The sequence below is a fragment of the Loktanella sp. 3ANDIMAR09 genome, assembly GCF_001420005.1.
Taxonomy (GTDB): Bacteria; Pseudomonadota; Alphaproteobacteria; order Rhodobacterales; family Rhodobacteraceae; genus Loktanella.
Map to the genome: position 1 here is coordinate 228,647 of NZ_LJAK01000005.1, position 40,471 is coordinate 269,117.

Consider the following 40,471-nt stretch of genomic DNA (forward strand, 5'->3'; position numbering starts at 1 on the left):
CATGGACCAGACCAAGGTTCTGGACGGCAACATGGTGCGCATTCTGACCTGGTATGACAACGAATGGGGCTTTTCCAACCGGATGAGCGATACCGCGGTCGCCATGGGCAAGTTCCTGTAACACCCGCACGCCCCCCGCACATCAGGCCGCCCCCACACCGGGGCGGCCTTTTTGTATGGAACCAGAATTGCGGCATCTGCGTTATGAGATCACCCTGAAAAAGTGGGCACGGACGAATGCGTTGACTGTTCTTGTCGCAAGTCTGACCATTCAGGACAAAATACACGTGTTTCACGCGTGAATTCATGTCTTTTGCGCCCTTGCGGACCTCATTAGACATGATTTTCGCTCATATCGGCCCCGCGCGGATGCCGCCTGAAATCCCGGCACACCGCCACCAAAATCATCAAAACACGCCGTTCAGCCCTGCATTTCATGCAAGGCGGTTATCACGCTGCGGCAGTTGTGCTGCAGCGCAGCATCCCTATCTTTGGGTCATCGAAACAAATTCGCCCGAAAGGAGCCTACCATGACCCTCGTTGAGACCATCCGGAGCACGCTCCAAAAGCGCGCCGTCTATGAAAAAACCCGCAAGGAACTGCGTCGCCTGCCGCTGGATGTGGCGCTGGATCTGGATATTGATCGCGCCGATGCGGACAAGATCGCATATAACGCCGTCTATCGTTAAATGCGGCGTATCGTGACACAAGGCGGCCCCGGATGACCCGGCTGGCCGCCTTTTTATTTCAGCGGCCTGCCTTCAGCTTGTCATGCAGGGCATCCACTACCGCCGGGGTCACGAACTTTGACACATCGCCGTCCAGTCTGGCGATTTCCTTGACCAGCTTGCTGGCGATGGCCTGATTTTTCGCATCCGCCATCAGGAACACGGTTTCGATACCGTTATCCAGACTGCGGTTCATGCCGACCATCTGAAATTCGTATTCGAAATCAGCGACCGCGCGCAGACCGCGAATGATGACCCCTGCACCCACGTCACGGGCGCAGTGGATCAGCAGATTCTCAAACGGATGCACCACGATTTCGGTGCCCAGCGGTTTGCCCAGTGGCACGACCTCTGACCGGATCATCTCGACCCGCTCGTGCAGATCGAACAATGGCCCCTTGTCCCGGTTGATGGCGACACCGATCACAAGCCTGTCCACCAGCGAACAGGCGCGGCGCACGATATCAATGTGACCATGGGTCACCGGGTCAAAGGTGCCGGGGTATAATCCTGTGCGCATCGGCACCTCGCAATTCGGTCGGGCGATCAGTAGCCCTTGATCATGCCTTCGAGCGCGTCTTTTTCCATCGACAGCTCTGACAGCCGAGCTTTGACAACGTCACCGATGGAAATCAACCCGATCATCGCGTCACCGTCCATGACCGGCAAGTGGCGGAACCGTCCTTCGGTCATCATCGACAGCACGCTGTGGGCATTGTCGCGGGTGGTGCAGGTGGTGATTTTCGACGTCATCATGGTCTCGACGGTGTCGGCCAGACATTCCGGCCCACGCTTGCCGATTTCGCGGACGATGTCGCGTTCGGACAGGATGCCTGCCAGTGCGGCACCATCGTTGGACACCACCACCGTGCCGATCCGGTTGTCAGACATCACTTTGGCTGCGTCAGCGACGCTGCTGCTGGGTTTGACCCAGAACATCTCTTGCGAGGTTTTCGACCCAAGTATTTGTTGCACAAGCATGATGACCCTCCCGTCTGCCTGAACCAAGGGTTCCAGACACGCCGCCACAGGTCAAGGATCATTGCCGTCGTGACGGTCGCAACATAGATTTTCCATCGGGAATCAATGGGGGGTCCGATGTCACCGGAACTGACGATTTTGGCCATCAACGCAGTCTTTGTGGGATTTGCCTATGGGTTCGCCTACCCCATGTTGCGGGTGCGGACGATGAACAGACTTGCGCTGTTCGACCTGATTATCGGCAGTGCCGCACTGATCCTCGCGGGATTGCTGTATTACGGATCAGGGGTCCGGTTTTCGATGGTCCTGTTCGACACGAACTGGTTGTTCTTTTCGCTTGTGACCATGGCGCTGATCGAGATCATTCCCGCAACACTCTACATGCGGCGACACGGCATCAGCATGATGGACGATCCGGAATAGCCTCCAGTCGCGCGACCTCGGACTTGATCCCGGCCTGCAAAAGATCCGCAAACCGGGTCAGACGTTCTGACCGGCGGTCCGCGTCGTGCCTCACCAGATAGAACGACCGCGTCAATGACACCTGATCCATCAGGACCCGGTGCAGGTCAGGTGCCGACGGCAGCGCGAAATCATGCACGATGCCGATGCCCGCGCCTGCGCGCAGCATCTGCAACTGCACCGAAACGGAATTGCTGGCCAGCTGCACCCCGGCACGCGCAAGCGGCCCCAGATAATCCAGTGCTGCGTCAAAGATCATGTCGGGGATATACCCCACCAGCGCCCTGCCCTGTAGCGCCTCCAGTGTTTGCGGGACTGCCAGACTGCGATTCTGTGCCAGATGCAGGCGGTAGTCGGTAATCTTTTGCACGGTCAGCCGCCCGGCCTGCGGCGGACTGACGGTGATCGCCATATCCGCCTCGCGCCGCGACAGGTTCACCACACGCGGCAGCGACAGGATCTGAACCTCAAGTTCCGGATTGTCGGCCTGGATCGCGGCACAGACCTGCGGCAGCAGGTAGTTGGCGCAGCCGTCCGGTGCGCCGATGCGGATCTGCCCAGACAAGCCCGCGCTGGGTGTCTGACCGATATCCCAGGCCCGGCCGAGTGCGATCTCTGCCTGTTCGGCGGCCTCTTGCATCCGCGCCCCCATATCCGTGACCGCATAGCCCTGGGGTGATTTCACGAACAGCGCCGCACCCATGGCCTGTTCCAGCCGGTTGATCCGTCGCCCCAGCGTGGCCGGGTCCATCCGCAGCCCCGGTGCCGCCGCAGACAGGCTCTCGGCGCGGGCAACCGCAAGGAACACGCGCATATCATCCCAATTCATCGCACACCCGCATTTTTGCAAAACCAATTTGTCAAATTGACGCTTTCGCACCCAAAAACGCAAGACTAAGGTCTGGCCAAACCAGAGGAGGCGATGATGCAAGAACTGACCCATTACATCGACGGCGCACATGTCAAAGGCACGTCCGGCCGTTTCGCGGATGTTTTCAATCCCGCCACCGGCGAGGTGCAGGCCAAGGTGCCGCTGGCGAATGCCCAGGAAATGGACCATGCCGTCCAGATCGCGCTCAAGGCACAGCCCGCATGGGCCGCGACCAACCCACAGCGCCGGGCGCGCGTGATGATGAAATTCGTCGATCTGCTGCACCGCGACATGGACAAACTGGCCGAAGCCCTGAGCCGCGAACACGGCAAGACGCTGCCGGACGCCGCCGGTGACGTACAGCGTGGCCTCGAGGTGGTCGAATATTGCATCGGTGCGCCGCAACTGCTGAAAGGTGAATTCACCGATGGTGCTGGCCCAGGCATCGACATGTATTCCATGCGCCAGCCGCTGGGGGTGTCCGCAGGCATCACGCCGTTCAACTTTCCCGCCATGATCCCGATGTGGATGTTCGCCCCTGCCATCGTCTGCGGCAACGCATTCATTCTGAAACCGTCGGAACGTGATCCATCCGTCCCGCTGATGCTGGCCGAGCTGATCGAAGAAGCGGGCCTGCCCAAAGGCATCCTGCAAGTGATCAACGGCGACAAGGAAGCGGTGGATGCGATCCTCGATCACGACGTGATCCAGTCCGTCGGTTTCGTGGGATCGACCCCGATCGCGGAATATATCTACGGTCGTGGCTGTTCCAACGGCAAGCGCGTCCAGTGCTTTGGCGGTGCGAAAAACCACATGATCATCATGCCCGACGCGGACATGGATCAGGCCGCTGACGCGCTGATCGGCGCAGGCTATGGCGCTGCCGGCGAACGCTGCATGGCGATTTCCGTCGCGGTCCCGGTCGGTGAAAAAACCGCCGATGCGCTTATCGAAAAACTGATCCCGCGCATCGACGCGCTCAAGGTTGGCCCCTACACGGGTGGCAAGGACGTGGACTACGGCCCCGTTGTCACCGCAGCCGCCAAGGCGAACATCCTGCGGCTGGTCGAAACCGGTGTGGAACAGGGTGCCGAACTGGTCGTCGACGGTCGCGATTTCAGCCTGCAGGGCTACGAGGACGGCTTTTTCGTCGGGCCGCACCTGTTCGACCGCGTGACCAAGGACATGGACATCTACAAGCACGAAATCTTTGGCCCCGTGCTGTCGGTCGTGCGTGCGAACGACTACGAAGAGGCACTTGGCCTCGCCATGGACCACGAGATGGGCAATGGCACCGCGATCTTTACCCGTGACGGCGACGCGGCGCGCGATTTCGCCAACCGCGTCAACGTCGGCATGATCGGTGTGAACGTCCCGATCCCGGTGCCGCTGGCCTATCACACGTTCGGTGGCTGGAAAAAATCCGTCTTTGGCGACCTGAACCAGCACGGCCCGGATGCGTTCAAGTTCTACACACGCACCAAAACCGTGACCGCGCGCTGGCCCTCGGGTATCAAGCAGGGTGGCGAATTCAACTTCAAGCCGATGGACTGATCACGCATCAGATCACCATGCACAGTGTGGCGCGCAGCAATGCGCGTCACCTTTTTTTTGTGACTGTCGCCCGAAACAGCCGGGCAGACCAAAACGACAGGGCAAACCAAAAGTTTTTCACCGGCTGAAACCATTTTTGCGCAATGATCGTGGATCCAATCAGCTGAGGAGGAAAAACCACATGTCCAATCCGATCACCCGCCGCCGCGCCCTGCGCATCATGGCATCATCTGCCGCCGTTCCTCTGTTGGCGACGACCGCCTATGCCGCGGCCCATGCGCAGCCGACGACACATACGGTGACAATCCAGAACATGGCGTTCAACCCGGCGAACCTCACCATCAAGGCCGGCGATACCGTCGTTTTCAGAAACGAAGACCGCGCGCCCCATGATGCCACCGCCGACAATGGCGCTTTCAAGACAGCACGACTGGCCACGGGTCAATCTGCACAGCTCACCTTTCCGGGGGCCGCGACCTATTCCTACATCTGCTCGATCCATCCGCGCATGACCGGTTCGATCACCGTCACCTGACCCCCAAAGCAGGTGATCTGATCGTCAGGGTCCGCATTCCACAGGTTCGGAGTGCGGACCCACTTATTCTGCGGCGACCCGCTTGGCATCCAGCATCGGCTTGAGGTAACGCCCCGTATGGCTCTCGGCCACGACGGACACCTCCTCCGGTGTCCCCTCGGCAACGATCCGGCCGCCGCCGTCCCCACCTTCGGGGCCGATATCAATCAGGTGGTCCGCCGTTTTGATCACATCCAGATTGTGTTCGATGACCACGACCGAATTGCCCTGATCGACCAATTCATGCAGCACTTCCAACAGCTTGCGCACGTCCTCGAAATGCAGACCCGTTGTTGGCTCGTCCAGGATGTACAGCGTCCGGCCCGTTGATGCGCGCGCCAGCTCTTTTGACAGTTTGACGCGCTGCGCCTCACCGCCGGACAGCGTTGTCGCCTGCTGGCCGACCTTGATATAGCCCAGACCCACGCGCATCAGCGCATCCATCTTGGTCCGGATCGAAGGCACCGCCTTGAAAAATTCCTGCGCGTCCTCGACGGTCATGTCCAGTACGTCCGCAATGCTCTTGCCCTTGAACCGGATTTCAAGCGTTTCGCGGTTATAGCGCGCGCCCTTGCAGGTTTCGCAGGTGACATAGACGTCAGGCAGAAAGTGCATCTCGATCTTGATGACGCCGTCACCCTGGCACGCCTCGCAGCGCCCACCCTTTACGTTGAAACTGAACCGTCCGGGCTTGTAGCCCCGCGCCTTGGCCTCTGGCAGGCCAGAGAACCAGTCGCGGATCGGCGTGAACGCCCCCGTATAGGTCGCAGGGTTCGAACGCGGCGTCCGTCCGATGGGCCGCTGGTCGATGTCGATCACCTTGTCCAGATGCTCGAACCCCTTGATCGTCTCACAAGGCGCCGGGGCCTGCCGAGCACCATTCAGCTTCATCGCGGCGTTCTTGAACAGGGTTTCGATCGTCAACGTCGATTTCCCGCCGCCCGACACGCCCGTCACGCAGACGAATTTGCCCAACGGGAAATCCGCAGTGACGTTTTGCAGGTTGTTGCCCGTCGCCTTGACCACCGTCAGCTTCTTGCCATTGCCCTTGCGCCGTTCCGTGGGCACCGCGATTTCACGCGTGCCGGTCAGATACTGCCCGGTCACGGAATCGGCATTCGCCATGATCTCGGCCGGGGTGCCCTTGGCCACGACCTGTCCACCGTGCACCCCTGCCCCCGGCCCGATGTCAAAGACATAATCCGCCTCGCGGATCGCTTCTTCGTCGTGTTCGACCACGATGACGGTATTGCCCTGATCGCGCAGGTTTTTCAGCGTGGTCAGCAATCGGTCGTTGTCACGCTGGTGCAGACCGATGCTTGGTTCGTCCAACACATACAGAACCCCCGTCAACCCGGACCCGATCTGGCTGGCCAGCCTGATCCGCTGGCTTTCGCCGCCCGACAATGTGCCCGCATTGCGCGCCATGTTGAGATAGTTCAGACCGACGTTGTTCAGGAACCCCAGCCGTTCGCGGATTTCCTTGAGGATGGCGCGCGCGATCTCGTTTTTCTGCTTGGACAGCTGATCGGGCACCGCCAGACACCAGTCGTAGGCGTCCGCGATGGACATCTGCACGATCTCACCGATATGCAATTTGCCGATCTTTATCGCCAGCGCCTCTTCGCGCAGCCGGTATCCGCCACAGGCACCGCAAGGCCGGTTGTTCTGGAACTGCTCGAACTCTTCGCGGATCCAATTGCTGTCTGTCTCGCGGTAGCGGCGTTCCATATTCGGAATGACGCCCTCAAAGGGACGGCTGACGGTATAAACGCGCCCACCCTCGTCATAGCGGAACTTGATCTCTTCCTTGCCCGATCCCCGCAGGAACACCTGTTGGATCGCGGGATCCAGATCCTTCCAGCGCGCGGTTTTCTTGAACCCGTAGTGCTTGGCGATCGCCTCGATGGTTTGCAGGAAATAGGGCGATTTCCCCTTGCGCCACGGTGCCAGCGCGCCGTCCTCGATTTTCAGCGTGACGTCAGGGACCACCAGTTGTTCGTCGAAAAACAGCTCGACGCCCAGACCGTCACACTTGGGACAGGCCCCCACGGGCGCGTTGAATGAAAACAGCCGCGGCTCGATCTCGGGAATGGTGAACCCGCTGACAGGACAGGCAAAATTCTCGGAAAAGGTGATGCGTTCCGGCTCACCCTCACTGGGTGCGGTCTCGAGGATCGTGATGCCGTCCGCCAGATCAAGCGCCGTGCGGAACGAATCCGCCAGCCGCGTCTCAAGCCCCTCGCGTACCACGATCCGATCGACAACCACGTCGATGTCATGGCGGAACTTTTTGTCCAGCGTGGGCGGTTCGTCCAATTCGTAGAACTGCCCGTCAACCTTGACCCGCTGGAACCCCTGCTTGCGCAGTTCCAGGAACTCCTTGCGGTATTCCCCCTTGCGGTCGCGGATGATGGGGGCCAGCAGATAGCCGCGCGTGCCCTCTTCCATCGCCATGACACGGTCAACCATGTCCTGCACCTGCTGCGCCTCGATGGGCATTCCGGTCGCGGGTGAATAGGGCGTGCCTGCACGCGCGAACAGCAGGCGCATGTAGTCATAGATCTCGGTGATCGTGCCTACCGTCGATCGGGGGTTTTTCGACGTGGTTTTCTGTTCGATCGAAATGGCGGGCGACAGGCCAGAGATGTGATCCACATCCGGCTTTTCCATCATGTCCAGAAACTGGCGCGCATAGGCACTCAGGCTCTCGACGTAGCGGCGCTGGCCTTCGGCATAAATCGTGTCGAACGCGAGCGAGGATTTGCCGGACCCGGACAGGCCCGTAATCACCACCAGCTGATCGCGCGGGATATCCACGTCGATATTCTTGAGGTTGTGTTCGCGCGCGCCGCGCACTTCGATGTTCTTCAGCTCGGCCATATCGCCCCCAAGGCAGTGTCCCTTCTCAGATAGCAAGACAAATGCCGTTTGCCAGCCCCGAAAATGAACAAAGGATGAACACCGCAAGATTCAGCGGCGCTCATCCTTCTTCTGGTCAAAAATATCCCGGGGGTTTGGGGGCAGCGCCCCCAATCCTCACATGTGAATGACGCGACCGTAGGCGTCCAGCACACTTTCGTGCATCATTTCCGACAGGGTGGGATGCGGGAACACGGTGTTCATCAGGTCTTCTTCGGTGGTTTCCAGCTGGCGGCCCACGACATAGCCCTGGATCAGTTCGGTGACTTCTGCGCCGACCATGTGGGCACCCAGCAGTTCGCCGGTTTTCGCGTCAAAGATCGTCTTGACCATGCCTTCGGGTTCACCCAGCGCGATGGCCTTGCCGTTGCCGATGAAGGGGAACCGGCCAACCTTGATATCATAACCCAATTCCTTGGCCTTGGCCTCGGTATAGCCCACGGATGCAACCTGGGGATGGCAATAGGTGCAGCCCGCGATGCTCTCGGGTTTGACGGGGTGCGGATGTTTGCCTGCGATCAGTTCCGCGACCATGACGCCCTCATGGGACGCCTTGTGCGCGAGCCATGGCGCGCCGGCAATATCCCCGATGGCGAACAGACCGTCGACGCCCGTGCGGCAATATTCGTCCGTCACCACATGGGTGCGGTCGATCTTGACGCCCAAATCCTCCAGCCCGAGGTTTTCGACGTTGCCCACGATCCCCACGGCGGAAATCACCGTGTCGAATTCCATCTTTTCGACCTTGCCCTTGCTTTCGATATGGGCGGTCACCTTGTCCTTGGCGCGGTCCAATTGCTTGACCACGGATTTCTCCATGATCTTCATTCCCTGCTTTTCGAACTGCTTCTTGGCGAACTTGCTGATCTCTGCGTCCTCGACGGGCAGCACGCGGTCCATCACCTCGACCACCGTGGTATCGGCGCCCATGGTGTTGAAGAAGCTGGCGAATTCGATCCCGATGGCACCCGACCCGATGACCAGCAGTTTTTCGGGCATGCGTGGTGCCTGCAAGGCGTGCTTGTAGTTCCAGACGCGGTCACCGTCGGCCTCGAGGCCGGGCAGATTGCGTGCACGCGCACCGGTGGCCAGAACGATGTTCTTTGCTTCCAGTTGCTCTTCGCCCTTGTCGGTCTTGACGCTGACCTTGCCCTTGGCGGTGATCCGGGCCTCGCCCATGATCGTGGTGATCTTGTTCTTTTTCATCAGGTGGCCGATGCCGGACGACAATTGCCCCGCGACATTGCGCGACCGCTTGACCACGGCTGCCAGGTCAAAGCTTGGTTTTTCGACCGACAGGCCGAATTCCTTGGCCCGGTGCATCAGGTGGAAGACCTCGGATGAACGCAACAGCGCCTTGGTCGGGATGCAGCCCCAGTTCAGACAGATGCCGCCCATGTGTTCACGTTCCACGATCACGACCTTCTGCCCCAGCTGGGCCGCACGGATCGCGGCCACATAGCCACCGGGACCTGCCCCGATCACGATCACGTCGAAATTTTGTGCGGCCATGTCGCGGCTCCCTGCGCAAGAATAGTTTAACGTTGAACTAAATGTCCTGACCCAACTATATGACCCTCGTGGCCAAGGGCAACCCGAAGTTTCAGGCCTGGTCCGCCTGAAGCTTACGCAAGGTCAGACCATAGCCGCCGTTGGCCAGGTAATCGACCTCTGCCTTGGTGCTGGCGCGATCAAGTGCTGCATTGCGATACGGGAACCGACCGAATTCACGGATTACCTCGCGGTGCGCCTGCGCGTGCACACCATTGTCGCCCTCCGGCATCCGCGCATGCAGTAGCCGAACGGCCCGATCCTGGTCCGTCAGGTTTTCCGAATGCATCAGCGGCAGATAAAAGAATTGGCGGGCCGGCGGGTCGATCCGCAGATCCCAATCGCGGTCGATTGCCATTTTTGCCGCCGACCGCGCCAAATGGTCAGTCGCAAAGGACCGTCCGTCACCGCGAAACATGTTGCGCGGGAACTGATCGGTCAAAATGATATAGGCAAGCGCCTCTGACGGGCATGTCAGCCACAGGCCCAACCCGCCGTCCTCGGCCTCTTGCCAGCGATCCATGAACGTCTCGCGGATCTTGGCATCCAGCGCATCGTCCTGTCGGTACCAATCCGCCGGGTCGCATTCCTCGAGCCAGAACCGCAACACATCCTGTGGTGTAATCATCTTAAACGCCCTCCGCGCAGGCACAATTTGGGGCCAAAGTGTTCCAGACCCAAGCAAATCCGCGCGCGCCGCGCAAGCCTCAGTTGACCGAGGGTGTCGCGGTTGTGTCGTCTTCGCTGTTTTCGGCGATGGCGTCCTCGGCGGCGGTTTCCTCGTTTTCGATGTAAACCTCTTGCGCCATCTCGGTGACGATCGGTGTCGTCGACGGGCTCAGCGCGGAATAGCTTACCTGATCGAATTCCTCGGCGCTTCGTTCACGCTGAACCATCCGCACCAGACCGTAGGCACCCATCACGATCATCAGGAACGCGAGGAAAAGCCAGTATCCTGCGGGTCCGATCATATCCAGCATATAGCCTAGGATGACAGGTCCCAGGATCGCGCCCACGCCGTTCACGAACAGCAAACCACCCGATGCAGCGGCCATATCCTCGCGTTCGAGGTAGTCGTTGCAATAGGCAATCAACAGCGCATACAGCGGGTTGGATGTCCCGCCCACCAGCGCCCCCGACAACAAAGCGAGTGTGTAGGAGGCCGGGAAAAAACCGGCGATCAGCGACCCAAAGCCACCGACAAAGGCGACACCGATAATCAGGATACGCCGGTCCAGACGGTCCGACAGCCAGCCAATGGGATACTGGGCAATCAGCGCCGCCGTGTAGATGCCGGACACGAACAGCGAAATCTGCGCGACGCTGAACCCCGCCCGCGCGCCGTAAACCGCCGACATGCCGAACTGTGCCGAAAACACGCCACCCAGCAGGAACATGCCGACGCAGGCCAGCGGCGACGTGCGGATCAACTGCGTGACCTTCATCGGCTTGGTGCGGCCAAAGGCCGGCATCGGTTTGATCGACAACAGGATCGGCGCAAAGGCCATGGACACAAGCGCACTGGACACGATGAACAGCGTATAGCCTGACACATCGCCGCGCGTGATGATGAACTGCGCGCTGACGATGCCCGCCATCTGCACGATCATGTACAGCGACAGCGCCTGCCCGCGCGTCTCGTTCGAGGAGGCATCGTTCAGCCAGCTTTCGGCGGTGACATAGACGCCGCAGAAACAGAACCCGATCACCACACGGCCAACTGTCCAGGAAATCGGATCGGCCAGCACGGGATACAGGATCAGCACAGCCGAGATGGTCGATCCAAGTGCCGCAAAGACCCGCACGTGACCAACTCTGCGGATCAGTTCGGGCACCGTTTTCGAGGCGAACAGAAACCCCATGAAATAGCCCGACATCACGATCGAGATCTGCAGCGTGCTGAAACCTTCGATTTCGCCGCGCAGACCCAGCAGCGTGCCTTGCAAACCGTTACCGATCATCAGCATAAACATGCCCAGGAACAGCGCCCAGGACGAGGTGAATACGTTGATCATGGCGCGGCCCTTTCAAGCAGTGACGCAGTCAGTCAAGTGCCCCCGTCGCCGTCATGGCGAAGGTTGTCAACACTTTGCAACAGATTGTGGCAAAGGCTGCGTGACAGTTTGCGTGTTTTTGCCGGCCCGTGTCGCAAGTCGCATTTGAGGGGTCGTATTGTGCCAGAGGTTGCAGGCGGTTGATCGCTGATCCGCGCGCGGTGCCTGTTCCGCCAACCTACAATCCGTTAGGGCACAGCCGAACGCATCACACAGAACGACGGAGCCACCAGATGTTACTGCGCAGCCTGACCCTGATCACCGCCCTTGCCCCGCTGACCGCCATGGCGGCCGACAGCGAAAACAGGTTTGCCGTTGACGGGATCGGCGTCGGGCGGTGTTCGGTTCTGGTCGCCGCGAACGATGCGGGCGACACCGCACTGGTCGCAGGCTTTGGCAGCTGGGCATCGGGATATCTGACTGCGACCAACGCGCTGACACCGGGCACATTCGACATGACCCCCTGGCAATCAGAGAGCCTGATCCTCGCCCAGGTCGGCACGTATTGCCGCCAGAACCCCGATGTACCCTTTTTCGAGGCGCTACGCCGCCTGATCCAGCAGTTGGACCCAGTCAAACTGACCGAGGCCAGTGAGCCCCTCACCCTGACCGCAGGCGAAAACACCGCCCAGATCTATGCCGCCGTGGCGCAGGGCGTGCGCGATGCGTTGACGGCGCTGGATTACGACGTGGCCGACGGCGATGCGGGACTGACCGAGGCGATCAGCGCCTTTCAGACCGACAACGCGCTTGACCCGACGGGTCTGCCGGATCAGCGCACGCTGCTGCGCCTGTTCAACCGCTAGGATCGCCACCCGGCAACAACAGCGACGAATCCCCATAAGAGAAAAAGCGGTAACGCTCTGCGATCGCGTGCGCGTAGATGTCGCGCACGCGGTCGACCCCCATGACCGCCGAAACCAGCATCATCAGCGTGGATTTCGGCAGGTGGAAATTTGTCATCAGCGCATCGGCTGCACGCAATTTGAACCCCGGCGTGATGAAAATGTCGGTGTCGCCCGTCCACGGCTGAACCCCGTCATCGGTGGCTGCCGTCTCGATCAGACGCAGCGCGGTCGTGCCCACAGGAATGATCCGGCCACCGCCCGCTCGGGTCGCATTGATCTGATCTGCCGCCTCGGCCGTGACCTCGCCCCATTCGGCGTGCATCTTGTGCTGCGCAATATCGTCGACCTTGACCGGCAGGAACGTGCCTGCACCGACGTGCAGGGTGACATAGGTGAACTGCACCCCCTTGTCGCGAAGCGCCTGCAACAAGGCATCGTCGAAATGCAGTGACGCGGTCGGTGCAGCCACAGCACCCGAGGTCCGGGCCCAGGCCGTCTGGTAATCCGTGCGGTCCGCCTCGTCGGCGGGGCGCAGGGCGGCAATGTAGGGAGGCAGCGGCATCTGTCCTGCCTGATCGAGAGCCTTGTCGAAATCGCTGCCCGTCAGGTCGAATTCCAGATGCGCCTGCCCGTCGGCACGTCCCAGCACACGGGCCCGCAGCGTGTCGGAAAACACGATCACCTCGCCGTCGCGCACCTTTTTCAGTGGTTTGACCAGTGCTGTCCAGCCGATGGCCTGCGGGGCCAGCAGCGTGACCTCGATCCGCGCCGACGTCTCGCCCGCCTCGCCGGTACGGCTGCGCGTGCCGGTCAGCCGCGCCGGGATCACCTTTGTATCGTTCAGCACAAGGCGGTCGCCGGATTGCAGCAGATCGACGAGATCACTGACCCGGCGGTCGTCCAGTCGTTCAGGTGTCGCCACCAGCAGCCGTGCCGACGTCCGCGGACGCGCAGGACGGGTGGCGATCAGATCCTCGGGCAGGTCGAAATCGAAATCAGACAGTTTCATCGGCTTACCTGTGGTGGCGGGCGGCGAAAAATCTCGCGGAACATGCCCGGCGTGAACAATGACAGCGGATTGACCGTGACCTGTGGGGCCGCCGCCGTTCCCGCAAGGTTGAAATTGAAACCGATCAGACCTTCGCCCCTGCGGGTCAGGAAACTGCCGATCCCGTTAAGGATGTAAAACGGCGAGACGACGCCTTGGAACGCCACCTGCTTTGACGCCAGCGTGTAAATTCCATCCAGCGAAATGCCAAGTCCCGGTCCAACCGCGCTGGATTGTGTCACGGTGATCGCATCGGGGGTCAACCGAAACGCTGCATCCACCGTATCGAACGACAACCCCTGACCGTCCAGCTGCTGCAACAGGCCGACAACGCTGATGGCATCCAGCAATGCGGCGACACCCGGCGCGTCCCGCACCCGCAAATCGCGGATCGCGAGTGTGCCGTCATAGGCGCGCCGTTCCGGGGCCGGGACCAATGTCAGGTCCAGATTGCCACCCAGCGCCCCTTGCATGAACCCGCCCGCGCGCAGCACCGCGCCGGCATCCGTTGCCGCGATACGCACGGCTGTGCGACCGCCCGTCGGCGTCACCTCTCCGGTCACGGGGGCCTGCCCGTTGAATTGTCCGTCGAAACGGCCTGTCAGCCCGCCGGTCGTGTCAAAGCGGCCACGGAACCCGGTCAGCGCCAGCCCCCCCGCAATATCGAGCCGGTTCAGCGTCACGTCGATCGGACCGCCCTGCCCGCCACCGGACCCGCCGCCCAGCTGGGCGCGCGACAGATCCAGCACCCCGCCCGAGATGGTCACACCAACGGCCCGCCCGGCCCCGCGTCCGGTCAGGGTGACAGGCCCGTCGAACCAATTGCCGACCCGCACCCGGTCAAATCGCGCCGCCTGCAACTGGCCTTGCGCCAATGATACGGTGCCCGTGGCCCGCAAGCCCGGCGCCTCGAGGCTGATGTCCTCGACCTGCGGTGAGGCACCCAGTGTCGCGGTCAGTGCCAGGCTGCCTGATGTCGCCTCGGGTTTGATCCAGTTGATCGCGGGCACGGACAGGCCGACACCGGCCAGGTCCGATGTCAGGCGCAGGCGTGGCGGGCTGTCCCGAGGCAGGGTCAGGTCGATACGTGCCAGGCCGCGACCGCGGACGGCACCGGGCGGCAAACCGATACCAAAGGTCTGCAACGCGCCGGGCGTGATCGTGACATCCGCCGTGATCTGCGGTCGCGCGCCAGAGGGGCCGAACCCCTGCCGGTAGACCCCGCGCAGCGCCACACCGTCCAGACTGGCCGGGCCGGTCAGGATCAGACCATCGGGCCCGATTTCGGCCTCCAGCCGGCTGCTTGTCAGCCTGCGGTTTGGCACCAGCACATCGCTGCCAATGCGCGTCAGCACCGCCGTTGCCTCATAAGACACGTCCGGCCCACGCACGCCGTCCCGGATGGGCAGGCCAATTGCGGCGCGCACCGCCGCGCGGCCGTCTGCCAATGTCACAGGCAGGTTCGCCCGGTCCATCAACCGCAGCGGTGGCTGCGACAACAGCGACAGCGCCGCCGTCACCGTGCTGTCGGTGCGCAGGTCGATGTCGAGGCGTGCCGGTTTCTCTGCCAGATCGGGAATGACCAGCGTGGACCCTGCCACGCTGACGGCCCCTCCTTGCGGGGCAACCACCCGACCGGCGGAAACCGACAGCGCAAACCGGTCCTGTCCCAGACTGGCAAAACCCGCCGCATCCTCGATCCAGGGATTATCGCGCAGATAGCGCACCCGCGCGCCCTCGAACCCGAAACTGGCCGCAAGAACGGGTGCCGCTTCGGGCAGCAACCGCAACCCAAGGTTCACATCCTGCAGGGTGCCACCGTCGATATTGTTGGCAATCCAGCGACGTGTGCCCGGTCGGACCTGTTCCGGCCAGACCCGCATCAGCGCCTCGGGTGTCAGGCGATCCGCCGCGATATCCAGACGCGAGGTCCAGCCTTGCGCCGTAGCCGCCACCGTCATCGCAGCCTGCGCAGTGATGGCCGGATCGGTCACCGTGACCTGCCCGATATCCAGACGAAAGGGGGCAAGCCGCAGACGCATGTCGATATCCGCCCGCGCAAGCGGCAGGGGTTCGTCATAGACCCCGCGCGGGTTCAGCGCGATTTCGGTCGCAACCAATTGCATCACGAAACTGCGCGGCAGCCCCGCGCGGAAATCCTGTAACAGAACGTGTCCTTGGGCGGTAAACCTTGTGGACGCAGATGCAAGCGACAGCGCATCGACCGCGACCCTTTGGGCCTCGGGATCATAGCGGCCCACGATCGTGGCGGAATCCACCGGCAGCGGAACCGGCCCGCCTGTAATTTCACCAGCGCCAACGGACAAGGTCACGGCAAGCGGGGCCAAAACCCCATCTGCATCAAGCGCAGTCGTCAGTTGCGCGGATACGGGTGCATCCAGCGCGTCCAGAACGGCCAGCGCCGCTGACTGGCTGGCCAGATCACGCGCCGGCAGGTCGCGCACGGATACGCTGATATCGGCAGCCAGACTGTCACGCGGACTGTCCAGCGCCAAGTCGACCTGCGCTGTTCCCGCATCCCCCGCTAGCGCGACCGCAAGCGCGGCCGTCGTGCGCGCCGCCGTCAAACGCAGATCGAACCGCCCGTCGTCCACGGTCCAGACCCGATCGGCCCGCGCGTCGCGATAGGTCATCGCCACACCGTCCAGCGTCACCCCTTCGAGCGCGGCAAAGGCCGGACGTTCGCGCAACCCATCAAGCTGCGCCACCAATCCGCCCAGACCGTCGGCCAACAACGCGCCGTTGCCACCGGGGCGGTCAAATCCGAATTGAAACGCACCATCCGCGTCACGCCGGACCGATACCTGCGTCCCCGTCAGCGCGATCCGCTGCACCAGTGCCGCCCGTTCGAACAGCACGCCTCTTGGGGACAAGCCAGCTGCGATCCGGTCGACCTCGGCCAGCACCTGCCCCCTGCCATCGCGCAGCACCGTATCCATCAGCCATATCTGCGGATGCAGATCACGTCCCACGCGCAAATAGATATCGCCAAAATGCAGCGTCCCGCCGCCCAGCACCTCGGCGGCACGCGATTCGACCCGGTCGCGTACCCATGCAGGGGCTGTGATGTCGCGGTCCAGCACCGCAATTCCGGCCACAAACAGCAACAGAAACGGCAGCACGAACAGCCACAACAGCGCCCTGATGCCGCGGGACGGCATCCGCCTGCGCGGGATTGTCGCTGTTTCGGGGTCTGTCATGGTTTGCCTGTCCGCCTCACCGCGTTAGTTTCGCCGCAGATGGCGCAAAGCGAAACCCCGCGCCCGGGCCCACTGCTGAAGGATCACACATATGTCACAACCTGCCCCCGGTGATAACGCACCTGAAATCAGCCTGCCACGCGACGGTGGTGAGACGGTAACACTTGCGCAATATGCAGGACAAAAGGTCGTCGTCTATTTCTACCCGCGCGACGACACGCCCGGCTGCACCAAGGAGGCTGTGGGATTTACCGAACGGGCATCCGATTTCGCGGCCGCCAACACGGTTGTTCTGGGCATTTCCAAGGACACCGTCGCAAAACACGACAAGTTCCGCGACAAGCACAATCTGAGCGTGGTGCTGCTGTCCGATGCCGAAGGCGATGTCTGTGAACGCTATGGCGTCTGGGGCGAAAAACAGATGTACGGCAAGACCTTCATGGGGATCGAACGGGCAACTTTCCTGATCGATACCGAAGGCCGGATTGCGCAGGTCTGGCCCAAGGTCAAGGTGCCCGGCCACGTCGATGCCGTCCTCAACGCGGCGCAGGCCCTGTGACCCTCACACTCGCACAGATGGCGGTCGAGGTCCTGACAACCGCCGACGGTCGCGCCAAGACGGCAGTCAGTCATGCACATGCAGCGACATGGCGGGCGGCGCGGGCTGCAGGCACGCCCATTGCCATTGGCCGGGCAGCGCCGCCCGACCAGCCGGCCCGCCCCGCCCGGCCAGACCTGCTTGATCCGCGCGATGTGCCCCAGCGCAAACCCGGCTCTCCGGAAGGGCGGCTGGCCTTGCTGCATGCGGTTGCGCATATCGAACTGAACGCGGTGGATCTGCACTGGGACATCATCGCGCGGTTTTCCGACACGGCCATGCCCATCGGTTTCTACGACGACTGGGTCAAGGCCGCTGACGAAGAATCCAAGCATTTCAATCTGATGTGCGACAGACTTGAGGCGCAGGGTTCGCATTACGGGGCCTTGCCCGCCCATGCGGGCATGTGGCGCGCGGCCGAAGACACAGCCGATGACCTGCTGGGCCGTCTTGCCGTGGTTCCGATGGTGCTCGAGGCGCGCGGTCTGGATGTGACGCCGAACATGATCGAGGTTTTCAAACGCGCAGGCGACAAGGACACGGTCGCAGCCCTGAACGTGATCTACGCCGAAGAGGTCCACCATGTGTCCTACGGGTCAAAATGGTTCAACTTTCTTTGCGGGCGCGACAACCGCGATCCGACGCCCGTATTCCACGGCTTGGTCAGGCGCTATTTCCACGGCGCGCTGAAACCACCATTCAACGAAGAAAAGCGTGCGGAATCAGGGATGCCGCCGGATTTCTATTGGCCATTGGCGGCTGGATCATGATGCAGATTCGCGCGACTTCGGCGTATTCTTGCCCAAGAAATCTAATCGTCACTTAATTTTACCAAAAGCGTTGCTCCGATGCGTCAGTCTTTGTAAACGATCTTGACGCGGCAAAAAACAATACAGGCAGCTGCGCCGTGGGACAGGTAGGGAGAGACGCGTGAGATCACGTTTGGCGATGGCCGTGCACACACGGCTTGAAAAGAGATTTCCGGAAAAGCGGCTTTTTATTCGCTCGGACACCGAAACCCGTTTCATTCGTCTGCGTCCTTCTCACCAGCTCGTCGGGTGGAGCGTTGCATCGCTCCTTGTCGGCTGGTCCATCATATCGACCGCCGTGATCCTGATGGACAGTATCGGGGCCGGCAATTTCCGCGCGCAGGCCCAGCGTGATCAGATCATCTATGAACAGCGCCTGAACGCCCTTTCGACCGAACGCGATGCCCGCGCCGCCGAGGCTGTCGCGGCACAGCAGCGGTTCAGCTCCGCGCTTGAACAGATCTCGATCATGCAAAGCGCGCTTTTGGAAACCGAAGACAAGCGCCGCGAGCTGGAAACCGGTCTGGACGTGGTGCAGGCGACGCTGCGCGACACCATGCAGGACGTCAAGGCAACCCGCCTCGAGTTGGAACAGCTGGCCGCCGAGCCAGGATCCGCCGCCGCCGGTGCGGTGATGTCCGCACAGGCCGACAGCACCGTTGATCTGCTGGCATCCGCGCTGGCCGAAACCGCCGCAGAGCGCGACAAGATCGCCGCCGACGCGCAGTTCGCACTGGACAGCGCTGCGGAAACGCAGCTGGAACTGCGGCTCTTGCAGGACCGCAACGACGACATCTTCCGCCAACTCGAAGACGCGATGACGGTATCTGTCGAGCCGCTGGACAAGATGTTCCGCGCGGCTGGCATGAACCCCGACAACATGATCAGCCAAGTGCGCCGCGGCTATTCCGGGTCCGGCGGTCCTCTGACACCGCTGTCGTTCTCGACCCGCGGCGGTGCGCCCGATCCGAACGCCGAACGCGCCAACGGCATCCTGAACCGCCTGGACGAAATCAACCTGTATCGCATCGCCGCCGAAAAGGCGCCGTTCGATACCCCGGTCAAGGCGGCCTACCGCTTTACCTCAGGCTTTGGTCAGCGTTGGGGACGCCTGCATGCGGGCACCGATTTCGCGGCCCCCGTGGGCACACCGATCTATGCGACGGCCGATGGCGTGGTCACGAACGCTGGCTGGTCGTCCGGCTACGGTCGCCTGATCAAGATCCAGCACGAGTTCGGGATCGAGACGCGCTATGCTCACCTCTCCGCGATGCGTGTGAAGGTCGGTCAAAGGGTCTCGCGCGGTGAGCGGATCGGTGATATGGGCAATTCAGGACGGTCTACTGGTTCCCATCTGCATTACGAAGTGCGCGTGGGTGGCACACCCGTCAATCCGATGACCTACATAAGAGCGGGACAAGATGTTTTCTAAATCCAAGATCAACGAACCTGGCCCCAAGGCCGACACCGCCGCGCCTGCACCTGCAAGCCCCGCACCAGCGTCGTCCAGCAGCGATTACAAATCGCCCACCCCCGCCAAGGCCAAGCCGCCGGCATCCATCCTGTCGTCCGACCTGCTGGTCACCGGCAACATGAAAACCAGCGGTGATGTGCAGATCGAAGGTCAGGTCGAGGGTGACGTGCATGCCCACCTGCTGACCGTCGGCGAAGGCGCCACCGTCAAAGGCGAAGTGATCGGCGACGATATCGTTATTCATGGCCGCATCATCGGTCGCGTGCGCGGTCTGAAGGTGCGCCTGACATCGACAGCCCGTGTCGAGGGTGACATCATCCACAAGACAATCGCCATCGAATCCGGTGCCCACTTCGAAGGCTCGGTTCAGCGTCAGGACGACCCCCTGGCTGCCGGTGGCAAGGCTGCGAAAATGCCGACCGCTGCGCCCAAGGGTGCATCCGGGGACGCCGACAAAAGCTGATCCTTGACGCAGGATCATGATCCCTCACGGGCCACGTCTTATCGGACGCGGCCCGTTTTCGTGCCGGACTTTGCGCGAGATGGCAGACGTGGCTGGATTTTGGCTGCGGGTGTCCTGGCTTCGTCGATGGGGTTCATCGACGGCACGGTCGTCAGTATTGCCATTCCCGCGATTCGCGCATCGCTTGGTGCGACGCTTGATCAGGCCACCTGGATCAACAACGCCTATATGCTGACATTGTCGGCCCTCATCCTGACCGGTGGGGCCTATGGAGACAGGTTCGGTCTGGCGCGGGTCTTCTCGCTTGGTGTCGGGTTGTTCCTGATGACCTCGCTTCTCTGCGCTGTGGCACCGACCCCGGACCTGCTGATCGTCGCACGATTGGCCCAGGGCGTGGGTGCAGCCCTGATGGTGCCGGGCTCATTGGCCATGATTTCGCGGGCCTACCCCCGCGAACAGCGCGGACGCGCAATCGGCATCTGGGCCGCAGCATCGGGCCTGACAACTGCTGCGGGGCCGATCGTAGGCGGGCTTTTGCTTTCGTCCGGTGCCCCAGAGGCCTGGCGCGGTATCTTTGCGATCAACCTGCCGCTTGGCCTTGCGACGCTGTTTCTGGTCTGGCGGGCGGTCAATGCCGACCCGCGCCGCCAGGGCGAACCGGTCGATATCGCGGGCGCGGTGCTGGCGATCACCGGACTGGGCCTGCTGGCCTGGACACTGACCCATCTGGAGGGGAGCAATGACACCCGCCTGACGGTCCTGACCGGCGTGGCAGGCTGTCTGGTCCTCGCGGTGTTTCTGGCCCAGCAACGTCGCGCAGCGGCCCCGATGATGCCGCTGTGGATGTTCCGCAACCGGACGTTTTCGGCGGCGAATGCGTCGACCTTTCTATTGTATTTCGGCATGTCGGCGATCCTGTTCTTCTTGCCGATGCTCACCGTGGCGGGTTGGGGTCTGACGGCCTTTCAGACGATCTTTGCCTTTGGGCCGATCACCTTGTTCATCGCGGCGTTTTCCACCCGGTTCGGCAAGATGGCGGACCAGCACGGTGCCGGTCCCCTGATCACCGGCGGATCAGCGCTGGTCGCGGTCGGCTATGCGGGCCTTGCACTGGTGATCCCGTCCCAGAATTTCTGGCTGGGGGTTTTGCCGACCATGGGGGTCGTCGGACTGGGCATGAGCATGGTCGTAGCTCCCCTGTCTGCCAGCATCATGGGCGCGGCAGGTCCGGGACGCGACGGGATTGCATCGGGGATCAACAACGCTGTCAGCCGGATCGCAGGGTTGATCGCCGTGGCGGCGATGTCGTCGGTCGTGGCCATCGGCTATGCGATCAACGGCGGGCCCGCCAGCTTTGGCGAGGTATCCACCCTGCCCGGCCATCTGGACGCGATGAACAGCGGGTTCGCCTTGATTGCTTGGGGGGCATCCGGGCTGGCGGCGCTGTCGGCCATCATAGCGGCACTGCTGGTCAGGCGTTGATCCGGTGCCAGCCCTGTGCCAGTTCCAGCAACCGGCGATCATCACGGGCGCGCCCGATGAATTGCAGGCCCATCGGTTCCCCCGCCGCGGTCTGTGGCAGCGGCACCGCGACGGCTGGCAGGCCGATCAGCGACGCAGGGACCACGACCTCCATCCAGCGGTGGTAGGTGTCCATCGTGACCCCCGCGATATCCCGGGGCCAGGTCCAGTCCAGCGGAAACGGCCAGCATTGCGCCGTGGGCAGCACCACCGCATCCACCCGATCAAACAGACGTGCCGCCGCACGAAACCAATCAGACCGGATGTTACTGGCACGCTGGATGTCGCGCGCCGACAGGGCGCGGCCCCGTTCGATTTCCCAGATCGCCTCGGGTTTGAGGGCGTCACGGGTGGCGGCATTGTCGTAAAGTGACCCGAGGCTGCCCGCGATAGCAAAGCTGCGCAGTGTGATCCAACTGTCCCAGAGTGCTGCTGCATCAAACGGTGGGGTAATCTGCATCACCGAACAGCCCAGATCCGACATGCGATGGATTTGCGTTGCACAATGATCCAGCACACCGTCCTCCATCGGGTAGGCCCCGCCCCAGTCACCCAGCCAGCCGATGCGGCGCCCCGTCAGATCGGCGTCCAGGCTGCCATGCACATAGGCTGGCAAACCATGCGGCTGGCGTGGATCATGGCCCGACTGCGTGGCCAGCAAGGCAGAGAGATCGGCAGGGCTGCGCGCCATGGGGCCATTGGTGGACAACTGATGCAGGAAACTGTCGCCAGCGGGTTCCGACGGGACCAGCCCCCATGTCGGGCGCATGCCGTAAACACCGTTCCAGCCCGCGGGGTTGCGCAGACTGCCCATCATGTCGGACCCGTCCGCCACTGCGATCATGCGGGACGACAGCGCAACGGCGGCACCGCCGGATGATCCCCCGGCACTGCGTCCGCGCCGCAATCCGTTCTGCGTCGCACCAAACACCGGATTAAAGGTGTGACTGCCCAGACCGAATTCCGGGGTATTCGTCTTGCCGATCACGATGGCACCGGCGTCCTGCATCCGCTGCACCATGATGTCGGATGTTTTCGCAACGCGCCCGGCCAAGGCGGGCGACCCCATGGACGTGGGCAGACCTGCGGCATTGGACAGATCCTTGACCGCGATGGGAATGCCATGCAGCCAGCCCTTGCGCGGGACGTTGTCCGCCGCGCGCGCCTCGGCCAGCAAATCGTCGGCATCGCGCAGGGCGACGATGGCATTCAGATCCGGGTTGCGCCGTGCAATCCGGTCAAGCGTTGCCTGCATCACCTGTTCGGCCGTCAGCTGGCCATCGGCCAAGGCTGCGGACAGCGACAGTGCATCCTGGTCAAGTATATGGTCCATGCCGCCACCTGACCCTGCCGGGTCAGGATTGGCAAGGTTCAGTCCTCTGCCGTCGCTTCGGCGCGGGATTTACCGCTGACATCCATCGCCAGTGTCGCCGCCATCAGACCATCCAGATCGCCGTCCAGCACGCCCGAGGTATCCGACGTCTCGTAGCGGGTGCGCAGGTCCTTGACCATCTGGTAAGGCTGCAAAACGTAGGACCGGATCTGGTTGCCCCAGCCCGCGTCGCCCTTGTTTTCATGCGCCTCGTTGATCGCTGCGTTCCGGCGGTCCAGTTCGATCTGATACAGGCGGGATTTCAGCGCCTTCATCGCGATATCACGGTTCTGGTGCTGGGATTTTTCCGAGCTGGTCACGACGATGCCGGTCGGTTCATGGGTGATCCGCACCGCCGAATCCGTGGTGTTCACGTGCTGACCGCCCGCCCCCGACGACCGGTAGGTGTCGATGCGGATATCGGATGGGTTCACCTCGATTTCGATGTTGTCATCGACGACCGGATAGACCCAGACCGACGAAAACGACGTATGCCGCTTGGCTGCGGAATCGTAGGGGCTGATCCGCACCAGACGGTGCACACCGGATTCGGATTTCAGCCAGCCATAGGCGTTCGGGCCGCTGATTTTCAGCGCGGTCGATTTGATGCCGACCTCTTCGCCCTGGCTTTCGGACTGCAATTCGACCTTGTAGCCCTTTTTCTCGGCCCAGCGAATGTACATGCGCTTGAGCATGTTGGCCCAGTCACAGGATTCGGTGCCGCCCGCGCCCGCGTTGATTTCAAGGAAGGTATCGTTGCCGTCCGCCTCGCCGTTCAAGAGCGCCTCCAGCTCTTTTTCGGCGGCCTTGGCGCGCAGTGCAGTCAGGGCCTCCTCGGCCTCGGCAACCACACCGGCGTCGCCTTCCATTTCGCCCAGCTCGATCAGTTCGACGTTGTCCGACAATTCCTGTTTAATGCTGTGGTAGCTGTCCATCGCATCAACCAGCACCTGCCGTTCGCGCATCAGTTTCTGCGCGTTTGCCGGATCGTCCCACAGGGTCGGGTCCTCGACGCGGGCGTTGAATTCCTCCAGCCGGTGGGCAGCCGTGTCATAGTCCAGACGCTGCGCCAACAGTGCCAGCGATTTCTGAATGGCGGCGATGGTGGTTTCAGTCTCGGCGCGCATGGCAGCCCCTCATCAAAATAGGATCGGGCCGGGAATACCCCGGCCCGCTGACGTCGGCAAGCGACGCAGGTTAATATAGGCCGCCCGACGACAATGCGCCGGCGGTAGCACGCGGCCCGACCGTCGCCGTGGCCCCGGTCGAGGTCGTGACCTGACGTGCCGCTTGCGGCACCTCGTCGAACAACGGCAGGTCAGCCGCCATGGCAAAGCCACCGTCAAAGGTGATGCCAAAGATCGGCTCTTCGCCAGCGCGGAAACATTCCGCGATGATGTTGTCACCCGATGCACCGTCGGGCATCCGTGCGCCGGTAAAACGGTCGATGTTGATGAATTGACAGCTTTGGGGGGCGCGAAACGCCGTGCCGCCATAGGTCTTGATCGCCTCGCGCATGAAGGCGTTGAACACGGGCGCGCAAATTCCGCCGCCCGAGGCGCTTTTGCCCATGGGACGCGGGTTGTCGAAACCGATGTAGCAACCCGCAGCGATATTGGACGAAAATCCGACGAACCAGGCGTCCTTTTCATCATTGGTCGTGCCGGTCTTGCCTGCGATGGCCACAGGCAGATTGATCGCATTCTTGGCTGTGCCGCGATCAACCACGCCCTGCATCATCGAGGTCAGCTGGTAGGCCGTCACCTCGTTCATCACGCGCTGGCGGTTTGACGTGATGGTGGGGGCCTCGCCGGACGGCAGGCTGGTCAGGGCGCAATCCTCGCAGATCCGCTGATCGTGACGATAGACGGTGTTGCCGAAACGGTCCTGCACCCGGTCGACAAGCGTGGGTTCAACCCGTTCACCGCCATTGGCAAACATCGCATAGGCGGCAACCATCTTGAACAATGTCGTTTCATCGGACCCCAGCGAGGCTGCCAGCACGCGATTCATCCGGTCATAGACGCCGAATTTTTCGGCGTAATTGCCGACGGTATCGATCCCGACCTCCTGGGCCAGACGGATGGTCATCAGGTTGCGCGACTGCTCAATACCCGTGCGCAGCGGCGTGGGGCCATAGAACCGGTTGGAATAGTTCTGCGGCCGCCACACGCCCTGCGGGGTGTTGATCTCGATCGGTGCGTCAACGACCACCGTTGCGGGCGAATAGCCTGAATCAAGCGCTGCCGCATAGACGAACGGCTTGAAACTGGATCCGGGCTGGCGGTTTGCCTGCGTTGCACGGTTGAACACCGACGACTGATAGGAAAATCCGCCCTGCATCGCCAACACGCGGCCCGTATTCACGTCCATCGCCATGAATGCGCCCTGCACCTCTGGGGTTTGCCGCAGGGTCCAGCGGATCAGCGATCCATCGGCGTCATTGGTCATCTGCCGTACGTGGACGACGTCACCCACCTCAAAGTTGGCAAAGAAATCGCCCGACATCCACGCGATATCCTCGCGCGGGATGGACTTGACCTCTGGCTGGCCCTCGACGCCGACGGTCAGTTCCTGATCGGCGATGTCCAGCACCACGGCGGGATACCAGCGGCTTTCCAACGTGATGTCGCGGGCCACCTGGAGGTCGGCCAAGGCATCGCGCCAGTTGTCCAGCTGATCGGCGGGAATGGTTTCACCGGTGCCGCGCCAGCGCCCCTGCCCACGGTCATAGTTTTCAAGTGCCCGTTGCAGCGCATGGGCCGCCTCGACCTGCAAGGACGGGTCGACCGTGGCGCGGATCGCCAGACCACCGGAGAAAAATTCGTCCTCGCCAAAGTTCTGGCTGAGCTGGCGGCGGATCTCGTCGGTGAAATAATCACGCGGCGGGAGTTCGGACCGAAAGCTCTCGAAATCACCGTTCTGCACGGTGCGCAGCGGGGCCACGCGCGCGGTCTGATAGGTTTCTTCGTCGATATAGCCGTTTTCCCACATCTCGCGCAGCACGAATGCGCGCCGGGCCACGGACCGGTCGTATTGGCGCACGGGGTCATAATCCGACGGGGCCTTGGGCAGGACGGCCAGATAGGCCGCTTCTTCGACGGTCAGTTCGGTCAGTGGCTTGTTGAAATAGGTCAGTGCCGCTGCGGTCACGCCGTAGCTGTTCTTGCCCAGAAAAATCTCGTTCAGATACAGTTCGAGGATCTTTTCCTTGGGCATCGCGCCCTCGATCCGGCTGGCAAGGATGATTTCCTTGATTTTGCGTTCTGCCGACCGCGATCCGTCCAGCAGGAAGTTTTTCATCACCTGCTGGGTGATTGTGGATGCGCCGCGCACGTCCTCGCCACGGGATTTCACCGCATCCACAAAGGCCGAGGCCATGCCGACAGGATCGTAACCTTCGTGGATGTAGAAATTCTTGTCCTCGGCGGAAATGAACGCCTGCTTGACGATATCGGGGATTTCCTCGGCCGGGGTGAACAGGCGGCGTTCGACGGCGAATTCGTCGATGATATTGCCCTCGCCGGAATAGATCCGGCTGATCGTCTTGGGCGTATATTGTGCCAGCGTGTCGTAGGACGGCAGGTCGCGGCCATACAGGTAGAACACCGCACCGATGCTGACGGCCAGCATGGCAAGGCCCAGTGTCGCCATCGAAAAGATGGCGCCGAAAAAGGACATGATGAAACGCAGCACGTAACCCTACCTTGGTGTGTGAAACTTGCCCGCTTATAGGGCGGACATGTGGTTACGTCAAAAGCGGAAGCACCCGATGACGGCCGGTTTCCGCGCCCGTCCGGATCACGACTGCATGAGGTCGCGCCCTACTGCCGCAAGAGGGGTGCACGCGCGGCCTGCGCATCGACCCAAGCCAGGATCGCAGTGGTCAACCCCGCCACGATCGGCGCACGTCCCTGCGGTGTGGACAGGGTCTCGCGGTCGCCTGCGTCGGACAGAAATCCCGCCTCGACCAGGACCGATGCGAAATCGGCAGCGTTCAGCACCGCCAATCGTCCCTCGCGCCGCGCGCGGGTGTTCACGCGTGCGCCCGACTGGCGCAGGCCCGCCACGATCGCCTGGGCCAATTGATCCGATGCAGGCCGTGTCTGCGCCCGTGCAAGGTCCATCAAAACGGTTGCAACACGGTCGTCCTGCCCCGTCAGATCCAGCCCAGCCAGCAAATCGCCCCGTTCGTGCCGTTCGGCCATGCGCTGCGATGCGCGGTCCACACCTTCGGCACTCAGGGTATAGACCGACGCGCCCTGCGCGCCACCCTCGTCCAGCGCATCGGCATGCAGCGAAATCAGCGCATCCGCCCGCGCCGCCCGCGCGATGGTCATGCGCGCCTCCAGCGGGACAAAGTCATCGGCCTGCCGGGTCAGTACCGCGCGCAACCGGCCCGTGCGGTTCAGGGCGTCGGCCAGCTCGATCCCCAGTGCCAGCATCAGGTCGGCCTCCTTGACCCCGCCGCGCAAGGCACCGGGATCGACACCGCCGTGACCGGGATCGATCACGATGACGGGCGGGCCCGCGTCGGGATCGGGGGCGGTCAGCGCGGGCGCAGGCAGGCTGCGATCCAGCGATCCGCCCGTGGCCGCGGCAAAACTGGCGGCATCGGTGGGGGCCAGCCGGATGCTCAGGGCAGCACGCCCCGTCAGATCATCGACACGCAGCCCGGCTGTGGTCAATGCCAGCGGTGCCGCGATGGCCACCGTCAGGGACGACCACCCCGGCCGCGGCACGCCAAACCCCAGATCGGTCGCCAGCCCGCCCCGCAACAGGTCCGCAGGCTGCAAGCCGGACCAATCCACCTCGCGGAATTCAACGACAAGCCTCATCGGATTGTCGAGGGTGAACACCCGGTAGGGCACCGGTTGCGACAGGGACAGGTCTACCACCAGATCGCCGCCCGCATCTGCAATCCGGCTTTGTGTTGGATCGACCCGCGCCAATGCGCCGAAATCCTGCGCCGCAAGCGGGCCAGCCATCAACAGCAGCAACGCCAGCGCGCGGATCATCGCTCGGCCATGAATGCGGTCAGGCGGCGCAATCCCTCGGCCATGTCGGCTGTCGATCCGGCATAGGAAAACCGCAACCAGCGGTGGCCGTCCCGCGGGTCGAAATCCAGCCCCGGTGTGACGGCGACACCCGCACGGTCCAGAATTTCGGCTGCAAAGGCCAGCGCATCGTCCGTATGGTCGCTGACATCGGCGTAGACGTAGAACGCCCCGTCGGGTGGCGCAAAGGTGCCAAAACCGGCCTTGGGCAGCCCCTCCAGCAACAAGGCGCGGTTGGCGGCGTAAACGTCCAGATTGGCATCCAGTTCGGGGCGCGCGTCCATCGCATGCAGCGCCAGTCGCTGCGAGGCGTGGGACGGACAAATGAACATGTTTTGCGCCAGTCTCTCGACCTGGCGGACGTGATCGGCCGGCACGACCATCCAGCCCACGCGCCAGCCTGTCATCGAGAAATACTTGGAAAACGAATTGATGACATAGACATCATCCGTGACCTCCAGCGCGCTGACGGCGCGGGTGCCATAGTCGATCCCGTGATAAATCTCGTCCGAGATCAGCGCGGTGTTCGTATCTTCGCAGGCATAGGCCAATGCGGCCAGTTCGGTTTTCGACAGCATCGTGCCGGTGGGATTGGCCGGTGAGGCCACGATCAGACCGTCCAGCCCGTCCACATCACCCGGTTGTGGCTGAAACCGCCCCTGCGGTGTCGTCGTGATTTCGGCCGGGGTCAGCCCCATCGCGCGCAGGATCTGGCGGTAGCTGGGATAGCAGGGCAGCCCCAGCCCCACCCGGTCGCCATTGTCGAACAGGGCCGAAAACGCCAGCACAAAGGCACCCGACGCACCCGCCGTCACGACAACGCGCGCAGGGTCCAGATCAATGCCGTAAATCTCGCCATAGTGCTGCGCGATCCGCGACCGCAATGCCGGCAGACCAAGGCCCACGGTATAACCCAGCGTATCCGACAGGTCCGATTTCAGCGCCGCGAGTGCGGCGGCGGGTGCGCCGGTTCCGGGTTGGCCCACCTCCATATGGATGATCGACCGGCCTGCGGCCTCGGCCTTGCGGGCGGATTCCATGACGTCCATCACGATAAAGGGATCGACGTCACCACGGGTGGATTGTCTCATGCCTGACCTTTTATGCTCTTTGCCATGCTTGTGCCCGCGCAGGCTGGTCTGCGTCAACCACGGCGCTTGGCAGTTGGGCGGTTCTATGGTCATCTGCTGCGCGTAACCTAACCGAAAGACATGCCATGCGTCTCGCCTTTGCCGCCCTCGCCGCCCTGACCATCGCCCTGCCCGCGCAGGCCCAGACACAGATGTCAGAGGCAGAACGCGATGCATTCCGGGCAGAGGTGCGCGCCTACCTCATGGAAAACCCCGAGGTCATCATGGAAGCCATCGACGTGCTGCAAGCCCGCGAAGAAGCGATGCAGGCACAGGCCGACGCCGCCATGGTGCAGTCCCAGATGGAAGCGCTGACCAACGACGGGTTTTCATTTGTTGACGGCAATCCGGACGGCGACATCACGATCGTTGAATTCATGGATTACCGTTGCGGCTACTGCAAACGTGCCTTTCCCGAGGTCGAAACCCTGCTGTCCGCCGACGGCAACATCCGCCTGATCGTCAAGGAATTCCCGATTCTGGGCGAGGAATCGGTGCTGGCCTCTCGGTTTGCCATCGCGACCAAGATGGTCGCAGGGAACGATGCCTACAAGGCGGTCCACGACACGCTGATGGCATTGAACGGCAGCCCCAATATCGACACGCTGGTGCGGCTGGGGAACACGCTGGGACTGGATACCGAAGCAATCACGGCCATGATGAACGACGATGCGGTCACGCAGGTAATCGCCAACAATCACGCGCTGGGTCAGGCGCTGCGGATCAGTGGCACGCCGACCTTTGTCGTGGCCGACCAGATGGTGCGCGGTTATGTGCCGGCCGATCAGCTGCAACAGTTGGTGGACGACCTGCGCAGCTGACCGATCACGCCTGCGTCAGTTGCCGCGGCATCAGGCCGCGCTAGGTCAGCCTCAATCGTAAACATCGGAGACTGACATGAAAACGACACGTCGCACATTCCTCATTTCCGGCGCGGCCGCAGGGTCCATGACCGTGCTGCCTTTTGCAGCGCAGGCCGCCGCCCATACGTCCAACGTGTTCAACACGCCAGCTGGCGACATCACTGTCCACCCGGTCGAACACGCATCCATCGTGCTGGAAACGCCTGTCGGCACGATCTACGTCGATCCGGTCGGTGATCCCTCCCTTTATGCGAATTTCCCGCGCCCCGATCTGGTGATGATCACGCACGAGCACGGCGACCACTACAATGTGGACACGCTGAATGGCGTCATCACCGATGCGACCGTCATGTTCGCCAACCCCGCCGTATTCGACATGATGCCCGAAAACCTTCAGGCTGTGACAACCTCCATCGCCAATGGCGAAACAGGCATGTTCGACACCCTCGGAATCGAGGCGATCCCGGCCTACAACATCACCGAGGAACGCCTGAACTTTCACCCCGAAGGCCGCGACAACGGCTATATCCTTGGCTTTGACGGGTTCCGCATCTACGTGTCCGGCGACACCGAGGACACGCCCGAGATGCGCGCGTTGACGGAAATCGACCTGGCCTTTGTGTCGAACAACCTGCCGTTCACCATGGATATGGAGGCCGCCGCATCCGCCGTGAACGAGTTCGCGCCGACCTATGTCTATCCCTACCACTACCGTGGCCGCGACGGCGGCACACAGGACCCCAATGCCTTTGCCGAACTGGTCGATGACGGGATCGAGGTGCGGATCGGTGACTGGTATGGTGGCGACGTGATGCCGTCCTGACGCATCAGCCGGAACACAAGACAAAGGCGTCAGAGCGATCTGGCGCCTTTTTTCATGGGCAAGACCACAGCCGGACTGCGCCGGATGTGCAGGGTGCCTATGCCGGGATGGGCGGAAATCCCCCTTGCTATATGGCAAGATTCGGCTCGTCGTTTTCCATCACGCTTGCCCGGCGCGTCACGCTGAACCTAGCCTTGCAACATCGGGTCTGATCGCATCGCGAGCCAAGAGGAGGACGCACATGAAACTGACAGGTATCACGGGCGACCGTCGCCGTTCACGACACCTGCTGGGCTGTCTCGCCGTGACCGTGACCCTTGTCTGGCCTGCGGCAACCTCTGCAGATCAACTGCCAAAGGGGGCATTTTACCTGACAAACCAGTTTCGCGCGCTATCGGGTGAATGCCTGGAGGGCAATCACGTCGCAGGTGCCCGTGGCGGTACGGCATTCATGGATCTTTGTCGGGCTGTCACCGGAAAAATGTGGCGCGCCACGCCCGTGGGTGACGGATTTTACCGCCTAACCACCCGTTTTCGCGCCGATTTCGACGAATGCCTGGAAGGCAACCAGATTGCCGGCGCGATGGGGGGCGGTGCGTTCATGGATCGCTGTCAGAATGTCTCGGGGCAACACTGGCGCATTATGCCTGCCCAAGACGGCTATTTCCATCTGACCACCCGTTTCCGCGCACCGCAAAACGAGTGCCTGGAGGGCAACCGCATTGGTGGGGACATGGGCGGGGCCGCCTTTATGGCCCCCTGTCAAAAGGTCAGCGGCCAGTTGTGGCGGGCCATCCCCGTGACCGATTAACGATCACGGCTGACGGTAACTACTCTGCCGCGTCCTGTGCGGCAGCAGCTTCCAGTTCTGCGGCTTTCTTTTCGACCTGTTCGACGATGTGCTCGATCATGTTGGCGTTGTCCTGCTTGTGGCTTTGCTTGCCCGCCAGATAGACCATGCCGTGCCCCGCGCCGCCGCCGGTGAAACCCACATCAGTCATCAGCGCCTCTCCGGGGCCGTTGACCACGCAACCGATGATCGACAGCGACATCGGCGTCTTGATGTGCTCCAGCCGTTTTTCCAACGCCTCGACGGTCTTGATCACGTCAAATCCCTGACGCGCACAGCTGGGGCAGGAAATGATATTCACGCCACGATGGCGCAGCCCCAGGGACTTCAGGATTTCGAACCCCATCTTGACCTCTTCGACCGGATCGGCGGACAGGCTGACGCGGATCGTGTCACCGATCCCCGCCCACAAGAGGTTGCCCATCCCGATCGCGGATTTGACCGTGCCGGAAATCAGGCCCCCGGCTTCGGTGATGCCCAGATGGATGGGCGCGTCGGTGGCATCGGCCAACTGCTGATAGGCCGCCGCCGCCATGAACACGTCGGACGCCTTGCAGCTGATCTTGAATTCATGAAAATCGTTGTCTTGCAGGATCTTGATATGATCCAGCCCGCTTTCGACCATCGCATCGGGACAGGGTTCACCGTATTTTTCCAACAGGTGCCGTTCAAGGCTACCGGCGTTCACGCCGATCCGGATGCTGCAATTGTGGTCGCGCGCTGCCTTGATGACCTCTTTGACGCGCTTTTCGTCACCGATGTTGCCGGGGTTGATCCGCAGACAGGCCGCCCCTGCCTCTGCCGCCTCGATCCCGCGTTTGTAGTGGAAATGGATGTCCGCCACGATGGGCACGCTGACCTCTGGGACGATCAGCTTCAGCGCCTTGCTCGATGCCTCGTCGGGCACAGACACGCGCACGATGTCGGCCCCTGCATCTGCGGCCGCCTGGATCTGTGCAATCGTCGCCTTGACGTCGGTGGTCAGCGTATTCGTCATCGTCTGGACACTGATCGGCGCATCCCCCCCAACCGGCACATTGCCGACCATGATCTGACGGGATTTGCGGCGATCGATCTCGCGCCAGGGACGGATTGAATTCAGCGACATCACGCAGCTTTCGGATCAGGACTGTTGGTCAGAACCTAATCCCTGCACAGTGCAGCGACAACCACCGGCAGGGTTTATTCGGTCACGACTTCGGCGACATTCACCACCGCCGCCAGATCGCCATCGGCCTCGAGGTCTGCCAACGCATAAGTGGCGGTCAGGCTCTCTGCGGACAGGGCAAGGTTCGAAGTGACGGTGCCTGCGGGACCGGCAGGACCGTAGTGCTGGCCATTCACGGCGAAATACACAGCGCCACTTTCTCCGACCCGCAGGGTGGCGGGCTCTTCGGTGTTGGGCAGGGCAAAGGTGTCGCCCGCGTTCATGATCCCCTCGAAGATGACGGAATCGTCTGCGGCGCGCACACGCACCCACGCAGGGCGCACAGCCACCAGCTGCACGCCGGGGGCCGGTTCTTCGCTGACCTGAATGGAGGGTCCGATCGGCGTTTCGAGCGTCGGAGCCGCATCGGCCACCGCCTGCGCAAGACCCGCATCGACGCTATTGGGGATCAACGTGCCGATCGTGCCGGGGTTCAACGTCGAAATCGGTGCGTCCCGCGCCACAAGGACCGGCACCTCGAGCGCCTGAGGGCGATACAGACGATCCAGCGCCTCGGTGCTGGTTCCGGCAAATTCGGGCGCTGCATCGATGTCGGTATCGGGCAATGCGGAGGCACCGGCCAGCGGGTCAAGATCAGTCAGCACGACCGGGGTTTGTTCGACAGGGGCAAGGCGCACTTTTTGCACCTCTTGCAGAATGGCGAAACCGCCCCACCCCAGACTGCCGATCAACGCGACCAGCACCAGCAACGACCCGACAGCGGCGGGTTCGACACCCGTGAACATCCGGTCGCCGCGTGGGACGAATGGCGTGGCCGAACTGGCAAAGATATCACGACCCATATTGGGCGCTGCGGTGCCGACAGCGGGTTTGGTCGATGATGCCGCCTTGGACATCCCGTGGGCCGTGGCAAAACCGCTTTCACGGCAGAATGTGTCAAACGCCCAGTCTGGGTCCATCTTGAGATAGCGCGCATAGGACCGCACGTAGCCGGCAATGAAACCCGGTGTGTCAAAGGCAGCAGGATCGGCATTTTCAATCGCGGCAATGTAGGACGCCTTGATTTTAAGCTCGCTTTGAACGTCCAAGAGGCTCTTGCCCAAGGTGGCACGCTCGCCGCGCATCAGGTCGCCAAGGCGCAAGTCGAATGCGTCGAATCCCTTGGATTCGATCTCATCGGGCGTTTTGTTTCGCCGAAAAGTCTTTACGATCATATGCTTAACCGCCGCCTGCCCTGCCTTATGTCATTATCTCACATAAATGCGACCCAAAGTCGATTTATTTATGGAAAGTTGACACACAACATCTAGCAGACCGTCACAGCCTTTGCACTCGCAGAAAGGTCAGCCCGCTAAATCGGCGCGATTCAGCGCACAGTGGGACCACAGACCGTCCAGGGCACGCACCAGCGTGTCCATTTCGCGCGGACCATGCACCGGTGAGGGCGTGAAACGCAGGCGTTCTGTTCCGCGCGGCACGGTCGGATAGTTGATCGGCTGCACGTAGATTCCGTAATCCTGCAGCAGCATGTCGGACAGTTTCTTGGTGTGCTTCGGATCACCCACGATCAGCGGCACGATATGGCTGCCGTGGTCGATGATGGGCAGGCCCATCCCCTTGAGCCGGGTTTTCAGGATGGCGGCTTGCGTCTGCTGCGCGTCGCGCAACCCCTGATCGGTCTTGAGATGGCGCACACTGGCGGCAGCCCCTGCCGCCACGGCTGGCGGAATCGAAGTGGTAAAGATGAAACCCGGCGCATAGGACCGCACCGCATCGCACATCCGCGCCGAGGCCGCAATGTAGCCGCCCATCACGCCATACGCCTTGGCCAGTGTCCCGTTGATGATGTCGATCCGCCCCATCAACCCGTCACGTTCGGCCACACCCGCACCGCGTGGGCCATACATGCCGACCGCGTGAACCTCGTCGATATAGGTCAGTGCGTTGAATTCCTGTGCCAGGTCGCAGATTTCTGCGATCGGGCCAAAATCGCCGTCCATCGAATAGATCGATTCAAATGCGATCAGCTTGGGGGCTGCGGGATCATCCGCTGCCAGCAATTCACGCAGATGCGCCACATCGTTGTGGCGAAAGATCCGCTTGGCCCCGCCATTGCGGCGCACGCCTTCGATCATGGAGGCATGATTCAGCGCATCCGAATAGATGATCAGACCGGGAAACAGTTTCGGCAGGGTCGACAGCGTCGCGTCATTGGCGATGTAGGCGCTGGTAAAGAGCAGCGCTGCTTCCTTGCGGTGCAGATCGGCCAACTCTGCCTCCAGGCGCTTGTGATAGACGGTGGTGCCGGAAATGTTGCGTGTGCCCCCCGATCCCGCGCCCGTGGCGTCCAGTGCCTCGTGCATGGCGGACAGCACGACCGGATGCTGGCCCATGCCCAGATAATCGTTTCCGCACCAGACGGTGACCGGCTGGGTGCTGCCATCGGGTTTGTTCCAGACAGCATGTGGATACTGACCCCGAGTGCGTTCGATGTCGATGAATGTGCGATACCGGTCTTCGGCATGCAGACGGTCGATAGCGGTCGCGAGGGCAGCGTCGTAATTCACCGGGCAGGTCCTGTCATCGTTTCATCGGTCCCGGACATATAGGGCGCATCACCGGACGACAATACGCGACCCACTGTCACGCTACTGGCACATGTTGTGAAACCGACTAGGTTTGAATGCAAATAGCTTAGAAAGACGCAGCCATGCCCCTTGACCCAGTCCTCGACCACATCGACGCAAACCTCGATCCTGCGACCGAACGGCTGCTGGAGCTGCTCCGCATTCCATCGATTTCCACCGATCCCGCCTACAAGGGCGATTGCGACCGTGCGGCCGACTGGCTGGTTGCGGACCTGCAATCCATCGGATTCGCGGCCACCAAACACCCGACAACCGGACACCCGATGGTGGTCGCGCAGTCCGGTGGCGAGGGCCCCAGCATCCTGTTTTACGGGCATTACGACGTGCAACCCGTGGACCCGCTGCACCTGTGGGACCGGGACCCGTTCGATCCGGCAATCGAGCAGACCGACAAGGGCCCCGTGATCCGTGGCCGTGGCGCATCCGACGACAAGGGCCAGCTGATGACCTTCATCGAGGCCTGTCGCGCCTGGAAAGCGGTGCATGGCTCCCTGCCCGGCAACATCACCATCTTTTTCGAAGGCGAAGAAGAATCAGGCTCGCCATCGCTGATCCCGTTTCTGAAGGAAAACACCGATCTGTTGCGCGCGGATATCGCGCTGATCTGCGACACCGGCCTTTACGGTGATTCCACACCGGCGATCATCACGCAATTGCGCGGACTGCTGGGCGAAGAGGTCACGATCACCGGCCCGTCCAAGGATTTGCATTCGGGGATGTATGGCGGGATCGCGATGAACCCTGCCCGCGTTCTGGCCAAGGTGATTGCCGCATTGCATGACGAGACGGGCCGCATCACGGTGCCCGGATTTTATGATGGCGTGCCGGAACTGTCGAACGAACTGGCCGCCGCATGGGACGACCTGAATTTCGACGCCGCAGCGTTCCTGGGCGAAGTCGGGCTGAAATATCCCGCCGGCGAACAGGGCCGCCGCCCGCTGGAAATGATCTGGTCGCGCCCCACCTGCGAGGTCAACGGCATGACCGCAGGCTATACCGGTGACGGGTTCAAGACCGTCCTGCCGGCGCAGGCCAGCGCGAAAATCAGTTTCCGCCTTGTGGGCCAGCAGGATCCCGAGGCGATCCGCGTTGCGTTCCGCAAACAGGTCAGCGACATGATTCCCGCCGATTGCGGTGTGACGTTTCATGCGCATGGGGCCTCGGCTGCGGGCCAGATGACCACGACCCATCCCGCATTCGATCAGGCCCGCCGCGCCCTGTCGGACGAATGGCCCAATGCGGCGGCCTATGTCGGCTGTGGCGGTTCGATCCCGATTGCCGCCTATTTCAAGACCTACCTCGACATGGACGCCATGCTGATCGGTTTCGGAAAGGACGACGATCAAATTCATTCTCCGAACGAGAAATACGACCTGTCATCCTTTCACAAGGGCACGCGCAGCTGGGCGCGAATCCTGCACGCGATGACCCGCTGACGGGGCCGCGATTTTTCGCGAAAAATCAAGAATGCGTCCGGCCTGTCGCAGGGTCGGACGCGCAACCGATTTTTCGCGAAAAATCGGCATCGAACGTGGCATGGTGAAGGGGTGAAATGGCGCGGTTGACGGGGCTCGAACCCGCGACCCCCGGCGTGACAGGCCGGTACTCTAACCAACTGAGCTACAACCGCGCATTTCATCACGTTTGCGGACGTTTCGGGGGTCAATGGCGCGGTTGACGGGGCTCGAACCCGCGACCCCCGGCGTGACAGGCCGGTACTCTAACCAACTGAGCTACAACCGCGCATCTTGACCACCTTGCGTATCGCAAAGCGTGCCGCGCTTCTATGCAAGCCCCCCTGCCCCGTCAAGCGCGAGAATGCGCAAAATGCGGCACAAGGCAGAAAATGATTGCGATGCACCTGCGCGTTCGGTTGGAGGGGGCCAGCCCCCGGTCTTGCAGACCTCCCCAGGGATATTTGAAAAACAGCGATCCCGTCAGCCCTGCGCCAGTTGCACCCGCAGATCGGCGCGGATGATCTTGCCTGTGGTGGTCAGTGGCAGGCTGTCTGCAAAGATGATGCGCCGCGGTGCCTCATGCGCGGCCAGCCGATGGCGGACATGCGCGCTCAATGTGCTGGCAAGCGCATCGTCCCCCGCCGCACCCGGCACCAGTTGCACAAACGCCACGATCATTTCGCCCCGGACAGGATCGGGCGCACCCACGACGCCGGCCATCTGGACCGCTGGATGCGTCAGCAGACAATCCTCGATTTCCGCAGGACCGATCCGGTAGCCGCCCGAAGATATGATGTCATCGTCCCGTCCCTTGAACCGGATGCGACCGTCGGTGCACGACATGCCACGATCACCGGTCAGCAGCCAGTCGCCGCGCATCTTGGCCTTTGTGGCTGCCGGATTATTCCAGTAGCGCAGGAACATGACAGGGTCGGGACCGCGGCAGGCGATATCGCCCTCGGCCCCGACAGCGCAGGGCTGGCCGTCAGCATTGATGACCTGCACATCATGACCGGGCACCGCAAACCCCATCACGCCGGGGACAGCCGGTGCCAGTGCCGCACAGGAACTGACGATCATGTTGCATTCGGTCTGACCGTAAAATTCGTTGATCGTACATCCCAGGACCCGCTGGCCCCAGTCGATCAGCTCTGTGCCCAGCGTTTCGCCACCACTGGCGACAGAGCGCAGGTTCAGTTGCGGCGGGTCGGGCATCAGCCGCATGATCTTGAGCGCGGTCGGCGGCAGAAACGCGTTGCGCACACCATGATCGCGCATCAAGGCAAAGGCTGCCTCTGCCGTGAATTTTGCAAAGCGGCAGGCCACGACGGGAATGCCGTGATGCAATGCGGGCAAGAGTACATCCAGCAATCCGCCGATCCATGCCCAATCGGCCGGCGTCCAGATCCGGTCACCGGGTTGCGGCAGGAAATCATGGCTCATCTCGACGCCCGGCAGATGGCCCAGCAAAACGCGGTGGGCGTGTAGCGCGCCTTTGGGTGGGCCAGTGGTGCCTGAGGTGTAGATCAGCAGCGCAGGGTCATCGGCTGCGGTCCGGGCCGGGGGGAAATCATCGGACAATCCGGACAAGGTCGCGTCCAGATCCGCACCGATCACGATGACGCAGGCCAGATCCGGCAGATCGGCGCGGATCGTGTCGATCTTGGCGGCCCCCGCAGCGTCGGTCACCACCACGCAGGCCCCCGAATCGCGCAATCGGTGGCGCAGGGCGTCAGGCCCGAACAGGGTAAAGAGCGGCAGGGAAATGGCCCCCAGCTTGAACGCCGCAAGGTGTGTCATCGCTGTTTCGACCGATTGCGGCAGCAGCACGCCGATCCGGCTGCCCGCGCCCGCGTGGCGTGACAGCAGCCTTGCCATCTGGTTGCTGAGACTGCGCAGCTGGCCAAAGGTCACGGTGCGCGGGTTGACACCGGATGCATCAATGATCGCGGTCGCATCGGTTCGCAGGTCCGCGATGCGGTCGCAGCAATCAACACCGATGTTGTAATGGCGAGGAATGTCCCAGCGAAACGCGGCGCGGGTCCGGGCATAGTCGGATTTCTGAATCAACATCTGCCAATCTGGCCGCGCACCACGGCGCGCGTCAAGGTTTGTGTTGATGCATGGGGGATACGGTGGTGGGTGGTGAGGGGCTCGAACCCCCGACATTTTCGGTGTAAACGAAACGATTTCGCGCCTAAGCGATTGATTTTCCGGCGTCAGGCGTTCCCAAGCGTTGCGCGGAACATCGCGGACAGATCAGGAACGAAGCGGGAATTTGGGAACGGTTTTTCGGCGGCGAAACCGGGGCCAACCGCGCACGGCATCACGAAACCCGCCGCTGCTGTCAAAACAGAAAGGACAGACAATGATGAAAGTGAATGATCCGTTTGGCGTAAATGAGGCGATATTCATGGCTCGCCGTGCTGGTTCCGGTAGATCGTTCCGATACTGGTTGCGCGAGGCCACGCGCCGGATGAAACGCCAAATTTCGCATACACAGTAGGAGGCTGACCGATGGATGATGTAACGACATGGCGACAAGGGGCTTATGCGCCAGTGAGCCGCCAACCCGTTTTGCGCGAGAATGCGGAGCGGTTTGAGCGACAAGAAAGGCACCTTGTTCGTCCATCTTTGAGGGGAAACGCAATCTGCCACTGCCCCAACCCAGACGATGCGGCCTGGATTGCCAAGCGGTTAAATCTGGCGGCGCACCTTGAGCGGCTGGCTGGAGATTTTGCGGCGGGCAAAGGCGACGGGTCTGATCTGGTTGCGTTTGTTCAATCCAGCCGTTCACAACAGGAGACCCCGACCATGACTGAACCGACGATACAGGAACGGCTGCGTGACCCGGTATGGAACAGTCTCGGCTTCTACACGGCCACTGCAAAGGAAGCCGCCGACGCCCTTGACGCCGCACAGGCCGAGATCGCGCGGCTGCGGGCGCGGGTGGCAGAGGGGCGGGGATGATGGACACCGTGACGATCCCGCGCGCTGATTACCTGCGGCTTTTGATCGCGTCCGAAGGCGACGACATGATCCATCGCTGCGAAGTGTGCGGCGCATGGATTGATCGCGACGAACCAGCGTCGGCAGTGCTAGACGACTTCATCGGATGCTGGCGCATGGCGACACGTCTCCCCAAGCACGAGAATCTGTGCGTCAGGTATCGCGCCGATTTAGCAGAACCGCCCCAAAACGCAAAAAACGCCCCCGCCGCCAATGAAGGCGACGGGGGCATCCCTATCGAAATTTGAACGCGCTGACGGCAAACCACATCGCAAACCGCCGCCAGCGCGGCACGCCGTCGGCCAGCAAGGCGTCATGGAACACCGCGCCCGCCGTCAGGCGATCCCAGCCCTGCCGCAGCAGATGGTCATGCAGCGCCGCCGCCTTGTGGAATCGCGGATCGTGCGGCGATGCG

Annotated in this window: 36 protein-coding genes and 2 tRNA genes (1 of these 38 only partly in view); 17 read left to right on the plus strand and 21 right to left on the minus strand. The window is 62.1% G+C overall.

All coding sequences use genetic code 11. The features are described 5' to 3' along the window. Positions 1-121 carry the final stretch of a type I glyceraldehyde-3-phosphate dehydrogenase gene (gene gap, locus AN189_RS10000; RefSeq protein WP_056034899.1) on the plus strand. The gene continues 881 nt to the left of window position 1, outside the view, so only the last 121 of its 1,002 coding nucleotides appear in the window; the start codon falls outside the window, past its left edge; its stop codon occupies positions 119-121. 409 nt (positions 122-530) lie between these two features. Continuing rightward, entirely contained in the window at positions 531-689 is a 159-nt protein-coding gene (locus AN189_RS19365) for a hypothetical protein (protein WP_172794893.1), read from the plus strand. A 58-nt stretch (positions 690-747) separates the two neighbouring features. On the opposite strand, the gene coaD is transcribed toward AN189_RS19365, so the two are convergent. Together coaD and AN189_RS10010 are read right to left on the minus strand one after the other, a co-directional pair. Beyond that, on the minus strand, positions 748-1,248 hold the full coding sequence (gene coaD, locus AN189_RS10005) for a pantetheine-phosphate adenylyltransferase (RefSeq protein ID WP_056034902.1): 501 nt from the start codon (positions 1,246-1,248) through the stop codon (positions 748-750). Between the two features lie 26 nt (positions 1,249-1,274). Further along, the gene (locus AN189_RS10010) at positions 1,275-1,709 is read right to left on the minus strand and encodes a CBS domain-containing protein (RefSeq protein ID WP_056035071.1); all 435 of its coding nucleotides are present in this window, start codon (positions 1,707-1,709) and stop codon (positions 1,275-1,277) included. 117 nt (positions 1,710-1,826) lie between these two features. Here AN189_RS10010 and AN189_RS10015 point away from each other — a divergent pair, with 117 nt between their 5' ends. Beyond that, positions 1,827-2,132, plus strand: coding sequence for a hypothetical protein (locus tag AN189_RS10015; RefSeq protein ID WP_157057445.1), 306 nt, complete (start codon positions 1,827-1,829; stop codon positions 2,130-2,132). Here AN189_RS10015 and AN189_RS10020 read toward each other — a convergent pair. Continuing rightward, positions 2,107-3,000, minus strand: coding sequence for a LysR family transcriptional regulator (locus AN189_RS10020; RefSeq protein ID WP_056034908.1), 894 nt, complete (start codon positions 2,998-3,000; stop codon positions 2,107-2,109). The genes AN189_RS10015 and AN189_RS10020 overlap by 26 nt on opposite strands. A 96-nt stretch (positions 3,001-3,096) precedes the next feature. Here AN189_RS10020 and AN189_RS10025 point away from each other — a divergent pair, with 96 nt between their 5' ends. Together AN189_RS10025 and AN189_RS10030 are read left to right on the plus strand one after the other, a co-directional pair. Beyond that, complete coding sequence (locus AN189_RS10025) at positions 3,097-4,596, plus strand: CoA-acylating methylmalonate-semialdehyde dehydrogenase (RefSeq protein WP_056035075.1); 1,500 nt, start codon at positions 3,097-3,099, stop codon at positions 4,594-4,596. Positions 4,597-4,777: 181 nt separating this feature from the next. Next, complete coding sequence (locus AN189_RS10030) at positions 4,778-5,131, plus strand: cupredoxin family copper-binding protein (protein ID WP_083484346.1); 354 nt, start codon at positions 4,778-4,780, stop codon at positions 5,129-5,131. A 63-nt stretch (positions 5,132-5,194) separates the two neighbouring features. Here AN189_RS10030 and uvrA read toward each other — a convergent pair whose 3' ends face one another. The 4 genes from uvrA to AN189_RS10050 form a co-directional block, all read right to left on the minus strand. Next, positions 5,195-8,053, minus strand: a complete 2,859-nt coding sequence (uvrA, locus tag AN189_RS10035) for an excinuclease ABC subunit UvrA (protein WP_056034911.1) — start codon at positions 8,051-8,053, stop codon at positions 5,195-5,197. Between the two features lie 156 nt (positions 8,054-8,209). Beyond that, positions 8,210-9,604 (minus strand): dihydrolipoyl dehydrogenase, encoded by a 1,395-nt coding sequence (gene lpdA / locus AN189_RS10040; RefSeq protein ID WP_056034914.1) that lies wholly within the window; start codon positions 9,602-9,604, stop codon positions 8,210-8,212. A gap of 91 nt (positions 9,605-9,695) precedes the next feature. Then, positions 9,696-10,271 (minus strand): DUF924 family protein, encoded by a 576-nt coding sequence (locus tag AN189_RS10045; protein ID WP_056034917.1) that lies wholly within the window; start codon positions 10,269-10,271, stop codon positions 9,696-9,698. 79 nt (positions 10,272-10,350) lie between these two features. Continuing rightward, the gene (locus tag AN189_RS10050; protein WP_056034921.1) at positions 10,351-11,658 is read right to left on the minus strand and encodes an MFS transporter; all 1,308 of its coding nucleotides are present in this window, start codon (positions 11,656-11,658) and stop codon (positions 10,351-10,353) included. A gap of 272 nt (positions 11,659-11,930) precedes the next feature. On the opposite strand from AN189_RS10050, the gene AN189_RS10055 reads away from it, so the two are divergent. Continuing rightward, positions 11,931-12,503, plus strand: coding sequence for a peptidoglycan-binding domain-containing protein (locus tag AN189_RS10055; RefSeq protein ID WP_056034924.1), 573 nt, complete (start codon positions 11,931-11,933; stop codon positions 12,501-12,503). On the opposite strand, the gene queA is transcribed toward AN189_RS10055, so the two are convergent. Both queA and AN189_RS10065 read right to left on the minus strand, forming a co-directional pair. After that, positions 12,493-13,554 carry a tRNA preQ1(34) S-adenosylmethionine ribosyltransferase-isomerase QueA gene (queA, locus tag AN189_RS10060; protein ID WP_056034928.1) on the minus strand — a complete coding sequence of 354 codons (1,062 nt, stop codon included), beginning with the start codon at positions 13,552-13,554 and terminating at the stop codon, positions 12,493-12,495. The two genes, AN189_RS10055 and queA, sit on opposite strands and share 11 nt — an antisense overlap. Continuing rightward, positions 13,551-16,814 carry a DUF3971 domain-containing protein gene (locus AN189_RS10065; RefSeq protein ID WP_083484347.1) on the minus strand — a complete coding sequence of 1,088 codons (3,264 nt, stop codon included), beginning with the start codon at positions 16,812-16,814 and terminating at the stop codon, positions 13,551-13,553. Before AN189_RS10065 ends, queA begins: the two co-directional genes overlap by 4 nt. Positions 16,815-16,905: 91 nt before the next feature. On the opposite strand from AN189_RS10065, the gene bcp reads away from it, so the two are divergent. From bcp to AN189_RS10090, 5 genes are all read left to right on the plus strand, one after another. Then, positions 16,906-17,373: a thioredoxin-dependent thiol peroxidase gene (gene bcp / locus AN189_RS10070; RefSeq protein WP_056034934.1), complete on the plus strand. Its 468-nt coding sequence runs from the start codon at positions 16,906-16,908 to the stop codon at positions 17,371-17,373. Positions 17,374-17,390: 17 nt separating this feature from the next. Next, positions 17,391-18,182: a ferritin-like domain-containing protein gene (locus AN189_RS10075; protein WP_056034937.1), complete on the plus strand. Its 792-nt coding sequence runs from the start codon at positions 17,391-17,393 to the stop codon at positions 18,180-18,182. 160 nt (positions 18,183-18,342) lie between these two features. Continuing rightward, positions 18,343-19,653: a M23 family metallopeptidase gene (locus AN189_RS10080; protein WP_253279596.1), complete on the plus strand. Its 1,311-nt coding sequence runs from the start codon at positions 18,343-18,345 to the stop codon at positions 19,651-19,653. Continuing rightward, the gene (locus AN189_RS10085) at positions 19,643-20,158 is read left to right on the plus strand and encodes a polymer-forming cytoskeletal protein (RefSeq protein WP_056034943.1); all 516 of its coding nucleotides are present in this window, start codon (positions 19,643-19,645) and stop codon (positions 20,156-20,158) included. Before AN189_RS10080 ends, AN189_RS10085 begins: the two co-directional genes overlap by 11 nt. A 99-nt stretch (positions 20,159-20,257) precedes the next feature. Continuing rightward, the gene (locus AN189_RS10090; RefSeq protein WP_253279597.1) at positions 20,258-21,640 is read left to right on the plus strand and encodes an MFS transporter; all 1,383 of its coding nucleotides are present in this window, start codon (positions 20,258-20,260) and stop codon (positions 21,638-21,640) included. On the opposite strand, the gene AN189_RS10095 is transcribed toward AN189_RS10090, so the two are convergent. From AN189_RS10095 to AN189_RS10115, 5 genes are all read right to left on the minus strand, one after another. Further along, positions 21,630-23,012, minus strand: coding sequence for an amidase (locus tag AN189_RS10095; protein WP_056034947.1), 1,383 nt, complete (start codon positions 23,010-23,012; stop codon positions 21,630-21,632). The genes AN189_RS10090 and AN189_RS10095 overlap by 11 nt on opposite strands. 38 nt (positions 23,013-23,050) lie before the next feature. Beyond that, positions 23,051-24,178, minus strand: a complete 1,128-nt coding sequence (gene prfB / locus AN189_RS10100; protein WP_056034951.1) for a peptide chain release factor 2 — start codon at positions 24,176-24,178, stop codon at positions 23,051-23,053. Positions 24,179-24,248: 70 nt separating this feature from the next. Further along, on the minus strand, positions 24,249-26,747 hold the full coding sequence (locus tag AN189_RS10105; protein ID WP_056034955.1) for a penicillin-binding protein 1A: 2,499 nt from the start codon (positions 26,745-26,747) through the stop codon (positions 24,249-24,251). Between the two features lie 128 nt (positions 26,748-26,875). Further along, positions 26,876-28,069 carry an N-acetylmuramoyl-L-alanine amidase gene (locus AN189_RS10110; protein ID WP_056034960.1) on the minus strand — a complete coding sequence of 398 codons (1,194 nt, stop codon included), beginning with the start codon at positions 28,067-28,069 and terminating at the stop codon, positions 26,876-26,878. After that, entirely contained in the window at positions 28,066-29,199 is a 1,134-nt protein-coding gene (locus tag AN189_RS10115) for a pyridoxal phosphate-dependent aminotransferase (RefSeq protein ID WP_056034964.1), read from the minus strand. The genes AN189_RS10110 and AN189_RS10115 overlap by 4 nt, the downstream gene beginning before the upstream one ends. Positions 29,200-29,324: 125 nt before the next feature. Here AN189_RS10115 and AN189_RS10120 point away from each other — a divergent pair, with 125 nt between their 5' ends. From AN189_RS10120 to AN189_RS10130, 3 genes are all read left to right on the plus strand, one after another. Beyond that, positions 29,325-30,059: a DsbA family protein gene (locus AN189_RS10120; RefSeq protein ID WP_056034966.1), complete on the plus strand. Its 735-nt coding sequence runs from the start codon at positions 29,325-29,327 to the stop codon at positions 30,057-30,059. 76 nt (positions 30,060-30,135) lie between these two features. Next, the gene (locus AN189_RS10125) at positions 30,136-30,924 is read left to right on the plus strand and encodes an MBL fold metallo-hydrolase (protein ID WP_056034970.1); all 789 of its coding nucleotides are present in this window, start codon (positions 30,136-30,138) and stop codon (positions 30,922-30,924) included. A 241-nt stretch (positions 30,925-31,165) separates the two neighbouring features. Further along, on the plus strand, positions 31,166-31,735 hold the full coding sequence (locus AN189_RS10130) for an RICIN domain-containing protein (RefSeq protein ID WP_056034972.1): 570 nt from the start codon (positions 31,166-31,168) through the stop codon (positions 31,733-31,735). 19 nt (positions 31,736-31,754) lie between these two features. Here AN189_RS10130 and ispG read toward each other — a convergent pair whose 3' ends face one another. From ispG to hemA, 3 genes are all read right to left on the minus strand, one after another. After that, a complete protein-coding gene (gene ispG, locus AN189_RS10135) occupies positions 31,755-32,882 on the minus strand; it encodes a flavodoxin-dependent (E)-4-hydroxy-3-methylbut-2-enyl-diphosphate synthase (RefSeq protein ID WP_056035082.1) in 1,128 nt (375 codons plus the stop codon). A gap of 74 nt (positions 32,883-32,956) precedes the next feature. Further along, positions 32,957-34,156 carry a helix-turn-helix domain-containing protein gene (locus AN189_RS10140; protein ID WP_056034975.1) on the minus strand — a complete coding sequence of 400 codons (1,200 nt, stop codon included), beginning with the start codon at positions 34,154-34,156 and terminating at the stop codon, positions 32,957-32,959. 129 nt (positions 34,157-34,285) lie between these two features. Continuing rightward, on the minus strand, positions 34,286-35,509 hold the full coding sequence (gene hemA / locus AN189_RS10145) for a 5-aminolevulinate synthase (RefSeq protein ID WP_056034978.1): 1,224 nt from the start codon (positions 35,507-35,509) through the stop codon (positions 34,286-34,288). Between the two features lie 143 nt (positions 35,510-35,652). On the opposite strand from hemA, the gene AN189_RS10150 reads away from it, so the two are divergent. Continuing rightward, a complete protein-coding gene (locus AN189_RS10150) occupies positions 35,653-37,026 on the plus strand; it encodes a M20/M25/M40 family metallo-hydrolase (RefSeq protein WP_056034981.1) in 1,374 nt (457 codons plus the stop codon). A gap of 117 nt (positions 37,027-37,143) precedes the next feature. On the opposite strand, the gene AN189_RS10155 is transcribed toward AN189_RS10150, so the two are convergent. The 3 genes from AN189_RS10155 to AN189_RS10165 all read right to left on the minus strand — a co-directional run bounded on the left by AN189_RS10155 (position 37,144) and on the right by AN189_RS10165 (position 39,120). Next, positions 37,144-37,220: transfer RNA gene (locus tag AN189_RS10155), tRNA-Asp, on the minus strand. 36 nt (positions 37,221-37,256) lie between these two features. Then, a tRNA-Asp gene (locus AN189_RS10160) sits at positions 37,257-37,333 on the minus strand. Positions 37,334-37,527: 194 nt separating this feature from the next. Further along, positions 37,528-39,120, minus strand: a complete 1,593-nt coding sequence (locus AN189_RS10165) for an AMP-binding protein (protein ID WP_056034984.1) — start codon at positions 39,118-39,120, stop codon at positions 37,528-37,530. 444 nt (positions 39,121-39,564) lie between these two features. Here AN189_RS10165 and AN189_RS10175 point away from each other — a divergent pair, with 444 nt between their 5' ends. Both AN189_RS10175 and AN189_RS10180 read left to right on the plus strand, forming a co-directional pair. Continuing rightward, positions 39,565-40,017 (plus strand): hypothetical protein, encoded by a 453-nt coding sequence (locus AN189_RS10175; RefSeq protein ID WP_157057446.1) that lies wholly within the window; start codon positions 39,565-39,567, stop codon positions 40,015-40,017. Continuing rightward, entirely contained in the window at positions 40,014-40,304 is a 291-nt protein-coding gene (locus AN189_RS10180) for a hypothetical protein (protein WP_056034992.1), read from the plus strand. The genes AN189_RS10175 and AN189_RS10180 overlap by 4 nt, the downstream gene beginning before the upstream one ends. Here AN189_RS10180 and AN189_RS10185 read toward each other — a convergent pair. Further along, positions 40,291-40,471 (minus strand): DUF1353 domain-containing protein (locus tag AN189_RS10185; RefSeq protein WP_157057447.1); only part of this gene is annotated, 181 nt, incomplete at its 5' end. The genes AN189_RS10180 and AN189_RS10185 overlap by 14 nt on opposite strands.

Excerpts from the sequence above, each read along its gene's own strand:
- AN189_RS19365 (WP_172794893.1), top strand. The coding sequence starts at position 531 with ATGACCCTCGTTGAGACCATCCGGAGCACGCTCCAAAAGCGCGCCGTC.
- coaD (WP_056034902.1), bottom strand. The coding sequence starts at position 1,248 with ATGCGCACAGGATTATACCCCGGCACCTTTGACCCGGTGACCCATGGT.
- AN189_RS10010 (WP_056035071.1), bottom strand. The coding sequence starts at position 1,709 with ATGCTTGTGCAACAAATACTTGGGTCGAAAACCTCGCAAGAGATGTTC.
- AN189_RS10015 (WP_157057445.1), top strand. The coding sequence starts at position 1,827 with ATGTCACCGGAACTGACGATTTTGGCCATCAACGCAGTCTTTGTGGGA.
- AN189_RS10020 (WP_056034908.1), bottom strand. The coding sequence starts at position 3,000 with ATGAATTGGGATGATATGCGCGTGTTCCTTGCGGTTGCCCGCGCCGAG.
- AN189_RS10025 (WP_056035075.1), top strand. The coding sequence starts at position 3,097 with ATGCAAGAACTGACCCATTACATCGACGGCGCACATGTCAAAGGCACG.
- AN189_RS10030 (WP_083484346.1), top strand. The coding sequence starts at position 4,778 with ATGTCCAATCCGATCACCCGCCGCCGCGCCCTGCGCATCATGGCATCA.
- uvrA (WP_056034911.1), bottom strand. The coding sequence starts at position 8,053 with ATGGCCGAGCTGAAGAACATCGAAGTGCGCGGCGCGCGCGAACACAAC.
- lpdA (WP_056034914.1), bottom strand. The coding sequence starts at position 9,604 with ATGGCCGCACAAAATTTCGACGTGATCGTGATCGGGGCAGGTCCCGGT.
- AN189_RS10045 (WP_056034917.1), bottom strand. The coding sequence starts at position 10,271 with ATGATTACACCACAGGATGTGTTGCGGTTCTGGCTCGAGGAATGCGAC.
- AN189_RS10050 (WP_056034921.1), bottom strand. The coding sequence starts at position 11,658 with ATGATCAACGTATTCACCTCGTCCTGGGCGCTGTTCCTGGGCATGTTT.
- AN189_RS10055 (WP_056034924.1), top strand. The coding sequence starts at position 11,931 with ATGTTACTGCGCAGCCTGACCCTGATCACCGCCCTTGCCCCGCTGACC.
- queA (WP_056034928.1), bottom strand. The coding sequence starts at position 13,554 with ATGAAACTGTCTGATTTCGATTTCGACCTGCCCGAGGATCTGATCGCC.
- AN189_RS10065 (WP_083484347.1), bottom strand. The coding sequence starts at position 16,814 with ATGACAGACCCCGAAACAGCGACAATCCCGCGCAGGCGGATGCCGTCC.
- bcp (WP_056034934.1), top strand. The coding sequence starts at position 16,906 with ATGTCACAACCTGCCCCCGGTGATAACGCACCTGAAATCAGCCTGCCA.
- AN189_RS10075 (WP_056034937.1), top strand. The coding sequence starts at position 17,391 with ATGGCGGTCGAGGTCCTGACAACCGCCGACGGTCGCGCCAAGACGGCA.
- AN189_RS10085 (WP_056034943.1), top strand. The coding sequence starts at position 19,643 with ATGTTTTCTAAATCCAAGATCAACGAACCTGGCCCCAAGGCCGACACC.
- AN189_RS10095 (WP_056034947.1), bottom strand. The coding sequence starts at position 23,012 with ATGGACCATATACTTGACCAGGATGCACTGTCGCTGTCCGCAGCCTTG.
- prfB (WP_056034951.1), bottom strand. The coding sequence starts at position 24,178 with ATGCGCGCCGAGACTGAAACCACCATCGCCGCCATTCAGAAATCGCTG.
- AN189_RS10110 (WP_056034960.1), bottom strand. The coding sequence starts at position 28,069 with ATGATCCGCGCGCTGGCGTTGCTGCTGTTGATGGCTGGCCCGCTTGCG.
- AN189_RS10115 (WP_056034964.1), bottom strand. The coding sequence starts at position 29,199 with ATGAGACAATCCACCCGTGGTGACGTCGATCCCTTTATCGTGATGGAC.
- AN189_RS10120 (WP_056034966.1), top strand. The coding sequence starts at position 29,325 with ATGCGTCTCGCCTTTGCCGCCCTCGCCGCCCTGACCATCGCCCTGCCC.
- AN189_RS10125 (WP_056034970.1), top strand. The coding sequence starts at position 30,136 with ATGAAAACGACACGTCGCACATTCCTCATTTCCGGCGCGGCCGCAGGG.
- AN189_RS10130 (WP_056034972.1), top strand. The coding sequence starts at position 31,166 with ATGAAACTGACAGGTATCACGGGCGACCGTCGCCGTTCACGACACCTG.
- ispG (WP_056035082.1), bottom strand. The coding sequence starts at position 32,882 with ATGTCGCTGAATTCAATCCGTCCCTGGCGCGAGATCGATCGCCGCAAA.
- AN189_RS10140 (WP_056034975.1), bottom strand. The coding sequence starts at position 34,156 with ATGATCGTAAAGACTTTTCGGCGAAACAAAACGCCCGATGAGATCGAA.
- AN189_RS10150 (WP_056034981.1), top strand. The coding sequence starts at position 35,653 with ATGCCCCTTGACCCAGTCCTCGACCACATCGACGCAAACCTCGATCCT.
- AN189_RS10165 (WP_056034984.1), bottom strand. The coding sequence starts at position 39,120 with ATGTTGATTCAGAAATCCGACTATGCCCGGACCCGCGCCGCGTTTCGC.
- AN189_RS10175 (WP_157057446.1), top strand. The coding sequence starts at position 39,565 with ATGGATGATGTAACGACATGGCGACAAGGGGCTTATGCGCCAGTGAGC.
- AN189_RS10180 (WP_056034992.1), top strand. The coding sequence starts at position 40,014 with ATGATGGACACCGTGACGATCCCGCGCGCTGATTACCTGCGGCTTTTG.